Below are 55,184 nucleotides of genomic sequence, written 5' to 3'. Positions count from 1 at the left end.
ACCGAGGTGAAGACTTCGTAACCCAGCTCTTCCAGCCTCGGCAGATTGGTCGCGGCCGAGTCCAGTTCCAGAACCACCGGCTTGCCTTGCCCGACCTGCAAGCCATCAGGCCAGTACGCTTCGGCTATCGCGAGAGCCCTGCCGGTCACAGGGTCAGCGATTTCACTGTCGAGTGACGGTTCGGCGTAGCCCAGCCGCACCATTTCCTTCACCATCGCCTTGATCTGAGCGATACGGACGTCGTCCTGCTCATCCGCCATAACGGACACGGGCTGCAGGTCCGCCATGGTGGCGGCGCCGTTGCGAAGCTCGGCGAGGAAGGATTGTGCGGCCTCCGCGAGGAGGTGCCGGCGCTCCTCCAGGAAGTCGAGGTAGCGTTCGGGCCGCCAAAGCTCCGGATCGGTGGGGATCCACTGCGACGCCAGGACACCGGGGTGCTTGGCTTCTGCCTCCGCGAAGTATTCCGTGGGAGCGCGCTGGCCGATCATCAGGTTGGTGTCCTGCGTCAGGAAGCAGAAGTTGGCGATCGCGTTCACCTGAACCCGGTCGTAACCGGCCTTGTACAGCAGCGCCTTCGGGAAGATGTGGTGGACCTGGAGCGAGGTGAGCTTTCCCAGCATTTCGGCGCGGAGTTCGAGGCCGCTGCCGAGATCGCGAGCGCCCTTGACCCTGGTGAGCATGTAGAGCAGAGGGTAGAAGCGCGAGCCGCGCGTGGATCCTTCGAAGTCATGTGACCGGATCTCCAGATTTCCGCCGCGCCAGCGCTCCAGCGCGTTGATCAGGCCGTCGATCCCGGAGCGCTCCACGATCTCGTAGTCCTGGGCGAGGAGCGTCTCCGTAGATCCCGCGAAGCGGCCCCACAGCGCGGAATGGATGTACCAGAACAGCACGCGATCCCGGTGAGCGGAGTCCAGGAAATGCCCACCGGGTGTCAGGTGGAGGTGACGGGAGATGACGGGGATGGCGTAACGGCCCATGAGCACCCGATCGTGATCCAGCCCCAGCCTCCCGGACACGGCATCCAGGAAGGTGCCGATGTAGCCGACCGACTTCGTCAGCGCCGACTCGAAATCGGCGGCCGAGACGGTGTCGAGGGCTGTGAAGACCGCTCGTCCTGTAGCGACGGCGGTGGCGTTGCGCAACAGCCAGTCGAGGGAGAACTCGAAGCCCGCTTGCTGCCATCGCTCAAGATGTCCGCGCATGATCTGTCTGGCCGGAGACCACTGCGCGCAGAGCTTGGCCAAGGCGAGGTCGCCCTTGGATAGTGCGGTGCCACCCGAGTTGACCCGGTTGAAGATGTCGACAACGATGTCGACGTTCTTGTCCTGACCTGTGATCTTCTCTTCGTGGAACTCCCGGTTCTCCAGATTCTTCAGCCGATTCAAGCGTTCGAGGTAGACGGGGAGCTTGTCGGCGAACGGGCTGAACTCCGCGATGAAGGGGCTCAGACCCTCGATGAAGAGCCTGCTGACATCCACCCAGCGAGGATCGTCGCGCATCTTCGCTGGGCCGTAGAACTCGAAGCTCTCGTCCTCCACGTTGAACCGCAGTCCGGTGAAGGCCGAGGCGTCACCTTCGAAGAAGGCGGGGCGGTTTGCCGCGCATGACTCCGTACAGGGATGTGATGCGCTGCTGGCCGTCGAGAAGCAGCAGACGGATGCCACCGTCGGGAGTGCTTCCCCGTACCGACGCCATGTCCGGTTCGGTCTGCCACAGCAAGAGGCCACCGACCGGATACCCCTTGTAGAGCGAGCGCATGAGACCGCGCACCTGATCGCGGTTCCATACGTAGCCGCGCTGGAACTCGGGCAGGAGCACCGTCCCGTTGTCGATCTGATACAGGAGCACCGAGAGTGTGGCCATCATCCGTCCCGCTCATGGCTCGAAGATCCGGGACTTTTACCTTACGACAACCCAGGCTTTCCGTAACCACACTTGTACGCATCGTAGCGAGAGTCGGCGGCCTTGAGCTGTCCCTACAGCGGCAATACACGCGCCCTTCATGAGCACGGGTGAAGTCGGCGGCTGACCAACCCTTTAAATAGGCCCTCCGGCCGAGCAGCGCGGGACCGCTCGGCCGGAGAGTGGTCACTCCCCGATGCCGGCGAGGTAGGTGCGGGAGGCGGCGAGGGCTTCGAGCATGTCTCCGTCGCAGCGGTCCAGTTCGACGATGCGCCAGGCGGTCTCGGGGGCGGCGGCGAGGAAGGACGGGATGGGCAGGGTGCCGGAGCCGACCGCGGTCATGGCGGCTTCGACCGTGGCGGGGCCGTCCTTGACGTGCAGGTGGCTGACGCGGTCGCCGAGACGGGTCAGCAGGGCGGGGACGTCGGCGCCGCCTACCGCCGCCCAGTAGAGGTCCACTTCCAGGAGTACGTCCGGGTCCAGGAGTTCGGCGAGGACGTCGAGGGCGTGCCGGTCGCCGATCCGGGACTCCAGCTCCCAGTGGTGGTTGTGGTAGCCGAGCCGCAGCCCCGCTTCGGCGGCGCGGGCGGCGGCGGCGTTGATCTGGCGGGCACTCTCCTTGACGGCGGCGAGGTCGGAGAAGCCGTCCGGCGCGATCATCGGGATGATCACCGTGTCGGCGCCGATCGCGGTGGCGGCCTCCAGGACGGCGGGGGCGTGGTCGTTCAGCAGGGGGCCGTGGAGCGAGCAGGCGGTGAGCTCGTTCGCCTCCAGCAGGTCGCGGAAGGCGCGCGGGTCGCCGCCCAGCAGGTCGAAGGTGGGTTCGACGGCGCGGTATCCCATCGCGGCGAGGGACGTCAGGGTCTTCGCGGACTGCGCGCCTATCTCGGCACGGACGGAGTAGAGCTGGACGGCGGGAACAATCACGACAGGACCCCCTGCAACGGCACGATTCGGCACGTCTTCGATCTTACGGAGAAACCTGGGGAGCGAGGAGGGGTGCCGCCCGGAGGACGTGCGGAGCAGCCGGGGCAACCATCTTGCATATGTCGTCAACGACATATAGCGTCGTGGGGTGGATGCGCTTTTCGCCATCGAGGTCGAGCCCGAGGTGCGGGATTGGTTGGAGGCGTTGCCGGCCAAGCACTTCCTCAAGATCGACGAATACGTCGGGCTGCTCGCGGAACACGCTGCCGCGCTCGGCGAACCCTATGCCCGCTACCTGGGCGACGGAGTTCGGGAGCTGCGGCCCACCCTCGACGGTGCTGCCATACGCATCACGTACTGGCTCACCCCGAACCGTACCGCGGTCCTGCTGACCGTCTTCCGCAAGACAAGGATGCGTGAGGACGCCGAAGTCAGGCGCGCCAAGCTCGCTCAGAAGGTCTGCGAGGCCGAACACGGTCCAGCACACGAGGAGTTCATCCGCACCATTGAGGAAGGAGAGGTGGAATCATGAACCACAGCCGCTGGAAGACCCTGCGCGAACGCAAGCTCGCCGACGGGTTCACCGAGCCGGAGGACGTGGCCGAGGCCCGTCGTGAGATCAGGCTGTCCATGGCCTTGGCCAAGGCCGTGTACGATCGGCGCACCGAACTCGGGCTCACTCAGGCCGAATTGGCCGAGCGCGCGGGGCTCACCCAGGCGAAGATCTCTCGGGTCGAAGGCTCTGACACCGTCCCCACACTGCCTCTTCTGGCCAAACTGGCCGGGGCCCTGGATGCCACCCTCAACATCGCCCTCGACAACGACGACACCCAGGTGCGCTTCACCGGGCACCGCACCAATGCCGCCTGAGCAGCTCTGAGGTTCCCCCGAGTCGAGGCGATCAGCCGGGTCATGTCACCCGCCGGGTGGCCAGGATGACTCCTGATCCGTGGGCCAGTTCGACGGCGGCCAGCGCAGGGTCGGTGGTGAGCGTGCGGCGCACGGCTTTCCGCCGCTCCCGGAAGTCCGCTGGCCAGGCGGAGTCCGCGATCATGGGCCGCCGGGGCCGAGCGCGCAGAGGGTGAGATCGAGGCGGAACCGCTTGCCGGCCCGGGCGTCCGCGAAGATCAGGTCGTACGTTCCGAGGCTGGGCAGGGCGGTCAGGGCGTCCTCCGTACGGAATTCCACGAACTCCGGCCAGTCCCCCTGCCGGGCCAGCTCGGCGCGGGCGGAGTCGTACTCGATGGTGGTGACGGTGACGTCCGTGCGCGGCGTCAGCCCGGACACGAGCCAGGCGGTTCCCACGCCGGTCCCGGTCCCGATCTCCAGGACCCGCGCCCGGGGTGGCAGCCCGGCGGCGAGCACGGTGAGGAGCCGTCCGACGGCGGGGTCGCACGAGAACGCGAACCCGGCCGGCTCCGCACGCTCGGTGGCCCGTCGCACGAGATCGTCCATCCGGCAGATGATCGCACACCCTATGCTGCCGGGCCATGACGGTCGACGGTGATTACGGCGTGCCCGGCTCTCTGGACAGGGTGCTGCGGGCGGTGGCGGCCGAGCGGGTGGCGCAAGACCGACGGTGGGGGGTGCAGGAGGGGCTGGCCGACGGGACGGGGCCGGAGCGGGGCGAGGAGGCCGAGCGGGCGAAGCGGGAGACCGCGGAGCGATGCGCGGCGGGGAGTCTTTCGGGCTGTACGGGTTCTAACCCGGCGGGTACTTGGCCGGGTCGGCGCTGCGGCGGGCGGCGAAGTCGCCGGCCAGTTCGGTGATGGGCTCGCGGCCTTCCAGCAAGCCCAGCCAGGCGGCCGGCAGGACGTCCTCGCCGTGAGCGGCGCCGAGGAGGTTGCCGGTCATGGAGCCGGTGGAGTCGCTGTCGCCGGAGTGGTTGACGGACAGCAGCAGCGCCGCCGGGAAGTCGCGTTCGTGGACGAGCGCGCAGTAGACGGCGATGGCCAGCGCCTCCTCGGCCACCCAGCCGCCGCCGAGGCTCTCCACCCGCTCGGGGCTGGGGTCGCCCTTCGCGGCCAGTTCGTCCGCCGCCCGCAGCGCCGTGCTGGTCTCCTCGTGTCCGGGGTACGAGACGAGCAGGCGGAGTGTTTCGTGGACCGCCTCGTACAAGGACACATTGTCGGCCACGTAGTGGACGAGGGCGGCGAAGGCGCCGGCCGCGTAGTAGCCGGTCGGGTGGCCGTGGGTGATCTGGGCGCACGCGGCGGCCAGTTCGAATGCCTCCCGAGCGGAGCCCCCGAGCAGCCCGAACGGCGCCGAGCGCATGACGGTGCCGCAGCCTTTGGAGTCGCGGTTGACCGGGCCCGGCTCGCCGAGGGGTCCGTAGCGGTCCGGCTTGGCGCGCAGTCCCGACAGGCAGGCGTTGCCGGGCGCGCGTCGCGCGTACAGCCACCGCTGTTCGCGGAGCCGGCCCGTACGGTGGTGCAGGCCGCCGGGCTCGGGCGGGGCGGGGTGGAGCTGGGTGTCGAGCCAGCGCAGGTAGGCGGAGCGGACGACCTCGGCGGTGTCGGCGAAGCCGCGGGTGGCGGATCGCAGCTCGGCCCGGATCAGCCCTTCCAGGGTGAAGAGCGTCATCTGGGTGTCGTCGGTGATCAGGCCGGCCCCGTCGGGCGCCATGCCGGTGAGCCCGGCCGGTCCGTAGCGGGCGCGGATGTCAGCGATGGTGTCGAACTCGATCGCCCCGCCGAGCGCGTCGCCGATGGCCCCGCCCAGTACGCAGCCGCGCACCCGGCTCCGGTAGCTCGTCATGACCGTCACTTTAGGCACTCTTGGGCGCGGGTCGCGCCGAATCCGGCGCGACCCGGGCTTACGGGGCTATTCGGCCAGGGCGGGCGCGTCGCGGAACTTCGGCGCGACCTCGGCCAGCGCGGCCTGGGTCACGTCCGGAGCCTCGCCCTGCCGGTCGGCCGGGAGCGGCTTGACCTTCTTGCAGGCCGACGGGTATCGGTCGCAGTAGCTCTGGGTGGTGCCGACGGAGTGGGCGGACAGCATGGCGTGGCCGACCGCCCGGGTGAGGGTGTCGGCGCCGGCGTTGAAGATCTCGTTGAGCTGGCGGGAGTCGGCCGGGTTGTTGACCCGCAGCGGGGTGCCGGAGCCGGTCGACATGGCGAAGATGGTGTCGCCGTCCGCCAGGGTGTGCATGGGGTTGACGGCGCGGGCCAGGCCGTCCTGGGCGTTGCTCGCCATCCGGGCGGCGGCGGCCTTCTCCAGCGGCGCGTTCGTGGCCACCACGGCGATGGTGGTGTTCAGCGACGGGGAGTCCGCCGAGTTCCGCGGGTGGCATTCCTTGGCCTTCGGCGTCTCCAGGCCGCGGAACTCCTTGCCCAGCTCGTACCGCGCGGCGTAGAGCGAGCAGTCGCGCGGGTCGACCGGCGAGCCGACCGAGTTGACCACCACGATGGCGCCGACCACGACGCCGTTGCCGAGCACCACGCTGGCGGTGCCGACGCCGCCCTTGAGCCCGCCGGCGCGGGCTCCGGTGCCGCCGCCGACGACGCCCTGGCGCACCGGTCCTTCCTTGGCGGCCTGGGCGGCGAGGTAGCCCCACTCGGGGGTGGTGCGGGCCTTGAAGTCGCCGCCCCGGCCGAGGTCGAAGATGTCGGCGGCGGGCACGATCGGCGCGACGCCCGCGCCGACCCGGACGCCTTCGCCGCGCTCCTCCAGCCAGCGGATGACGCCGTCGGTGGCGGCCAGCCCGTACATGCTGCTGCCGCCGAGCATGACCGCGTTCACGCCGGGGTTGGAGTTGAGCGGGTCGAGCAGGTCCGTCTCCTTGGTGGCGGGCGCGCCGCCGCGCTGGTCGACGCCGGTCACGGACATCTGCGGGGTGTAGATCACGGTGGTGCCGGTGAGGTAGGGCGCCTTGGCCGATTGGACCTGCCCGACCTTGATGCCCGGCACGTCGGTGATGGCGTTGTGGGGTCCGGGGAGTCCGGGGGTGTCCGCGGCCACGGCGTGGGCGGGGGCGCCCGCGGGGACGGTGAGCACCAGTGCTCCGGCCAGCAGTGCGAGAAGGCGTGGCTTCATGATCCCTCATTCCGGGGGGCTCGTACGGGGGGTGAGCGCGCGCTACTGAGTGCACTGAGGCTACTGGTCGGACCAGAATAGGTAAAGATCCCTTTAGTCCTCATCTCGTACGATGAGAGCGTTTTTCGGCGTCAGCCGGGGACGCGCAGCACGAGCATGGCCACGTCGTCGTCGTTGTCCTCGGGCCGGACCTGGGTGAGGAGCGCGTCGCAGAGCGAGCCCAGCGGCCGGCGCGCCAGCGACCCGGCGACCTGGCTGAGCCGGGACAGCCCCTCGTCCAGGGAGTGCCGGGGCGACTCGATCAGGCCGTCGGTGTAGAACAGCACGGTCGAGCCCGGCGTCAGCTCGGCGGAGGCGTCCACGCGGTCGGGGCGCAGGCCGGTGCCGAGCAGGACGCCGTTCCCGCCCTCCAGGAAGCGGGCCCGCCCGTCCCGCTCCACCACGAGCGGCGGCGGATGGCCGGCGTTCGTCCAGGACAGCCGGAACCGCCCGTCGCCGGCGCGCTCCAGCCGGGCGAAGACGACGGTGGCCATCGTGTCCTCGGCCATCCGCGTCACCGCCTGGTCGAGCCGGTCCACGATGACGTGCGGCGGCTCCTCCACCTCGCCCGCGTAGGCGCGCAGCATGTTGCAGACCTGCGCCATCCCCGAGGCGGCGTCGAGGTCGTGGCCCACCACGTCGCCGATGACCAGGCCGACCGCGCCGCCGGACAGGATGAAGGCGTCGTACCAGTCGCCGCCGACCTGGGAGGCGTGCGGGGCGGGCAGGTAGCACGCGCTCATCTCGACGCCCTGCACGCGGGGCAGCCTCGGCAGCAGATGGCGCTGCATGGTCTCGGCGACCCGGCGTTGTCGCTCGTACAGTCGGGCGTTGTCCAGGGCGAGCCCGGCACGGCGGGCGATGTCCTCGACCAGCAGCAGGTCGGCGGCGGTGAACGTGCCCGGCTGGCTGGAGCGTCCCAGCGTCATGGCCCCGATCACCTCCCGCACGCCGCGGATCGGCACGACACACGCCGAGTGGATGCCGGTCGTCTCGAACAGCAGCCGCTGGACGGCCGCGACGTCGGAGCCGGGCGCCCCCTCGTAGTCCTCAGGGCCGATGAGCGCGGCGGCGACACCGCGCAGCGCCCGCGACAGCGGCATCGGCGACTCGGGCGGCACCGGCGGCATCGGCCCTTCCAGGTCCCGCTGACGCTGCACGGCGCCGCGCTCGTAGTGGACCACCGCGGCGCGCGACACCCCGCCCTCCTCGGTGCGCAGGTCCACCACCGCCCAGTCGGCCAGCAGGGGCAGCACCAGGTGGACGAGCTGCCGCAGCGTCTCCTTCTCGTCCAGGCTGGCGGTGAGCGTCGCGGTCGTCTCCGCGAGCAGGGCCAGCCGGTCGAGCTCGGACATGGACGCGGTGGCGGTCCTCGGCTCCTCCCCGGGATCCACCACGCCGCCCGGATGGAAGAGGATCAGCGCCCCCGCCGGGCAGGCGGTGACCAGCCAGGATATCTCCAGCAGGGAGCCGTCGCCGCGTTCGAGCCACTCCTGGTCGCCCTGCGCGGTGCCGCCGGTGATGAGCAGCTGCCGCATCGCGCACCGGCTCCTCGGCAGCCGCTCGCCGCCTATCCCCCGGTGCAGCAGGTCGTGGGCGTCCTTACCCAGCATCTCCCCGGCGGTGCGGCCCAGCAGCCGCTCGGCGCGGGCGTTGACGACGATGATCTCGCCCCGGTCGTCGACCGCGTACATGCCCGCGTCGCACTGCCCCCACGGATCATCTGGCACGCCCATGGCCGCCCCCTTTCATGCACCTCCTACCCAGGTGCGGCGAGTTCGTCAGCCGGACTTCTGACGTTGGGGGCCGGTTCAACCGGGCTTTCTAGCTTGCCCGATATGAAACGCGCACTGCTTGCTCTCGGCGTCGCCACACTGATCGCCGGCCTCGCCGCCCCCGCCGCCGCCGCCAAGCCCGGCCGCGCCACCCTCACCGGGTTCGCCTCGCTGCCCGCCGCGACCTTCGTACCGGACAGCGAGGCCTCGGGCACCGCGCTCGGCACGGACCCGATCAACGGCCTCACCCCGCCCTTCGCCGGCCAGCCCGTCCAGGGGTTCAGCGGCATCGTCGCCCGGGGCCGCGGGGTCTACGACGTGCTGTCCGACAACGGGTTCGGCGCCAAGGCCGACAGCGCCGACTTCCTCCTGCGTGTGCACCAGGTCAAGCCCGACTGGCGGACCGGCACGGTGAAGGTGCTCGGCGGCTTCCACCTCAGCGACCCCGCCGGGCACATCGCCTTCCCCCTCACCCGCGAGGACCGCCTGCTGACCGGGGCCGACTTCGACGTGGAGTCGATCGTCCGCGCCGCCGACGGCACCTACTGGATCGGCGACGAGTTCGGCCCGTTCCTGCTGCACTTCTCCGCCCGGGGCGAACTGCTGGAGGCGCCCATCGCGCTGCCCGGCGTCCAGGCCCCGGAGAACCCCTATCTGAACGGCGAGCCCAACCTGGGCCGCAGCAAGGGCTTCGAAGGCATGGCCCGCTCCCTGGACGGCAAACGGCTCTACCCGCTGCTGGAGGGCACGGTCAGCGGCGACCGTCCGGGCACGCTGCGGATGTACGAGTTCGACGTGCGCAAGCGGGCCTACACCGGCAAGCGCTGGCTCTACCCGCTCGACGACCCCGCCCACGCCATCGGCGACGCCGTCATCGTGGACCGCCACCGGTTCCTGATCATCGAGCGGGACGGCGCCCAGGGCGACGCGGCCCGCACCAAGAAGATCTACCTGGCCGACCTCCGCGACCGGAACCGCGACGGCGTCATGGACAAGACGCTCGTGGCCGACCTGCTCGACCTCGCCGACCCCAAGCGGCTCGGCGGCTCCGGCACGACCTTCCGCTTCCCGTTCGAGACGATCGAGGACGTGGCCATCCTCGACGACCGCACCCTCATCGTCGCCAACGACAACAACTTCCCGTTCTCCACCGGCCGCACCCCCGGCAAGCCGGACGACAACGAGTTCATCACCATCAGGCTCCCGCGCCCCCTGCACGCCGCCCCGGGCGCGATCCGCTGACCGCGTCTCACCGGCCGGTATGGGCGGTATACCGCGTCTATACCGGCCGTCCCTAGGCTGCCGGGCGACCTTGAAGACGAGTTTGAGGGGACCACCATGACGGGCGGCAGCGCGGCGGCCGCCTCGTCCAGCTTCGTCATGTCGAAGTGCAGCACGAACGGCAGAACCCTGACCGTGACCGTGTAAGCATGTCGCCCCCGTCAACGTGCACGGCCGAGAAGAGCGTCCCACAGCCGCGGACCCTCGCAGGACCACAGCGCGGCACCGGGTCCGACCGGTCGATGACCGTGAGGCGTTTGAAATCCTCCGCGAGCGTGGACTGATCACCACGAAGCCCGGGAGGGGATCCGTGGTCCTGCGGCGTCCCGGCGCTGCCGACTGACGCTCACATCCGCTGGCGTGGACAGATCGTCCGGGTGCACAATCGGCGGGTGAAGGCGTACGTCGGAGTCACCGACGGAGACTGGTATCGCTTCCTCGCGGCGCGCCCCTCGCTGACCGAGGCGAACTTCTGGCGGCCCTCCGGGAACGGCGAGTTCAAGGCGCTCCGGCCGGGCGAGCCGTTCCTGTTCAAGACCCATTACCCGCACAACCGGATCGTCGGCGGCGGCTTCTTCGCGCGCTTCGTCAAGTTACGCGTCTCCGAGGCGTGGGACATCTTCGGCGATGCCAACGGCGCCGCGACCCTCCGCGAGATGCGCGAGCGGGTAGGGCGGTATCGCCGTCAACCGGGTGAGGACCCCGTGATCGGGTGCGTGTTGCTGCGGGACACGTGTTTCTTCCCGCCGGACGCCGACGCCGGGCCTCCCCCGGCGTTCGCCGCCAACATCGTCCAGGGCAAGGGGTACGATCTCGCCACCCATCCGGACGCCCGGTTCTTCCACGAGGTCGTCGCCCGGCTGCTCGGCGGGAACGTGGAGGTCGATCTGTCCGAGCCGTGGCATCTGGGCGGCCCTGTGTACGGGGATCCGCGGCTGGTGCCGCAGCGGCTGGGGCAGCAGTCGTTCAAGGCCGTGGTGCTGGACGCCTATGAGCGGCGGTGTGCCATCACCGGCGACAAGATCCGGCCCGTGCTGCAGGCCGCGCACATCCGGCCCGTGCATCGGGGTGGCGAGCATCGGATCGACAACGGGCTGCTGCTCCGCTCCGACGTGCACACCCTGTACGACCGGGGCTATCTCGCCGTCGATCCCTCGTACAGGCTGATCGTCAGTCCCCGGCTGCGCGAGGAGTTCGGGAACGGGCGGCAGTTCTACGAACGGGCGGGCCATCAGATCGCCCTCCCCCGCCGGCAGCCGGACCGGCCGCGGCGGGAGGCCCTGGAGTGGCATCTGGACGAGGTCTTCCTCCGGTGAGCCGGCCCTTGAACGGAGTCGTCCGTACGAGCACGCTGGAGCCGTCACCACACCCCCTGGAGGCTCCTGATGTCAGCTCGCGACCTGATCGACCCCGAGAGCCGCGGCCCGCTGGACATGCTGCTCGAAATGATCCCCGGCGGCTTCAACAGCATCCCCGACATCGTCCGGCGGCGGGAGGTGGTCTCCGGTCTGCTCGCCGGGATGGAGGTGCCCGAGAATCCGAACGTGGTCAAGGAGGACCGGACCGTTCCCGGGCCGGACGGCGAGATCCCCGTGCGGATCTACCGGCCGGTCGGTGCGGCGGGGCAGCTGCCCGGCATCTACTTCATCCACGGCGGCGGCATGATCCTCGGTGACATCGACGGTGAAGACGCCACCGCCACGATGATCTGCGACCGGGTCGGCGCGGTGGTGGTCTCCGTCGGGTACCGGCTCGCTCCCGAGCATCCGCATCCGGCTCCTGTCGAGGACTGTTACGCGGGACTGGTGTGGACCGCGAAGAACGCCGCCGACCTGGGGATGGATCCGGCGCGGCTGGCTCTTTACGGTGGCAGCGCCGGCGGCGGGCTGGTCATCGGCGTCGCGCTGCTGGCGCGTGACCGGGGCGGGCCGGCGATCACGTTCATGATGCCGATCTATCCGATGATCGACGACCGGAACGAGACGCCGTCCAGTCACGAGATCACCGACGTGGGCCTGTGGGACCGGGCGGGCAACATCGAGGCGTGGGCCTGGTATCTCGGCGGGAAGGAGCCCGACCAGTACGCGGCCCCGGCGCGGGCCGAGGACCTGAGCGGTCTGCCGCCGACCTACATCGACGTGGGCACCGTCGACCTGTTCCGGGACGAGGACATCGCCTTCGCCCAGCGCCTCATGCAGGCCGGCGTGCCCACCGAACTGCACGTGAACCCGGGCAGCTACCACGCCTCGGAGAACTTCGCCGGGGAGGCCGCGCTCTCCCGGCGCATCTGGGACCAGAGAATCGACGCCCTCCGGAGGGCTCTCGCCTGACTTCGGCGTCTCAAGCGCCCCCGACGTCGAGATACCAGTAATCCACCTTCTCGATCGGCCGGACGGTTTCCCCCGGGGCGAGCTCGACGTATGAGCTCGCCCCGGCGCGCCGCACAGCGATACGGGGAATGTAAAGGCTGGACAGGTTGGTCGCCTCGAACAAGAAATGGCAGACCTTTCCGTCCTGCCAAATCATTTTCTCCAGCGCGGCCATGACGTCCTTCGCATGGCCTTCACCCCCCGGCGCACGGCTGGCGATGACATAGAAGTACAGCATTCTCGCCGCCTCGGCCGCGGCTCTCGATTCAAGGCGCTCGCAGAACTTCGGGTCAAGCCAGTCGCACTGACCGAGCCCCTCCATGAACAGCCCCACGCAGGCCGGCCTGCCCTGATCGAACTTCACCGCGATCCGGGTGTCGTCGTGGTACAGAGCCCGGAAGAAGACCTCCCGCGACTCCTCCATGACGACCGGATGATATTCACCCAGCCAGTCGAGCCGGCTGCCGCACAGAGCCCAGATCTCATCCGCCAACCGTGGATCACCGCGGAGTCTGGCCGCGCTCAGTATCGCCGTGTCCTCCGGGCCCGCCGTCTCCTCCGCACCGGCTCGATCGCGAGGGTGGACCGTGGCCGTGTAGGCGATCAAGGCGGCGGTGCTGTTCTGTGCGCGCGGGTCTTCGAAATCGCGTACGACGGACCGCGGAAAGAGCTTCACGAGTTGCTCTCTGTAGCCGGCGGTGTCACGGCTGTCGCTCTCGACGAGCACAGCGAACTCCTGCGGCATGCCGTTGATGACATCCGGGAGAAAAGACGGCGGAACAGCGAGCAGAAAGACATCGTCGCACGACGACAGCGCACGGATACGCCCACCGTCGTAGCCTGTCACATAGTCGATGGGACACAGAACGGGAATCAGCTGGTCACCCGCCAGCACCGTTCGCGGGTCACGGACCGCTGCCTCATATAACTCTTCGTCCCGTATCCCCAGCTTGAGAAAGGCGGTATTGAGACCGTCGCATAACTGTCGATATGAAGAGAAGCCGGTCATGCCTCCGATCATACGCACACCCTAAGGTGTACGACGTATACCGAGAAGGTGTACGTTGTACACCATGACAGTGGTCAACACGGCGGACCGCGTCGCCGAGGCCGCGCGGGCGATTCTCGCGGCCGAGGGCGTCGAGGCCGTCACCATGCGCCGGGTGGCCGACGCGGCCGGCATCACCGCCATGGCGATCTACAAGCACTATCCGAACCGTGAGGCGCTCCTGGCCGCCGTGGCCGACCGCGCATTCCGTGAGCTCGGGAAGACTTGGGGGAACCGCGACGGCGACTGGGAGACCCGGGCGCTGGGCCTGCTGGACGACTTCCTCGACTTCGCCCTCGGGAGGCCGCACCTCTACCGCTTCCTCATCACCGACCGGCGCGACCAGGCCCGGCGGTTCCCCGAGGGCTTCGAGGACGGCGCCTCACCGTCGTTCACGAAGATCGTCGCCCTGGTGGAGGAGGGCATGCGGGACGGCCTGCTGCGCCCGGACGACCCGCTGGAGGTCGCGATGACCTTGACGGCGGCCGGCCAGGGCCTGGTGCAGCTCTATCTGGGCGGCCGGATCGGGCTGCCCGAGGAGGAGTTCCGGGCGCTGTGCGTACGTGCGACGAGGAGGGTCTTCGACGGTGTCCGAGCGTAGGCCGCGCCGCTGGAGACGGCGGGCGTTCGTCGCGGCCGGGGTCGCCCTGGCCGTCCTGGTCACCGGGGCCGGGTACGGCGCCTGGTTAGGCAGCGACGAGGCGATCAAGGTGCGGCGATGGGGGCCGGGAGACCTCCTGGTCCTGGCCTCGGTCAACGGGACCGTGACCCTGCCGGACACGCCGGAGACCCGCAAGCCCGGCACATACTGGCTGGAGTGGAGCGGCGCCGGCACCATGCTCGGCGAGGTGAAGGCGCGGGAGGGCGGCACGGTGACCCGCGCCGTGCTGGACGGCCCGGTCCCGTCCACCGGCACCTCCGTCACCTTCACCAGTTCCCCTCCAGGGGATCCGGCGGTGGCGTGGGGCGTGGACTTCCGCGATATCCCGGTGGAGACCGAGCTCGGCCCCGCCCCGCCTGGTACGTGCCCGGGGACGTCTCCACCTGGTTCATCGGCGTGCACGGCCAGAACGGCCGGCGGAACGCCGTCCAGAAGGTGCTGCCCGTCGTGCACGAACGCGGCATGCCGTTCCTGGCCATCACCTACCGCAACGACGAGGGCGCCCCGGCCTCCCCCGACGGGCTGATCCACATGGGCGACACCGAGTGGCGGGACCTGGAGGCGGCCGTCCGCGCCGCGCGGAACGGCGGGGCGCGGCGGGTCGTCCTGTACGGCGTGTCCCTGGGCGGCGTCGTGATCGGGCAGTTCCTGGCGAGATCGCCGCTGGCGGAGTCCGTCACCGGGGTCATCATGGACGCGCCCCCGTACGACATGGAACGCGTGAGCGAGTACAACGCCGCCCGGTTCGGCATGCCCGCCTTCGCCGGGTGGCTGTCCAGCCGGGTGGTGGAGTGGCGTATCGGCATCGACCAGGACCGCCTCCACCTGATCCACCACCCGCCCAAGGTCAGGCCGCCGCTCCTGCTGCTGCACACCGACGCCGACGCCGAGGTCCCGGTGGCCTCCTCACGGGAGCTCGCCGCCGCCGGGCCGCGCCTGGACTGGAGCATCCGGTACGAGGAGTTCCAGGGCGGCGGCCACACCGAGGCGTGGAACGTCGACCGGCAGCGGTACGACCGGCTGGTGCGCGCCTTCCTGACCGAGCACGCCTAGGCCCCCGCCCAGCCGGTGACGGCGATGACCTCGCGCGCGATGTCGGTGACCGGGCGTCCGTCGGTCGCGATCCGTACCACGGAGGCGGGCGCGGCGGCGTCCAGGCGGCGGGCCATGGCCGCGCCGCGGGCCACGTGCGGCTCCAGCTGGCTGCCGATCTCACGGGCGGTGAGCCGCCGCCGGGCGGTCGCGTCGCCGGCGGTCAGGAGTACGGAGGTGATGCGCGGCGCGCCGCCCATGGCGCGGGCGATGAGGTCGGCCTCCAGGACGGACACGGTGTTGGTGTAGATCAGCCGCCGGTATCCGAGCGCGCCCGCACGTCCTCCGATGAGCAGCGCTTCGCAGACGGTCTCGTGCAACGGGCGGCCTCCATGCCGGTGCGGGGGCGCGATCCGGGTGATCGCGCCCCCTTCGCGGAGTCGCAGGCTATTCGGGCATCAGGACCTTGTCGATGACGTAGACGGTGGCGTTGCGGGTCTGGATGCCGGCGCAGGTCACGGTCGCGTCGTTGACGGTGAGGGTCTCACCCGACTGCTTGACGGTCAGCTGGCCGCCCTGGAGCGTGGTGAGGGGCTCGCCGGTCAGCTCGGAGGCCGTCTTCCGCCCTTCGACGACGTGGTATTCGAGGACCTCGGTGAGCTTCTCCTTGTCGTTCATGAGCGCGTCCCGCTGCTCCTGCGGGATGGCCTCGAACGCCTCGCGGTTGGGCGCGAAGACGGTGGCGCCCTCGGCGGAGTTCAGCTGCTCGGTCAGGCCGGACTGCTTCACCGCCTCCGCCAGCGTGGACAGGTCGGGCACCTGGCTGAGTGCCGTCCCCACCGGCTGGTCGGCGATCTGGGAGAGGTTGTTCTCGATCGCGGCACACCCCGGCCCGGTGGGGCTCTCGGTGGGTGAGGGCGCGGGCGAGGCGGCGGACGCGCCGGCGGCGCCCGTCATGGTGGCGGTGAGCGCCAGGCCTGCCGCGAGAAGCGTTCTTTTCACGATGGTCCCTCCTGTACTGCTGTACGAGCCATGTCACGACGTGAGCTGGCCCGAGGTTCCTCACGACAGTCTCGGCGGTCACTCCTTATACGGAAGTCGCTCATCGCCCAATGGGCCGCAAATCGCACATCCTGAACAGCCGGGCGGCGAGAGGGAGTCCTCCGACTTCTCGGGCAGCGCACGCGCGTTTCGTACGAATTAAGCGAGAGGCAGGGAATTTACGGAAAAGTCGCAGGATCACACGCCGGGAGGGTGGACGCCGGGCCACCCCCGGGCCGGTGCCGTCCTCGGGGTAGAGGCAACCCCCGGCACGAGGAAATTCTCCATCCGGAGACACCCTGTTGACTCTCCGTAATCGGTCAGCTACTAATCGAGGGGTCCGATTCTCCAGCCGAAAGGGACCTCGTGCTCAAGACCACCCTGATCGCAAGCGCCGCCGCCGGATGCCTCCTCGTCCTCACCACCCCCGCCGTGGCCGCGGTCCCGGCAGGCAACGCGCCCTCGTGCGTGGCCGTCTGGCAGCGGACGGGCACCGTCACCAAGACGGGCTACGCCAGGAACGACTGCGGCCGCAGGCTCCGGCTGAAGATCAAGTGGGCGCACGGCACCGACGGCCGGTGCTACACCGTCGACCCGGGCCAGACCATCTCCTCCAAGGTCTCGCGCGGCCCGCGCACCTTCGACGGCGCCGACCTCTGCTGACAGGCGACGGCCCGCCCGGCAGCGGGCGGGCCTCACGCCGGTCTGGCGAGGCGGGCGAAGGAGAGCACCACCACCGTCGACAGCAGCCAGCCCAGCAGGCCGGACAGGTTGAGCAGCACCGACACCAGCGTCCCGCCGCTGGTGTGCGTCTCCGGATACCACGTGGCCCGCTGGCCCAGCGACAGGAGCGGGATGACGGTGTCGACGGTGTAGAAGAGCGGGTCGAAGCAGCGCACCTGGCCGTCGCCGCACTCGTCGGGCCGGGGGCTCCGGGCCGACTTGGTGACGGTGGCGTCGTCCGCAGGCTCGGCGGCCTCGACGGTGACCAGCCGGCCGTCCGCCGCGTACACGTTCCCGCGCGGGTCGGTGGCCCGCAGCGTCTCCTGCACCGCCGGGGTGAGCAGCATCGCGTAGACGAGCACGAGCAGGGCGCCGAGCAGCCAGAGCACCCGGCCGGGCCGGTACCCGTAGCCGACGGTGAGGCCGTAGAGGGCGTCGCGGGCGCTCCTGACCCAGCCGCGCCGGGGGGCGCGGCGGCGCAGTTCCATGAGCAGGTGCTCGGCTTCGACCGGGCGGCCGTGCTGGCGGAACGTGCGGGCCGCCTGCTCGTACGGGCTCGCGTCGTACGAAGCCATGGACCGGAGCCAGTCACGGCGCTGCCGCCAGTCCCAGGCGTCGTCGAAGCGGTCGTACACGAAGCCCGAGATCGAGGTGTCGGCAGGCCAGCGGGTCGGGTCGTCGGCGAGGACCGTGGTGGAGGCGCCGGTCAGGTCGACCCGGGGCGGCACCTCGGCCCAGCGCAGGCGCATGCCCTCGCGCGTGCTGGCCGACACGGCCTTGATGCCGGCGGTGAAGGTGCCGCCGTCGCAGTCGAGCCGGCCTTCGGCTGCGCACCGGTTCAGCATGACCACGCCGTCCGCGGTGAAGCCGGCGCTGAGCAGGATGGGGCCGCGGATGAGCGCCTGTTCGAGGGAGAGCGCCTCGCCGCCGGGGTTGCGTAAACGGGCCCTGCGGGCGTTGACCACGCCGCCGACGGTCGCGGCGCGGAAGCCGACCCGGCCTCCGTCCGTCTCCGCCTCGCGCAGGTTGACCATGCCGTCGATGACGGCTCCCTGGGCGGAGATGACCGATCTGTCCTCCGGGTGGCTCCAGAGGGTGCCTTTCAGCGTGAGGTCGCCCCGGACGTGGGCTCCGGCCAGGCGGAGCGTGCCCTCGAAGGCCGCGCCCTCCTCGATGAGGAGCCCGGAGCGCAGTTCGGCGTTGGTGAGGTCGAGTGCCCGTCCGCCGGGGACGGTGAAGGTGCTCTCGCGGCTGATCTGGATGGTGCTGAAGGAGCCCATGCTGAGGTCCACGCCGCCGCTGATCCTGCACTCGCCCTCGATGCCGAGCGGCCCGCCGACGGCGAGGCCGGGGGCGCTGATGGCGGTGCCGGTGCTGCGGCCGCTGCTGTAGGCGGGGCCGGTGACCGGGCCGGTGGAGTCGATGGGGTCGATCGTGGCGTTCCTGATCAGGACATGTCCGGAAATGCGGGTGTTGCCGAGGTCGATGCGGCCCCGGACCAGCGGCCGCCTGCCGGTCTGGTCGTCGATCAGGAACACGCTGCCGCCGATCTCGGCGTCCCCCAGGTCGAGCGCCAGGTCCTGCTGCGGGCGGGTGAGGCTGGCGCCGGTCAGGTCCAGCGACCCCTGCACCCGCGCGCCGATGAGCCGCAGCGCGCCCCGCGCCTCGAACCGGTGGAGCAGCCGGATCGTCCCGCCGACGCTGATGCGGTCGGCCTGGATCGCCCGCCCGCCGGACTCGATGAGCGTGTCCAGGCAGAGCAGGCGCCCGCCGATCTCGGACTCGCAGAGCCACACCGCCGCCGTCGAGGACGTGCTGGCGGGCGTCCGCAGATCACCCGTGATGCGCGACCTGGACAGGTCCAGGTCGCGGCGGACCCGCAGGCCGTTGGCCAGCAGCCCGGGGACCGTGCAGCCGTCCAGCGCCAGCAGGTGAAGGTCGGCGCCGTCCAGGTCGAGCGGCTCGTCGAACACGCACCCGACGAACCGGAGCGGGAAGGGCACCGCCATCCCCGTCAGGTCGAGCCCGCCCGTGATCCTGGCCCCCTCGATCACCAGGCCGCGCGGGTCGATCTCCGCCGGGTCGCGCCGGCACACCTTCCGCACCAGGGCCGCTGCGACGGAGAGCCGCTCCCCGTCCGGCGCCCGGACGGGCTGGCCGTCCCGGCACGCCCGCAGCAGGGCCGCCTCACCGAGAGCCGTCACGACGGGGAGAAGATCGCGGGCATGGCCATGAGGCCAATCTAATGGCGAATGATCTCCGTGTCCCGAGGCGCCGCTCCCCCCGTACGGCTTGGCGACCCGCTCGTGGAGGTCTCGCAGCTCGGTGACCTTCGGGTATGGCGGCCGTCACCGGACCCGGGGCGGCGCCGGTCATCTTGGGCGGCTATCTTCCTCGTACGAAATCGACCTTGGAGGATCGGTGCGGGCGACCCTGCGGATGATCGGCGCGGGCCTGGCCGTGCTCGGCGGGATCGGTGTGGTGGCGGCGCTGTTCGTCCCGTGGACCTGGACCGGACGGTCCGGCGACGCGCCCGGATGGCAGACGCTGGCCGCCATCGCCGCCCTGGGGCCGGTGGCGAGCATCGGCGCGGCGCTGAGGTCCGGGCGGCGCCGCCCGGAGCCGGATCGGACGCCCTGGGTCACCGCCGGGTGCGCGCTGGTGGCGGGTGCGTTCGCCACCGGGGCCCTGCTGAGCATCCCCGTGGACCACGGCCTCGCGGCCGGGGGCCCGCTGGCCGTGCTCGGCTGCGCCGTCACCGTCACCGGCTGGCTGCTGCGGGGCCTGGCCGGTCGGGTGCCACTGCGCGGGGCACGGGTTCCCGCCGCCGTGGCGCTGGTGGTCGTGCTGGCGGTGGCGGCGGGGGCGGTGCCCGCGATCGGCTGGTACACCGACGGCCGGTTCGTGACGAGCACCACCACGGCGGCGCTGCCCGCGGTGCCGGACGGGCCGCCCGCCGAGCTGGGCCGGCAACGGTGGGAAGCCGCCGCGGAGCGGTTCGACCTGATCGTCGGGCCGGTGATGGCCGGGCGGTACCTGGTGCTGCGGGAAGGCATGGGCGTGCGGGCGCTGGACGCCGTCACCGGCCGGGGGCTCTGGTCCTACCAGCGGGCCGACGTCGCCAGGAATCACCGCTTCTCCGGCCTGACGGTGGCCGACGGCGGGCGGATGACGGTGCTGGCCTACACCTTCGTCGGCGGCAGCCTGACGGTGGCCCTGGACACCGCCACCGGCCGGGAACTCTGGCAGAGCCGGAGGAAGCGTGACGGCGGCGTGCCGCGCCTGCTGGACGGCGGCGATGTGATCCTCGTCGACACCACCCACCTGGGCGGGGACCTCATCGCGCTGAACCCCGTCGACGGGACGCCCGCGTGGACGTGGGAGACCGGGCGGCTGGACGGCTGCGTGGTCAGCCGGACGTCGGTGACGGTGGCCGGCCAGGTCGTCGCCGTCGCCGCGGACTGCCGGCGCGCGGCGGACCCCGCCCTGGTGATCGCGCTGTCCGCCGCCGACGGCGGGGAACGCTGGAGGTGGCGCGCGGAGGGACGGGTCAGCCATCCCATCCATGCGAGCCGGGACCGGATCTGGGTCTCGTGGATCACCTCGTCCGGGGGCAGGGAGGCGGCGCTGCTCGACGCGGGCACCGGCACGGGCACGGCTGGGCATCCCCTCACCGGCGAGGCTGTCGCGCGCATCCGGCTTCCGCTGCTGACCGGCGGCGTCGTCGTCTACCCGGGCGAGCCGGCCTTCGCCGTGGACGCCGCCACCGGGCAGGTCCGGTGGCGGCTGACGGAACCGGCCCGCCATACGACGGTCGACGCGGTGAGCCGCGACGGCGTCCTCTACCTGCTGGTGGCCCCGGCCGGGGACGACGACGCCCGGTCCGGCATGGAGTTGCTCGCCGTCGACGTCGCCACCGGCGAGGTGCGCGGCCGGCAGCCGTACGACCCCGCGGGCTGCGACGGGCGGTGCCGCTACGACGACGCCCGCGTCCTGGCCGGGCCCGGTCTGCTCGTCGTGGGGTCGAGGGAGCCGGACGGGTTCCGGGTCCGCGGCGTCGGCTGACGCCCGGCTCACCGGAGCAGGTCCCCGGCCTCCTCCAGCACCGCCTCCACCGGCACGTCGGCCACCCATGACACGTCGCACGCGCATCGGCGGGAGGCCGGGTGGAGCCCGTCGGCGCCGCAGGCCGGGCAGGCGGGGGTCCACGACACCAGCGGCCGGTGCCGGTGGCGGGAGAGCGGTCCGGCGTTGATGAGGTTGCCGCACCAGTAGATCCCGACCGTCGCCGTCCCCACCGCCGCCGCCAGGTGACGCGGCCCGGTGTCGTTGGCGACGACCAGGTCGCAGCGTTCGTAGAGGGCGGCCAGCCCGCCCAGGCTCAGCTTCCCGGCGAGCGGGAGAGCGGGACGGGTCATGGCCTCGGCCACCCTGGTCACCAGGTCGCGCTCCGCCTCCGACCCGGTGATCACCACCGGCCGGCCGAGCCGGTCCGCCACCGCCGCGAACCTCTCCGGCGGCCACTGCCGGCGCGGGTCGGTGGCGCCCGGATGCACGGCGACCAAACCCTCGGGCAGCTCGCCCAGCTCGGCCCGGTCGCGCGCGGTGACCGTCAGGCGCGGCTCGACGCGGCGGTTCTCCCCGCCCACCAGGGCGGCCACCTCCAGGTAGCGCATCGTCTCGTGCTGGAAGTGGAAGTAGCGCACCCACCGGTCGAGAGGCGGCGCGTCCGGGGTGCGCAGCCCCGCGGTCATCCGCGCGCCCAGCGCCAGCACGAACGGGTTGGAGTGGCGCCCGCCGCCGTGGATCTGGACCGCCAGGTCGAACCGCCGCTCCCGCAGGTGCTCCAGCACCTCGCCGGGCGCGCGGTGCCCCTCCTCGGCGGTGGACACGCCGGTGATCGGCGGCAGCGCGACGACCTCGTCCACCGGCCCCGGCCGCCCGTCGAGGAAGCCCTTGTGCCAGGGGCGGCCGAGCAGCGTGACCTCGGCGTCGGGGTAGGCGTCCTTGATCGCCTCGATGCCGGGCAGAGCCAGCAGGAAGTCGCCGATCGCGTTGGCCCGCAGCACCGCGATCCGGCGGACGCCGTCGACCACCGGGCTCACGGCTGATCCAGCACGTAGTCGTAGCACTCGGCGCGGCGGTCGGTCACGGTGGTCGGCAGCTCCAGGTGGTAGGCCCGGCTCGGCAGCAGCCCCGCTCCCCCGTACCGCTCCATCACGCGCAGCTGCGCCACCACGTCCTCGCCCGCGTGCGCGGGCGGCACCGACCGCCAGAACCCGAACCCGCCCAGCTCCACCAGCCGCTCCCGGTCGTACAGGACGCAGCCGCCGATCCACGCGACCTTGTACGGCCACCAGGGGCGTCCGTCGTCGGCCCGGCGCGCCAGATGCACGGGGTTGGCGGCGTTGTGCAGGAGATGGCGCTGCCAGGCGGGGCTGCCGCGGCGCACCCGCTCGGGCAGCACGCCGCCGTTCCACTCCTCGTAGGCGGTCAGCTCGTGCGGCCTGCGGTCGTCGAGGTACGACAGGCCCTGCACGGCGAACCCGACGAACCCGCACCCCAGCTCCACGGCCGCGGTCAGCAGGATCTCCAGCGCCGCCGGCTCCAGCCACACGTCGTCGTCCAGGTAGAGGGCGAACCGCCGCCCGGCCCGCTCCAGCAGGAACTGCCGCTGCTCGGCCAGCCCGCGCGGCGGCACGTGCCGCAGCACCTCGACCCGGTGGCCGCGGTGGCGGGCGAGACGGACCGCGGTGGCCGCCAGCGGGTCGTCCTGTACGGGCGTCGCCGACTGGTCGGAGATCACCACGCGGGCGCCGGTCACGGTCTGCGCCGCGAGGCCGGCCAGCGTGACCGACAGCGCGGCGGGGCGGTCCCTGGTCGGGACGAGCACGTCGAGGTCGGAAGCGTCGAGCACGGTTGCCGGGCTACCCCCGGGCCCGGGACGACAAACCGTGCGAACCCTCTGACCTGCACGTACGCTCGACCGCGTGCTCACCCTGCTGGCCCTGCGCGCGCCGCCTGATCGCGTTCGCCTGCCCGGAGGCGGGCCACCTGAACGGCCCGGACCCGCGCCTGCCGGAGCACGAGGTGACGCGGTGGTGCCGGCTGGTACGGTGCGCGGCCCGACGAGGCGAACCTGCTGCTCGCCCCTCCCCCGGCGCCACGATCGTCCACGCGGGAGCCGCGTACGGCAGCAAGCGGTGGCCTCCCGGAAGGTTCGCCGCCGTCGCCCGTGGACTCGCCGCCCAGGGCCACGACGTGGTCGTCACCGGCTCCGCCGCCGAGCGAGAACCTGGCCGCCAGCGTCGCCACCGAAGCCGGGCTGCCGGGCACGTCCTGCCTGGCCGGGCGCACCGGCCTCAGCGACCTGGCCGCCCTGGTGCACGGCGCCGCGCTCGTGATCAGCGGCGACACCGGCGTGGCGCACCTGGCCAGCGCCTACGAACGCCCCTCGGTGGTTTTGTTCGGCCCCGCCTCGCCGCGCCTGTGGGGTCCGCCGGACAAGCCGATCCACGCGGCGCTCCGGCACGGCGACGGCGAGCGCGAGGTCCTGGCCGACGCCCCCGGCCCGGCCCTGCTCGCCATCACCCCCGGCGAAGTGCTGGAGGCGGCGGCCCGGGTCCCCGGCCACTGATGCCGCTCAGCCGGGGGTGCCCAGGAAGCGGACGCGCACGGCGTTGCGGACGGGCTTGCCGTCTTGCTCGCCCGTGTACTCGCTGACCTTGACGTAGCCGTGCTCGCCGTAGAGACGCCCCAGCTCGGGACTGCCGGCCCAGTGGTCCAGGGCCAGCGCGGGAGCGCCGTGTGCCCGGGCGATGAGCCACGCGTGGACGGAATCCATCAGGGTCAGCAGGGTTGCGACGTCGTCGGGCGTCACCGTCCGCAGGTCGAATCGTGGCATCGGGCTCTCTGGGGGAGTTAGACTGCACCTGGCCCAACTAATTCAACTTTCTAAGGGTTAGATTGTCAAAGCAATCCAGGATCGAGGCGGTGACCAGCGCCGTTCAGGAACTGCAGGACGCCACCGACCTCATCGACGAGCTGGCGGCCCGGCGTCTCGGGGTCAACCGCACCGACCTGAGATGCCTCAGCCGGCTGACCGCGCGCGGCCCGCTCACCGCGAGCGAGCTGGCGGCCGAGGCCGGTCTGACCGGTGGCGCCACCACCACCGTTATCGACCGGCTGGAGCGGGCCGGTCTGGCCGAACGGACGCGTGACACGGCGGATCGCCGCCGGGTGCTGGTGCGGCTGACCGGACGGGGGCGGGGAGCCGTCCAGGAGATCTGGGGGCCGATCGCCGACGACGCCCGGGCCGAGCTGGAGAGGTTCAGCGTCGCCGAGCTCGGCCTCATCGAGACGTTCCTGCGCCGCGCGCTCCACAACCAGGCCCGTCACGCCGGCCGCCTGCGCGCGGGAGGCGAAGAGCCCGGCCGGATCGGCTGACCCGGGTGCGCGCCCGCTACGTGGCCGCCGGGGCCGTGCGGACGTGGTGGCGGCCGATGGGGAGCACCAGGGGGCGGCCGGAGACGGGGTCCTCGATGACGCGGCTGTCGAGGCCGAAGACGGTGCGGACGTTCTCCTCGGTGAGCACCTCGGCCGGGGTGCCGCTGGCGTGCAGGCGGCGTCCGGCCAGGGCGATGAGGTGGTCGGCGTAGCGGGCGGCGAGGTTGAGGTCGTGCAGGACCATCACGATGGTGGTGCCGCGGTCGCGGTTCAGGTCGGTCAGCAGGTCGAGGACCTCGATCTGGTGGCTGGCGTCGAGGAACGTGGTGGGCTCGTCGAGCAGGAGCAGGTCGGTCTGCTGGGCCAGCGCCATGGCGATCCAGACGCGCTGCCGCTGGCCGCCGGAGAGCTCGTCGACGGCCCGGTCGGCCAGGTCCGTCGTGCGGGTGGCCTCCAGGGCGGCCGCCACCGCGGCGTCGTCGGCGGCGGTCCATCGGGAGAAGACCCCCTGGTGCGGGTGGCGGCCCCGGCTGACGAGGTCGAGGACGGTGATGCCTTCGGGGGCGACAGGCGACTGGGGCAGCAGCCCGAGCGTGCGGGCGAGCTTCTTGGCGGGCGTGCGGTGCACCTCCTTGCCGTCCAGGACGACCCGGCCCTCGCGGGGCGCGAGCAGCCGGGACAGGGAGCGCAGCAGCGTCGACTTGCCGCAGGCGTTCGCGCCGACGACGACGGTGATGGCGCCGGGCGGCACGGCCAGGTCGAGAGAGGTGACGACGACGCGGTCGCCGTAGCCGAGCGTGAGGTTCTCGGCGGCGAGGGTGTGGTACGTGGTCAAATCGAGCCTCCGGCCCGGTGCGTACGGACGATCAAATAGACGAGGTAGGGCGCGCCCAGCACGCCGGTGATGACCCCGACCGGGAAGCGGGTGCCGAAGGCGAACTGGCCGGCGAAGTCGGCGGCCAGCACGAGCAGCGCGCCGACGAGCCCGGCCGGCACCAGCAGGGAGCCGCCGGGCCCGAGCAGCCGGGCCGCGATGGGGCCGGACAGGAAGGCCACGAACGCGATCGGCCCGGCCGCGGCGGTGGCGAAGGCGATCAGGCCGACGGCGGCGACGATCACCGCGACGCGGCTGCGTTCGACGCGGACCCCGAGCGCCGCGGCGGTGTCGTCGCCGAGCTGCATCGCCGACAGGTCGCGCGCCCGCGACAGCAGGACGGGGGCGAGGACGGCCAGCGCGCCGAGGACGGGCAGGACCTGCTGCCAGGTCGTGCCGTTGAGGCTGCCGGTCAGCCAGCGCATGGCCTCCTGGAGGTCCCATTCGGCGGCCCGCGACAGGACGTAGGCGGTGAGGCTCTCCAGCATCGCGGAGATGCCGATGCCGATGAGGATGAGCCGGGTGCCGGCCACGCCGTCGCGGAAGGCCAGCGCGTAGATCAGCATGGCCACGGCGAGCGCGGAGACGATGGCGAAGACCGACACCTCGGGCCCGCCCAGGGAGAACGAGACGATCGCGACGGCCGCCGCGGCGCTCGCGCCCGAGCTGATGCCGATGATGTCGGGGCTGGCCAGCGGGTTGCGGAGCATCGTCTGGAAGGTGACGCCGGCCAGGCCGAAGCTGAACCCCGCGGCTACGGCGAGCACGGCCCGGGGCAGCCTGAGCCGCCCGACGGTGAAGGTCGCCCCGGGCACCCGCTCGCCGAGGATGACGCGGACGACGTCTTCCGGCGGGTAGAAGGTACGCCCCGCCATCAGCGTCACCGCGAACCCGGCGGCGACGAGCGCCGCGAGCGTCAGGACGATGAGGAGGCGGCGGGAGGCACGCCGGCGGCGGCCCCGGGCGACGGCCTGGACGACGTCCGGCCGGGCGGCGGCGGGGGCGTTCACAGGTCACGTACTTTCTGGCGGCGGACGATGTGGATGAAGAAGGGGGCGCCGATCAGCGCGGTCACGATGCCCACCTCCAGGTCTTCCGGGCGGGCCGCCACGCGGCCGACCACGTCGGCGGCGACGAGCAGCGCCGCGCCGCCCAGCGCGGAGAAGGGCAGCAGCCAGCGGTGGTCGACCCCGGCCAGCAGGCGGCAGGCGTGCGGGACGACGAGCCCCACGAACCCGATCGGCCCGGTGACGGCGGTCGAGGCGCCGCAGAGCACGACGGCGCCGAGCGCGGCGGTGGCCCGGACGACGGCGACGCGCTCGCCCAGCCCGGCCGCGAGCTCGTCGCCCAGGGCGAGCGAGTTGAGCGCCCGCGCGCACAGCAGGCAGACGGCGAACCCGGCCGCCAGGAACGGCAGGACCTGCCCGATCCGCTCGTAGGACGCGCCGCCGACCCCGCCGATCTGCCAGAGCCGGAAGCCGCCCGCGATGTCGTTGCGGGGCAGGACGACGGCGCTGACGAGGGAGGCGAAGGCCGCCGCGGTGGCGGTGCCGGCCAGGGCGAGCTTCAGCGGCGTCGCTCCCCCGCGCCCCAGCGACCCGATCGAGTACACGAACACGGCCGCGGCGGCGGCCCCGCCCATCGCGACCCAGATGTACCCGGTCGGCGAGACGAGCCCGAAGTAGGCCACGGCGACGATGACGGCGAGCGAGGCGCCCATGTTGACGCCCAGGATGCCGGGGTCGGCCAGCGGGTTGCGGGTGACGCCCTGCATGACCGCGCCGGACACGCCGAGCGCGGCGCCGGTGACCACCGCGAGCAGGGTGCGCGGGATCCGCTTGGTGACCGCCGCCTCTTCGAGGGAGCGGTCGGCGCCGCCGAGCGCCGCCCAGACGTCGGCCCAGGCGACGTCGCGTGAGCCGAGGGCGACCGAGGCCACCATGAGCGCGGCCACGGCCAGGACCGCGACGAGCAGCCACAGCACCCGGACGCGGGCCGGACGCCGCACGAGGGCGGCGTCCGGGCAGGTGGCTGCGGCGGTCCGGGTCAGGGTCACTTGACCTTGTCCGCGGCCTCGGCGAGCGCCTTGACGTAGTCCTCCAGCACCCACGAGATCGACAGCGGGGTGGGGTTGGCGGCGGTGCCGAGCGGCGTGCTGCCGGGCAGCAGGTAGATCGAGCCGCGCTCGACGGCGGGGATCTTGGACAGCAGCGGGTCCTTGCGGATCTTCTCCAGCAGCTCGCCCTTCTCGTCGCCGTAGCCGGTGATGATGTCGACGTCGTCGAAGAGGTCGATCTGCTCGGCGCTGCGGGTCAGGGCGAACTTGTCGGTGTCCTTGGATGCGTCCGCGACGCTCGCCGGGATCTTCATCCCGAGGTCCTCGAAGAACAGGGTGCGGGTGTCGTGCGTGGTGTAGAAGCCGACCTGGCTCACGTCGTTGGGGTCGACGTGCGTCATGAACATGATCGACTTGCCCTTGAGCTGCGGGTGCTTGGCGACGGCGGCTTCGATGTCGCCCTCGATGCCGCTGATCAGCTTCTCGCCCTCGGCTTCGAGGCCGATGGCCTTGCTGTTGAGCCGGATGATCTCGCGCCACGGGGTGGCCCAGGGGGCGTCCGGGTACGCCACGACGGGGGCGATCTCGCTGAGCGTGTCGTAGTCCTGCTGGGTGAGGCCCGAGTAGGCGGCCAGGATCACGTCCGGCTTCGTGTCGGCGACGGCCTCGAAGTCGATGCCGTCGGTCTCGTCGAAGAGCACCGGGGTCTTGGCGCCGAGCTCGTCCAGGCGCTGCTTCACCCAGGGCAGGAGCCCGTCATCGTCGTCGTCGCCGAAGTTGGCCGCGGCCATGCCGACCGGGACGACGCCGAGGGCCAGCGGGGCCTCGTGGTTGGCCCAGTTCACGGTGGCCACCCGTTCCGGCTTCGCCTCGATGGTGGTCGTGCCCAGCGCGTGCTCGATCGTCATCGGGAAGGCGTCCGCGGCGGCGGCGCTCTCGGCGGGCTTGCTCTTGGCCGTGGTCTGCGTCGAGCCGCCGCAGGCCGCGATGCCCAGCAGGAGGGCGGCCGCGGCGAGGACGCGCAGGCGATGGGGGCGTTTCACTCCGTACTCCACTCTTGGGATCGGCACAGGCCCTGACGGGCGGCGCACCGTACTGCCGCAAGCCTCGCACTTAGGTAAGGCTTGCCTTCGCTCGGACTCTAAAAGAGGAGAGGAGCTGTCGCAATCATCCGTTCAGGACACCGGCTGTAGCGATCGGGACATCGGCCCCGCCGCTCAGCCGACGCGGAACGCCCCCGGCGTCAGCCCGGTCGTCCGCCGGAAGGCCGCGCCGAACGCGCTCGCCGAGCGGTAGCCGACCTGCTCGGCCACGGCCTCCACCGCCCAGCCCCGGCTGAGCAGCGTGACCGCGTGCTGGGCGCGCACGGTGGCGACCCAGCGCGCGAAGCTGGTGCCCGTCTCGGCGTTGAAGGCCCTGGTGATCGTACGGGCGCTCACGCCGAGCCGGGCCGCCCAGTCGGCGAGCGTACGGGGGTCGCCCGGATCCTTCCTGACCGCTTCCGCGATCGGCCGGAGCAGATCGGAGGTGGGCACGTACACGAGCAGCTCGTGCGGGGAGGGGGCGAGCACGTCGAGCACCATCGCCTCGGTCACCTCCCGCGACCGGGAGGGCAGCTCCGGGTCGGCCAGCCGTTCCAGCAGCAGCCGGAGCAGCGGCGTGATCTCGACGCCGACGGGCGCGGGCGAGATCGGCGTCATCGTGCCGTAGCCGAAGAAGGCGGCGCGGCACCAGGTGCCCGCGACCGCGGAACCGGAGTGGAGCGTGCCCGCCGGCATCCACAGGCCCAGGGCCGGGGTGATCGTCCAGACGCGCGAGCCCACCACGGCCGTGGACGCGCCCCGCTCGTTCCAGAGCAGCTCGTGGAAGGGGTGGGAGTGCTCGTTCCAGGTGGTGTCGCGGGTGAAGGACTCGCTCCAGTCGAGGATGGTGAACGCCGTCTCCACCTGGCCCGGCGCGAGGACGGGCAGCGTGCGCGTCTCCCCGGTCGCGGCGGACCGGGGGCTAGGGGACGGCATGCGTTCACTATAGTGAGGCCGTGTTCCACCCTTCTGAAATCCGGACGGTAACCACCGAGGCCGAGCTCCGGGAGATCGTCAAGGAGCCCGCGCAGTCCATCTGGGACAAGGACATCGCCCGGATCGACGGGCACGCCCGCAAGATCATCGCCCACTCCCCGCTGGTGCTGCTGGCGACCGCCGCCCCCGACGGGACGTGCGACGTCTCGCCGCGCGGCGACCCCGCCGGCTCGGTGCTGGTCCTCGACGACCACCGGCTGGTGCTCGCCGACCGGCCGGGCAACCACCGCGCCGACAGCTTCCGCAACGTGCTGCGCAACCCCCACGCCGGGCTGCTCTTCGTCGTCCCCGGGATGAACGAGACGCTGCGGGTGAACGGCCGCGCCACCGTGGTGTCGGAGGCGCCGTTCTTCGACGACCTGGTGCTGCGCGGCAGACGGCCGCGGCTTGCTCTCCTGGTGGAGGTCCAGGAGCTTTACATCCACTGCAGCAAGGCGTTCGTACGGTCGGCGCTCTGGAAGCCCGAGACCTGGCCCGCCCGCGACAGCCTGCCCACCCTCGGTCAGATCGCCAAGGACCACATGAACCTCAAGGACATCTCGGCGGAGAAGATCGACGAGGACCTCGCCCTGGACGCCCGCGTCAACCTGTAGGGGCCGTCAACGCTCACCGGCTGGACGGGCCTGCCGCTGGTCGCGGTGGTTGGCGCGGACGCTGGTGAGCGTGACGGTGAGCAGCACCATGACGATGACGCCGAGCGAGGCGAGCGTCGGGATCTCGGGGACCCACGTCCAGATGCCGTGCGCCCAGTGCAGGACGAGCTTGACGCCGATGAACGCCAGGATGAGCGCGAGCCCGTGGTTGAGGTAGCGGAGCCTGCTGAGCGCGCCCTGCAGTACGAAGTAGAGGGCGCGGAGGCCGAGCAGGGCGAAGGCGTTGGTGGCGAACACCAGGAAGGGGTCCTCGGTGACGCCGTAGACGGCGGGCACCGAGTCGACGGCGAAGACGATGTCGGTGGCGAAGACCGCGACGATGGCCAGCGCCAGCGGGGTCAGCGCGGGCCTGCCGTCCTCCCGGACGACGAGCCGCGAGCCCCGGTAGCCGTCCGTCACGGGCACGAACCGGCGCACCAGCCGGACCGAGCGGAGTGAGGAGACGTCCACGGTGTGCTCCCGGCCGCCGGCGGCGTCCCTGAAGACCTTGCCGGCGGTCACCACGAGGATGGCGCCGAACAGCAGGAACGCCCAGGTGCCGCTCTGCAGGGCGGCGGCGCCGAGCGCGATGAAGACGGCCCGCAGCAGCAGCGCCCCGATGATCCCGTAGAGCAGGACCCGCTGGGCCAGCGCCGCCGGCACCGCGAAGGAGGCCAGCAGCAGCATGAACACGAACAGGTTGTCCACCGACAGCGACTTCTCGACGACGTAGCCGGTGAAGAACTCCACCCCCGGTGTCGGCCCGGCCCAGATCCACAGACCGGCCCCGAACACCAGGGGAAGGGCCAGGTAGAAGACCGACCAGCCGGTGGCCTCGCGCATCCGCACCTCGTGGGGGCGGCGTGTCACGATGAAGTCGAGCACGAGCAGGACGATCAGGCCCGCGACGGTGAACGCCCACAGCCGGGGGGTGGCGATCGTGTCCAGGGCGAGGGCAGGCTGAACGGTCGTGGCGGGCATGAGTCCTCCTCGGACGTCGGTCCGTTCGAGGTCTCCTTCGCCCGCGTCGCACGCGGGCGGCCGCCCGAGGACCCGCCACAGGTCCGTACTGACCGGGATTCGGCGCTTGGGAAGTACTCCCCTCGTTGGCGTCCACGGTAGAGCATCCCGGGGCCGCCCTGTAACCCCTTCCCGCCGCCCGGCCGGCTAACGCAGGATGAGGGTCTTCTCGGCGCGCGGCACGAGCTCGCCGATCACGGGCGCGCCCGGCACCTCCCCCGCGAGCAGCAGCCCGCCGGAGGTCTGCGCGTCGGCGAGCAGCAGCAGCGTCTCCTCGCCGGCCCGGCCGGCGTCGGTGTGCGGGGCGACCCAGCCGAGGTTGCGCCGGGTCCCTCCGGGCACGTAGCCGTCGCGCACCGCCTCGCGGGCTCCGGCCAGGTACGGCACCGCCGCCGTGTCGATCACCGCCGACACCCCGGACGCCCGCGCCAGCTTGTAGAGGTGGCCGAGCAGCCCGAAGCCGGTGACGTCGGTGGCGCAGCGGACGCCCGCGTCGACCGCGGCCCGGCTCGCCTCGGCGTTCAGCCGGGTCATCACCTCGACGGCTTCCTTGAACACCTCGCCGGTGGCCTTGTGCCGGTTGTTGAGCACGCCCAGGCCGAGCGGCTTGGTCAGCGTCAGCGGCAGCCCGGCCGTGCCGCGGTCGTTGCGGAGCAGGCGATCCGGGTCGGCGATGCCGGTGACCGCCAGGCCGTACTTGGGCTCGGGGTCGTTGACGGTGTGCCCGCCCGCCAGGTGGCAGCCGGCCTCGGCCGCGACCGCCGCGCCGCCGCTCAGCACCTGCCGGGCGACCTCGTACGGGAGCACGTCCCGGGGCCAGGAGAGCAGGTTGACGCCGATGAGCGGCCGCCCGCCCATGGCGTACACGTCGGACAGGGCGTTGGCCGCGGCGATCCGCCCCCAGTCGTAGGGGTCGTCCACCACGGGGGTGAAGAAGTCGGCGGTGGCCACCACGGCGGTGCCGTCCTCGATCCGGACCACGGCGGCGTCGTCGCCGGTCTCCAGGCCGACCAGCAGTTCGCCGCCGTACTCGCCCCCGGCGGGGACGCCCAGCCCGGCGAGCACGTCCTCCAGCTCTCCCGGCGGGATCTTGCAGGCGCAGCCGCCGCCCTGCGCGTACTGTGTCAGCCGCATCGCGGTCCCCTTTCGGCTCACATGAAGTTACGGGTGTGCAGCGCGGAGAGCTCGGCCGCCTCGTCAGACGGGAATCCGAGGCGGATGAGGCGGTTCCTGCGCCCCTCGTACATCTCGTTCTGCAGGTGCTGGACGGCGGCGTGACCGCGCGCGATCGCCTGCGGGGACCAGCCGCCGGCGGCCAGCAGCGTCAGGGCGTCGAGGACGTCCTCGTTGATCCCGGCGGTGTCGGCGAGCACGTCGTGGCGTCGCTCGACCGCTGCTCTGAGCCTAGCCCGGAAGGCGGGCTCGCGGCGGGCCTGCTCGGCCAGGTGGGCGACGCCGAACGCCACGTGGCGGGCCTCGTCCTGGTGGGCCAGGGCGGCGATCCGGCGGGTCACCGGGTCCGGCGCGTGCCGGTCGAGGAAGGACAGCAGGTTGAGGAAGCTGCCCTCGCCCAGCACCGAGAGCAGGAACGACGCCAGGGAGAAGTCGGGTTCGGTCAGTAGGGAGGTGAGCGAGGCGCGCCCGCCTACGGAGGACGTCCCGAGCTCGGCGCCGCGCAGGGTGGCGCGGCGGCTGAACACCTCGATGTGCCGGGCCTCGTCGGCGGCCTGCACGGCGAGCAGCTGCATCACCTCGCGGAAGTGGGGGTGGACCCGGGCCAGCAGCCGGGCGGGGACGACCAGCGCGGCCTGCTCGTTCTCCACCAGGTAGGTCATCACCTGGACGACGGCGGACTCCACCTCCGGGGGGAGCGTGAAGTCGGTTTTCCAGTCGATCGCCGTGGCCGGGTCCCACTGCTTGGCCGCGGCCTGCGCGTACAGGCCGGGGGCCAGGTCGGCCCAGACGGCCTCCTTGCGGTCGAGGTCGAACGGGGCCGGGATGCCGCCGGGCTCGATCAGGGCGCCCCGGGCGGCCAGGCCCCAGTGCGCCGGGGCGCGGTCCACCACGCTTGACGGGGCCGCCCCGCCGGCCCGTTCCGCCCCGGCCCAGCGGTCGCGGCCGGAGTCGCCGGGTGAGATCCAGGCACGCACCGGGCCGGGCTCCGCCGGGCAGGACATCCGGTGGCCCTCCCGGCGGCACCAGGCGCCGAGGTGCACGACGAGGGCGTCGTCGGTGCCGGTGACAGCGAGCCGGCCGCCGGACGGGAGCCGCGCCAGCTCCCTGCGCAGGATGACGCGGGCGCCCTGGTCGAACCGGAGATCTTCGAGATCGACGGCCCGTCCGGTCACGGGCGGTAGTCCGCGGCGGTGATCCGGCCGAACGCGTCGTAGAAGCCGCCCGCGTCGACCGCCGCTTCCAGCGCCTCGTAGCCGATGGTGCGCCCCGGCGCCCAGGACCGCAGCCCTTCCAGGTCGAGGAGGGGACGGACCTCGGGGTCGGCGTACGACATGCCCGTCAGCAGCCGCCCGAACTCGCCGATCAGATCGGCGGGGGCGGCGCCGGTGACGGTCATGTTGCAGTGGTCGTAGGGCTCGGTGACGGCGAGGACGCGGGTGGAGCCGGCGGGCAGGGTGCCCTCCTGGCCGAAGAGCAGATGGCTGGCGTCGATCATGCAGGCCGCGTCCACCTCGCCGGCGAGCAGCGCCCGCGCGGCGTCGCGCTCCCCTCCGATGTGGTCGCCGTGCAGGCCCACCCCCACCTCGAAGCGCCTGACCTCGAACTCGACGTCCTGCTCGCGCAGGTGGTGCAGCGGCAGCAAGGTGGCCTGCGGGGAGTCGACCGCCCCCGCGCCGACGACCCTGCCCTTGAGGTCGGCGACCGCGGTGACGGGCGAGTCGGCCCGGACCACCACCACCGAGCGCAGGTCGCGGTCGGTGTCGCGCATGACCAGCGGATACACCGACCCGCCGGAGGCGGCGGCCAGCCGGCGGGCGCGCACCCAGGCCAGCGGCGAGTTCCAGGCGGCGTGGATCCGCCCGGCCACCAGGTCCTCGGCCTGCCGCTCGTAGTTGGAGTAGAGCAGGAAGTCGAACGGCAGGCCGTTCCGCACCAGCCAGTCGCGGAACCCCGACCAGATCGTCACCACTTTGGGGTCGTAGGCGACCGCGCCCATCAGCAGCGTCATGCGGCGTCTCCGTCGAGCAGCGGCAGGCCGAAGGCGAGCCGGCCGGTGAAGTCATGCAGCGCCTCGGTGGTGGGCGCCATCACCCGGGCCGCGAGCGAGTCGCGGAAGTGCCGTTCGACGGCGCCGCCCCGGCGCAGCGCCGAGCCCCCGCACAGGCGCATGACCTCGTCGGCGACCTCGACCGCGGCCTCCGCGGCGACGGCCTTGACCTGCAGCACGCGCATCGTCGCGTCCTCGCGGCCGGCCTCCAGCGCGGCCAGCGTGTCGTCCAGGAAGACCCGGACCTGGTCGCGGCGGGCGGCGACGCGGGCGAACGCCGACCGGGTGGCCGGCCGGTCGGCGAGCCGCTGGCCGAGGTGCTCCAGCCGCGACCCGGTCAGGTGGGCGTGCGCTCCGCCGACGAGGGCGTCCATGACGCCGAGCGAGAACGCCGCGTTGAGGACGAGGAACGCCGGCAGCGCCGTGGCCAGCGCGATGTCGAGCCCGGCCCCGTCCTGGCCGAGCATGGCCTGCGGCCGTACGCCCTCCGCGGTCATCGGGCTGGAGGCGTTGCCGCGCAGCCCCACCCCGTCGAAGGGACCGGCGACCGACAGCCCTCCGGCGTCCTTCGGCACCAGCCAGAGCGTCATGGGCCCGGAGGCGGCGAGCGGGCGGCTCGACCAGACGTAGCCGTCGGCCTCCCCGGCCGAGGTGACGAAGCTCTTGCGGGCGTCGAGCCGGACCTCGCCGTCGCGGCCGGCCGCGGTGCTCAGCGGAGCCCAGAAGTGGCTGCGCGACCCGGTCTCGGAGAACGCGAGCGTGGCCAGGTAGCGGCCCTCGGCGATGGCCTCGCGGACCTCGGCGGGGCCGTGGGCCTCGATCACCGCGGCGGACGCGTAGTGCATGAGCACGACCATCGCGGTGGAGCCGCACACCCCGGCCAGCGCGGTGACGACCTCGGCGGCGTCGCGCAGGCCCCGGCCCGCGCCGCTGGTCAGGCCGAGCAGCCCCGCTTTGCCCAGCGCCTCGATCCCGGCGCGGGGAAAGGTCCCGGACCGGTCGGTCCCGGCGGCGGCCGGGGCGATCACGTCGGCGATCACGGCCGCCAGATCCGGGGTCATGACTTGTCGCCGGTCGCGCTTATGGAAAACAGCAGCATGGAACTTCCTCCGGGGAGGGCGGCTGATGAGTGGAATCGCGGATTGCCCTGGCGGAATACCGGGCCGACGACCGGAACGTATCAAACACGATGGTGGTGATCAAGGACGACATTCCGTACGAGTCAATGCGTCCGTAAAGAGAAGCGGAGGCGGACGGGAATCGAACCCGCCGCGCCGAGAAACTCGGCGCCACCGGTTTTGAAGACCGGGAGGGCCACCAGGCACCTGTTCGCCTCCGATGATCACCTTAGCCGCACGGGGCCGCCCGGCGTATCGGATCAGGCGCGCCGGACGACCTGCCGCAGGGAGTCGTCCTGACGGCGGGTGCGGCCCAGCCGGTCGAGGTGTTCCAGCAGGGGGATCACCACGCGGCGGGTGGAGCGCAGCGCCTGACGCGCCTGGGCGGCGGTGAAGGGCTGTGGCAGGCCCGCGAGGATCTCGGCGGCGTCCTCCAGGGCGCCGGGCCGCAGGACGACGCCGGGCGCGAGCCGGACCAGCAGGCCCGCCGCCTCGGCGGCGGCCAGGTCGCGGCTCCGGAGCCCCAGCGCTTCCAGGCGCTCGGCCGTGGGGGCGGCGAAGGGCTCTTGTTCCAGGTCGCGCCTGAGCGCGGCGACCCGGCGGGCGGTCTCCGGAGGGAGGGCGGGGGCCGCCATGGTGAGCCTGCCGCGGGCGTGGCGGAGCCGGGTCTGGGCCGCCAGGGCGGCGACGAGCGCGCGGTCGGGCAGGCCGAGCGCCTGACGGACCGTCTCCGCCGGAAGCCCGGGGTCCTGGGGATGCGCGGCGGCGTGCGCGGTGAGCGTCTTCATGAGCCGGTCCTTCAGCGCGGACCAGTGGTCGGGGTCGACCAGCCACTCCCCCGCCCGCACCGCCTTCTCCGGTGGCCGGGCGCCCATCGCGACCAGGTCCGTGTGCCGGATCAGGCCGCGGCGGCGCAGCTCCGCGGCCCCGTCCGGGGTGGCGTCCATGCCGCGCAGTTCCTCCGCGCGCTGCCTGGCCGCGCCCCGGCGTCCCAATCGCGGCGGGCGGACGTCGAGGACGTCGGCTCCCCAGATCCGGCGGCTGCCCGGGTCGCGCAGCAGCGCGCGGTCGCCGACGCGGAGCGGCAGTCCTTCGGCCAGGGTGATGCGGGCGTGGCGGTCGTCCAGGCGTCTGACCTGGGCGGGTACGGCGGCGGCTCCGATGTGCCAGGTCATGGTGCGCGGGATCCGGTCCGGCGGGGCGGCGGGGCTCGCGCCGGGCGGGCGCAGGCGGACGTCCGCCGTGACGGTGGTCAGCCAGCAGCCGGGTGTGACCAGCGCGGCGCCGCGCCGGAGCCCGGCGGTGTCGCCCCGGACGTTGAGCGCGACCCGCGCCGGGCCTGTGACCTGGTCGCGGGGGGTCTGGAGGCTGTGCAGGCCCCGGATGCGGACCGTGCCCTCGGGAACCTGGAGGGTGTCGCCCACGCTGATCGTCCCGGCGCCCAGCGTCCCGGTGACCACTGTTCCGCGGCCTTCGACGGTGAACACCCGGTCGGCCCAGATCCGTACGTCGTCCTGATCGCCGGAGCCGGGCAGTGCGGCGGCGAGGCGGGACAGCGCGGCGCGGAGCGGTTCGATGCCGTCGCCGGTGACGGCGCTGACCGCGAGCGCGGGCGCGCCTTCGAGGCCGGTCCCGGCCACCTTCTCGGCGGCCTCGGCCAGTGCGGGGGCGGGGTCCGCCAGGTCGGAGCGGGTGACGACCAGCAGGCCGTGGCGGATGCCCAAGGCGTCGACGATGTCGAGGTGTTCCTGGGTCTGCACCTGCCAGCCCTCGTCGGCGGCGACGACGAGGAGGACCGCCGGGACCGGGCCGACCCCGGCGAGCATGTTGGTGATGAAGCGTTCGTGGCCGGGCACGTCGACGAAGGCCAGGTCGCCGCTCCAGACGAAGCCGAGGTCGATGGTGAGCCCCCGGCGGCGCTCCTCCTCCCACCGGTCGGGCTCCATGCCGGTGAGCGCCCGCAGCAGCGTGGACTTGCCGTGGTCGACGTGGCCGGCGGTGGCGATCACCCGCATGCGGCGACCACCGCGGTGAACAGGTCGTCGTCGTGCCGCTCGGGCAGCGCTCTGAGGTCCAGCAGGCACCGTCCGTGCTCCACCCGGCCCAGCACCGGCGGGGCGCCGGTGCGCAGCGGCTCGGCGAGTGAGGCGTCGAGGGCGACGGCGGCGCTGGGCAGTTCGACGCCGGGGGCGCTGCCGCCGCCGACGGTGGCGGTGCTCGGCACGGCCTCGGCGGCGACCCGGGCCGTGACGAGCCGGTCGGCCAGCGCCCGGGCGCGGCGCAGCAGCCGTTCGGGGTTCGCGTGCAGGGCGGCGGCGACGGGGGTTTCCCGAACGGTGAGGGTGGCCTCCAGCGCGGCGAGGGTGAGCTTGTCGACGCGGAGCGCCCGGGCCATCGGGTGGCGGCGCAGCCGTTCCACCAGGTCCGCCCGGCCCAGCAGCAGGCCGCACTGCGGGCCGCCGAGCAGCTTGTCGCCGCTGGCGGTGACCAGGTCGGCGCCCTGTCTCAGCCAGGTCTCCGCGTCGGGTTCGTCGGGCAGCAGGGGTTCCGGCCGCAGCAGGCCGGAGCCGGCGTCGGCCACGAGCGGCACGCCCGCCTCCTGGCAGATCACGGCGAGTTCGGCGATGCCGGGGGTGCTGGTGAAGCCCTCGATCCGGAAGTTCGACGGGTGGACCTTGAGCACGAAACCGGTGCCGGGGCCGATCGCGTCGGTGTAGTCGCGCACGTTCGTCCGGTTGGTGGTGCCGACCTCCCGCAGCCGCGCCCCGGTAGAGACCAGCAGGTCCGGCAGGCGGAAGCCGTCGCCGATCTCGACCAGCTCGCCGCGGCTGATGACGATCTCCTTTCCTGCGGCGAGGGCGGTGGCGGCCAGGACGAGCGCCGCGGCGTTGTTGTTGACCACGTGGACGGCTCCGGCGGCGGGCACGGCGGCGGCCAGCGCGGCGAGCGCCGCCCGGCCGCGCCGTCCCCGCCGCCCGGTGGACAGGTCCAGCTCGACGTCGGTGGTGCCCGCGGCGGCCGTGAGCGCCCGTACGGCGGCGTCCGCCAGCGGCGCCCGGCCCAGGTTCGTGTGGAGCAGGACGCCGGTGGCGTTGAGCACCGGGCGCGGGCCCGGGCCGGGCAGCGCGGCCAGCGCCGCCTCCGGCACCTCCTCGGGGCGGATGACTCGCTCCCTGGCCAGGTGCTGCGCCTGGTGAACGGCTGATTTCACGTGCGGGCGCCCGAGTCGCGTGAGCGCCTCGGCGAACCTCGGGTCGGAAAGGAGTGTGTCCGTACGAGGAATGAGGCGGCGGGAGTCGGCCATGATTCCGGATTATGGCATGCGAGGGGATAAATCCCGGTCATACCGAGATTGTCGATACTTCATGTCGACCGGCGTTGTTAAGGGGCGTGTCAGGGCGAGCAGGTTATTCTGCAAGGAAAGTCAGTCGGCCGCGGGCGGTCGCCGCCGCCAGAGAGCGAACGCGATGACCACCAGCGCCCCGGCCGCCGCCACGGCGCCGGTCAGCGCCCCCGGCGGAAGCTGGCGGATCAGGACGAAAGCCCCCATCGCCAGGACGAACCAGCCGAACGCCTTGCGCAGGCGGTCGGCGTCGAGGCGGCCCGCCAGCGCGCCCCCGATGAGCCCGCCCGCCACGGCCGCCGCGGTCACCGGCAGCGCCAGGGACCAGTCGACGGGCGTGGCGTGCAGGTACCCGGCCAGCCCGGCCAGGGACTTCAGGGCGATGACGACCAGCGAGGTGCCCACCGCCACGCCCATCGGCAGGCCGCCGAGCAGCACCAGCGCGGGCACCACCAGGAACCCGCCGCCCGCGCCGACGAGCCCGGTCACCAGGCCCACCCCGGCGCCTTCGGCGATCACGCGCAGGACCGGCAGGTCCCCCGCGACCGGCTCGGCTCGGGGCACGCGGCGGTCGCGGATCATGGCGGCCGCGGTGGCGAGCATCATCGCGGCGAAGGCCGACATGAGCAGCGCCTCCGGCAGGTGCGGGCCGATGAGCCCGCCGCCGTAGGCGCCCGCCATGCCCGCGGCGCCGAAGACCAGGCCGGTGCGCCACCGGATGCGGCCGGCCCTGGCGTGGCCGACCGCGCTGACGGCGCTGGTGACGGCCACGACGAACAGCGACATGGCGATGGCCTGCCTGGCCGGGACCCCGGCCAGGTAGACCAGCACCGGGACGGTGAGGATGGACCCTCCGCCCCCGAAGAGGCCCAGAGTCACCCCGACCAGGACGGCGGCGGCGAGGGTCAGCACGATCACACTTACCCCCGGGGGTATCCAGTGGACACAGAAAAGGTCATGCCGCACCCCCGCGCAGGCGGGCGATGGCCGTCTCCACGTCCGCGCCGCCGGACCGGTTGTACGGCAGCTTGGCCAGCAGCATGCCCATCGCGCAGGTGTCGGTCAGCGCGGCGACCGTGAGGCCCGCGCCAACGAGACCGGCGACGACCACGGCGGGCGGGACCCACAGGCTCGCCACCACCGAGCCGAGGACGAGGCTCCCGGCGACGAGCCGGACCTGCCGCTCCAGCGGCCAGCGCACCCGGCCGCGCTCACAGTGGCCCCCGGAGGCGATCCAGGCGTTCATGCCGCCGTCGAGCACCGCGACGTCGTCCAGCCCGGCGTCGCTCAGCGCCCGCCGGGCCCGCTCCGCGCGCTGGCCGGACTGGCAGATGAGCAGCATGCGGCCGCCGGCGTCGGTGACAATGCGCCGCAGGTGGGCGTCGAGCTGGTCGAGGGGCAGGTTGATGGCGCCGCTGATGTGGGCGGACTCGAACTCGGCCGGGGTGCGGACGTCCACGACGAGGACGCCGGGGCTGGCGTTGATCAGTTCGCGCGCGGTTGCGGCGTCGATACGAGACACGTACTTGATCTCCTGGTCTTGCTCTGTCGGACGGAAAGGTTCAGGCGGCGGTGTGCCGCTCGACGGCGGCGGCCACCTCGGCCACGCCCGCGCCGGTCAGCACGAGCGGCCGGTAACCGCGCCCGGCGAGGAAGCCGGCGGCGATGGCCGCACGGCGGCCGGAGGCGCAGGCGACGAGCACGGGCCGCTCGGGGTCGAGCTCGCCGGGGACGCCCCGGGTGAACAGGTCGGGCAGGAAGCGCTCCACCGCGCCCGGCAGCCGGACCCGCTCCCGCTCGCTCGGCATCCGGACGTCCAGCAGCTGCGCGCCCGGCTGGGCGAGCCGCTTGACGAAGCCGTCGAGATCGGCCAGCTCGTAGGTCTGGGTGGCGTCCCGGCCCAGGTCGCGGACGACGCCCCGCACGGTGTCGATGCCGATCTGGGCGAGCTGGGTGACGGCTTCGGTCACGTCCTGGTCGGGCTCGGCGACCAGGGTGATCGGCTCGGCGTAGGGCAGCAGCCAGCCGGCCCAGCTGCCGAAGTCGTCGCGCAGCTCGATGCCGACCGAGCCGGGCAGCATGCCCCGGGCCTGCGCCTGGCGCGGACGCAGGTCCACGACGTGCGAGCCCTCGGGCACCGCGTCGAGCTCGGGGACCCGCACGGACGGCATGGGCGGGACGCCGAGCGTGTTGGCCGGGCCCATGTGCCGGTAGAAGGCGGGGATGGGCGCGGGGGCTTCGAGCAGGGTGTCGGCGAACTCCTCCGGGTCGTCGATGGCCAGCATCGGGTTGCCCGCGCGCTCGGCCGCGATGGAGGAGGTCAGCCGGCCGGCGCCGGTGGCCGAGCAGAACGAGCCCTCGCCGTGGGTCGGGTAGAGCCCGACTTCGGGGGGCAGCGCGGCCAGGCGGCGCAGCGAGAGGTGCTGCAGGCGGGCCAGGGAGCGGGCGCGCTCGGGGCCGAGCAGGTCGGGGCGGCCCGCCGAGCCGACGAGCAGGCTGCCGCCGGAGAAGAGCGCCGCCGGCTCGCCGTCGATCAGCACCAGGTAGCTGGTGTGCTCGGGGGTGTGGCCGGGCGTGTGGATGGGCCGCAGGGTCAGGCCGGCGCCGCCCTCGATGTCCTCCAGGTGGAAGGCGGGGGTGTGCCGGTAGGCGGGCGCGGCGGCGGCCGGCAGCACCAGCTCCGCGCCGGTGCGCAGCGCGGCCTGCTCGCCGCCGGAGACGTAGTCGTTGTGGAGGTGGGTCTCCAGGACGAACCGCAGCTCGACGTCGCGTTCGGCGGCGGCGTCCAGGAAGCGGCCGAGGTCGCGCTGGGGGTCGACGAGGACGCCCCTCCCCTCGTACGTGAGCAGATAGGTCTGGTCGCCCAGGCCGGGCGTGCGGAACGAGATGATCTCCATCGTTCATCCACTCCTTTGATACCCCGTGGGGTATGTATCGGTCAAAATTGTGCGGCCACGGGGCGCCCGCGGCCGCGGTTTCTCAGGCCAGCGCCAGGAAGAGCTTCTCCAGCTCCGCCACGCTCATCGGCGGCTGGTCGCCACGGTTCTGCGCGTCCTGGCAGTGCCGCAGCCCCGTCGCGACGATCTTGAAGCCGGCCCGGTCGAGCGCTTTGGACACGGCGGCGAGCTGGGTGAGCACCTTCGTGCAGTCCTCACCCGCCTCGATCATCGAGATCACCCCGGCCAGCTGGCCATGCGCCCGCTTCAACCGGGTCAGCGCGTCGCCGACCAGGGATTCGTTCAGCTCCATGGCCTCATGGTACCCCCGGGGGTACCCGGAAAGGCAAATGAGGCCCTGTCACGGGCGCCGGGCACGGGTGCCGAGGTCGCGCAGCGCGGCGCCCAGCCGGTCGACGTCGTCGGCGGAGGTGAACAGGGCGGGGGTGACCCGGACGGCGTCGCCGCCGCTCATGCCGCTGCGGGCGACGGTGAAGATACGGTGCCGGGTCATGAGTTCCTCGGCGATGGCGAGGTTGTCGGCCTTGGAGACGCGTCCGGGCATCCGGAACGCGGTGATGCCTCCGTACATGCCGGGCTCGTCCGGAGTGAGGACCCGCACGCCGAGCTCGTGCGCCCGCCGCACCCAGCGGTCGCGCAGGAACCTCAGGCGGGCCTGCTTGACCGGCGCGCCCAGCTGCTCGTGGAAGTCCAGGGCGGCGTCCACGGTCAGGAAGGGGGCGACGTCCATCGTGCCCGAGTGCACCCGTGAGCGGATGTCGGAAGCCGGGTAGGTCTCGTCGGCGTACAGGAGGTCGATGTCGTCCAGCCGCCCCTCGCGGATGTAGAGGAACCCGGCGCCCAGCGGCACGCCCATCCACTTGTGCAGCGAGAACACCCCGAAGTCGGCGCCCAGGTCGCCGATGGTGAAGTCGAGCTGGCCCCAGGAGTGGGCCGCGTCCACGATCACGTCCACGCCGCGCTCACGCGCCATGGCGACGATCTGCCGCACCGGGGTGACCAGTCCGGTGCGGTTGTTCATGTGGCTGAGCAGGAGCAGCCGCACCTTCGGGTACCGGCGCAGGGCCCGCTCGTAGGTGTCGAGCACCGCCTGGCGGGTGGCGGGCTCGGGCATGACGATGCGCTCGACGGTGACACCGCGCCTGGCCGGCAGCCAGTTCATGACGTACTGCCCGCTGTGGTAGTCGAGGTCGGCGTACATGACGGCGTCGCCGGGGCGCAGGCGGCGGTAGCCGGCGATCAGGTTCTGCAGGGCCTCGGTGCCGCCGCGGGTGAGCGCGATCTCGTCCCTCGTCGCGCCCAGCACGGCCGCGATCCGGTCGCGGACCTCGTCGGCGCGCGGCTTGTACTCCGTCCGCAGCAGGTGGGAGCTGCGCTCGTTGAGCAGGTCGACGTTGCGGTGGTACGCCCGCCGGACCGGCTCCGGCATGATCCCGTAGTAGCCGTTCTCCAGGTTCACGAAGTCCGGGCTCACCCGGAACTGGCGGGCGACGGCCGCCCAGAAGCGCTCGTCGCGGGCGAGCCGCTCGGGGGCGACGCCGGCCGGCACGGTCAGGGTCTCCGCCGCGTACGAGGCACCGGAAGGGCGTGCCACGACGCCGGCCGCCGCGGCGGCGAATATCCGTCGTCTCGACAGGACCATGAAAAACTCCAATGAATATCAGCGGGAATTGGCGGGGCGCGAGATACGCCGCGCCGCCCAGTCTGGCGGAAACTTTTGCGCACCGGGCGAACCCCCGCCTTCGTGTCGCGGGACGAAAATCCGGCGCACGCCGTAAAACGACGGGAGCTTTATCGGAAACTGGGCGCGCGCGGGCACTATCTCCGGTGATGTCAGCGACCCGGATCACCCGTTCGCGCCGCCCGGCCCCGACTGGGGCCGGGCGGCTGGTGTCGCACGCGCTGCTCGCGATCATCTCGCTGATCGTCGCGGTCTTCGCGCACGGCGGCGCCTGCGTCACCCTGGAGATGGCGGAGCAGGCCAGCCGGCTCACCCACCTCACCGAGACCTCTCAGGAGCACGTCAGCGCAGGTCAACACGGTGAGCACTGCTGGCATCACCAGTTGCCCGACGGTCACAGGCACGGCACCGAGCAGGACGACTCGGCCGTCGGCCCGGCCGCACCGCCGACGGCCGGCACCCTGCCGGTGAGCGTCGCCGTGCCGCCTCCCGCCGCCGAAGGCACCACCGCCCCGGTGACCGCGGAACGCCACCCCGCGCCCCATCGGGAAGAACTCTGCGTGTTGCGCATATAGCACGCACGGCCGCCGCCAGTCGCCAACCGTTCACCTTATTCACGGCCGGGCCGTGTTCATTTCCGGAGATTCCCATCATGTCATCGCAAGCTGTTTTCGCGCGCCCTGAAAAGGCGCCGTTCCGCAGATTCTCCACGCTTTCGCTCTCGGTCGGCAATACGCCGCTGACTTTCCTCTCCGACCCGTTCGTGCCGGGCGGCGGAGGATTCTGGGCCAAACTCGAAGGCTTCAACCCGGGCGGCATCAAGGACCGTCCCGCGCTGCACATGCTCCGCCAGGCGCGGGCGCGCGGAGACCTCAAACCGGGCGCGACCGTCATCGAGTCGACCAGCGGCACCCTCGGGCTCGGCCTGGCGCTGGCCGGCATCGTCTTCGGCCATCCGGTCGCGCTCGTGACCGACCCCGGCATGGAGCCGCTGATGTGCCGGCTGCTCGCCTCGTACGGGGTGCGCCTGGAGACCGTCACCGAGCCCTCCCCCGTCGGCGGATGGCAGCAGGCCCGCCGCGACCGGGTACGGCACCTGCTCGGCGAGAGCCCCGGCGCCTACTGTCCCGACCAGTACAACAACCCCGACAACGTGGACGCCTACCCCGGGCTCGCCCACGAACTGCTGAACCAGCTGCCCCAGATCGACACCCTGGTGTGCTCGGTCGGCACCGGCGGGCACAGCGCTGGCATCTCCGGCGTGCTGCGCCGCCACTTCCCCGGCCTGCGCCTCGTCGGCGTCGACACCGTAGGCTCGACGATCTTCGGCCAGCCCGCCAGGCCGCGGCTGATGCGCGGGCTCGGCTCCAGCATCCACCCGCGCAACGTCGACCACGACGCCTTCGACGAGATCCACTGGGTCGCCCCCGCCGAAGCGGTCTGGGCCTGCCGCACCCTGGCCGCCCTGCACTACGTGTCCGGCGGCTGGAGCACCGGCGCCGTCGCCCTGGTGGCCCGGTGGCTGGCCCGCACCCAGCCCGGCCGGACCATCGTCGCGATCTTCCCCGACGGGCCGTGGCGGTACTGGGACAGCGTCTACGACGACGAGTACTGCCTGGCCCACGGCCTGCTCGGCGCCGTCCCGGCCGACGAGCCGGACCTGCTGCGGGTCCCGGACGAGCGGGAAGTCCACCGCTGGACGCGCTGCCCCGGCGTGCGCGCCCCGCTGGCGGCCGGGCTATGAGGCGCACGCTGGCCGAGTTCCGCTCCTTCGACCGGCCCATCCAGCTCCTGCAGCTCAACCAGGCGGGCATCAACCTCGGCTTCTACATGCTCATGCCCTACCTGGCCCAGCACCTGTCGACCGGCGCCGGCCTGGCCGCCTGGACGATCGGGCTCGTCCTGGGCCTGCGGAACCTGAGCCAGCAGGGCCTGTTCCTGATCGGCGGCACCCTGGCCGACCGACTCGGCCACAAGCCGCTCATCATGCTGGGGTGCGCGCTCCGCACAGTCGGGTTCGCCCTGTTCGGACTGACCACCTCGCTGCCGTGGCTCATCGTGGCAGCAGCCGTGACCGGCTTCGCCGGGGCGCTGTTCAACCCGGCCGCCCGCGCCTACCTCGCCTGCGAGGCGGGTGAGCGCAAGGTGGCGGCGTTCGCCGTGTTCAACGTGTTCTACCAGGGCGGCATCCTGCTCGGCCCGCTGGTCGGCATCGCCCTGCTGAACGCCGGGTTCACCGCCGTGTGCCTGTGCGCCGCGGGGATCTTCGCGGTGCTGACCGTCCTGCAGGGCCTCTGGCTGCCTTCCCGCCGCGCGCCCGTCGCGGAACGTCGGCCCATCCTGAGCGACTGGCGGCGGGCCTTCGGCGACCGGGCCTTCATCTCCTTCGCCGCGGCGATGATCGCCTCCTATGCGCTGTCGTACCAGATGTATCTGGCGCTGCCGCTGGAGGTGGAGCGGGTCGGCGGCGGCGAGAGCGGCGTGATGGCGCTGTACGCGCTGTCGGCGCTGCTCGGCATCGCCGGGCAGGTACGGGTGACCGCCTGGTGCGCGGCCCGGTGGAGCCGCGGACGGGCGATCAGCCGGGGCCTGGCCCTCATGGGGATCGCGTTCCTGCCCCCGGCCCTGGCGGCGGGACACCTGCCGCCCGGGTGGGCGCTGCTGCCACTGGTGGCGTGCACGCTGCTGCTCACCCTCGGCACGCTGGCCGCCTTCCCGTTCGAGATGGCCACCATCGCCGACATGGCGGGAGAGCGGCTGATCGGCACCTACTACGGCGTCTACAACCTGCTGTCCGGCGTCGGAATCCTGGCCGGGAACCTGCTGGCCGGGGCCCTGGTCGACGCGGGCCGCGCCACCGGCGCGGCGGGCCTGCCGTGGGCGCTGCTGGCCGCCGCCGGGCTGATCTCCGCGGCGGCGGTCAGCCGGCTGGACCGGCGGCAGCGGCTGCCCGCCGCCGGCCAGGTCGCCACCGCCTGATCGACTCGCCGGCGGTTCCGGTAGCATCGGCGGCATGTCCGGTGCTTCGAGCGCGGCCTGCTGTGCCGCGGTGACCAGGGCGCTCCGCTAGCGGCGGGGCGTTCGTTCTCACTGTCTCCTGAACGTCCTGTCGCTTCGTAGTCCGACCGGAGCGGCACATTCGTGCTGCCCGGAAACCTCTTCTGGGCAACGGAGCACTCGATGCTTTCAGGTATTTCCGCTGTGCGCTCGTCCTCGGGGCGGCGCGCGTGGCTCGTGCTGTGCGGCATGGCCACGCTGCAGTTCTTCATCGCGGTCGACGTGACCGTGGTCAACGTCGCGCTGCCCTCGATCGGCGCCCGTTTCGGCGTCGGCGGGCATGCGCTGGCCTGGGTCGTGGTGGGCTACACGATCACCGGGGGCGGGCTGCTGATGCTCGGCGGCCGGCTGGGTGACGTGTTCGGCAGGCGGCGCGTTCTCCTGATCGGCACGGCGCTGTTCGGGGGCGCGTCTCTGCTGGCCGGGCTCGCGCCGTCCTTTCCCTTGCTGGTGGCGGCCCGGCTGCTGCAGGGCGCCGGGGAGGCGATCGCGCTGCCGGCGGCGATGGCGGTGATCGTGCTCATGTTCCCCGAGGGGCCGCGCAGGTCGCGGGCGCTGAGCGTGTGGGCGGCCGTCGCGAGCTGCGGGCTCGTCCTCGGGTTCGTGGTGTCGGGGATCATCACCGAGTTGCTCGGCTGGCGGTGGATCTTCCTGGTGTCCGTGCCGTTCATCCTGGTGGTGCTCGTCGCGGTGGTCGTCCTCGTGCCGGGCGAGCGGTCCGCCGGGCGGGCTCCGCTGGATGTTCCCGGTGCGTTCCTGCTGACGGTGGCTCCGCTGCTGTTCGCCTTCGGGGTCGTCGAGGCGGGGAGCGGGGAGGGTGCGTCTTGGCTGCCGGCGGTGGCGCTGGGCGGGGCGGTGGGCGCCGGGGTGCTGTTCGCCGTGGTCGAGCGGCGGGCGCGGAGGCCGCTGGTGCCGGCGCGGTTCTTCCGCAACCGGGCGCGCGTCCTGGCGAACCTGGCCACCGCTCTGCTGAGCGCGGCGCTGTCCACCTCGTTCCTGCTGTTCACGTACTACTTGCAGGATCGGCTGGGCGCCGGTCCGCTGCAGGCGGGGCTGACGATGCTGCCGCTGGCGGTGTGCCTGATCGGGGCGTCGGTGCTGGTGCCCCGGCTGCTGGGGCGGTGGGGTGCCCGGGTGTGTGTTCTGGCGGGGCTGGGCTTCACGGTGCTGGCGATGGTGGTCATCGCGGCGGTCGCCCGGCTCGGGGCGGCCGGGGTGGCGATGGTTCCGGCCATGATGCTCGTCGCCGCCGGGATGGGGTTCGGGATCGTCGGGCTGCAGTACGTGGCGGTGACCGGGGTGACCGAGGACGACGCGGGTATCGCCTCCGGGGTTCAGCGCGCCGCCGACCAGCTGGGCGGCTCTGCCGGGGTCACCCTGTACGTGGGGGTCGGGTTCGCTCCGGCCCTGGGCGGCGGTGATCCGTTTCTCGTCAGCAGTCTTCTGGCGGTCGCCGGGCTCGCCGTGGCCGGGGTCGTCGCCTGGCGGATCTCCGTGCCCGCCGCGGTGACGCCGGAGTAGCTCGTACGGTCACGGAAGGAGGGAAAGCTCCGCGAGCCGGGCCGCTGAGCGGACGAGGGACGCGACCGCGAGGGAGCGGCTGCTCGGCGGCCAGGCGATCACGGTGGTGACTTCCGGCGCGTCGACGACCGGGACCGCGACGTGTTCGGGCCACTGCCAGGCGCGGCTGGAGGCGGGGATGACGAGGAGCGTCCTGCCCAGGGCGACGAGCTGGGCGAGCTGCGACTGGGAGCGCACCTCGGGGCCGGGGCCGTCCGGGTAGGTGCCGTCGAGGCGGGGCCAGCGGGCGATCGGCAGGTCCGGCACGTGGGTCACGTCCGCCATCGTGAGATGGGGGCGGGAGGCGAGCGGGTGCCCGGCGGGGAGGATCGCGACCTGGCCCTCGGCGAGGAGGTCTTCGGTGTCGAAGCCGGCGAGGTCGTCGAACGGGCGGTGCATGAGCGCCACGTCGGCCTGCCCGCCGCGGAGCAGGCCCGCCTGTTCGCCGATCTCGCACAGCAGGACCTCGACCGGCGGCGCGCCGGGTTCGCTCGCGTGCGTGTCGAGGAGGCGGCGCAGCAGTTCGTGGGAGGCCCCGGCCTTGGTCGCGAGCACCAGGGGCCGCTCCGGGTGTCCGGCGCGGCGGGTGCGGAGGGCGGCGGCCGCGACCGCGTCGAGGGCCGTTCCGGCCTCGCGGAGGAGCACCGCGCCGGCGTGGGTGAGCGCCACGCCGCGACGGTCCCGGTCGAACAGCTCGACGCCGAGGCGGCGTTCCAGCTTGCGGATGGCGCGTGAGAGCGGCGGCTGCGCGATCCCGAGCCGTTCCGCGGCGCGCCCGAAGTGGAGCTCCTCGGCGACGGCGACGAAGTAGCGCAGCTCGCGGGTCTCGAGATCGTCCACGCGACCAGCGTAACTCCGCCTGATACCCGGCGAGTATCACAGGGGACCCGGCCGGTCTTGGACGGTGGCTGTACGGGTCGCCGAGCATGAATCACGTGAACGACTCGAAAATCGCGCTGGTCACCGGCGCCAACAAGGGAATCGGTCTCGCCATCGCCCAGGGTCTCGGAGCGGCCGGATTCACGGTCGCGGTGGGCGCCCGCGACGACGTCAAGCGCGAGAAGGCCGTCGCACGGCTGCAGGAGGCGGGCGCCGACGCGTACGGGGTCGCCCTCGACGTCACCTCCGCCGACAGCGCCGCCGCCGCGGCGGCGGAGATCGAGCGGAGGTCGGGGCGGCTGGACGTGCTCGTCAACAACGCGGGCATCTCCGGGCCGACCGCCGGCGGCGTGCAGGATCCGACGACGCTCGACCTCGACGTGGTGCGCGCCGTCCTCGACACGAACGTGTTCGGGGTCGTCCGGGTCACGAACGCGATGCTCCCGCTGCTGGGCCGCGCGCGCTCGCCGCGCATCGTCAACGTGTCGAGCAACATGGGCTCCCTGACGCTGCGGACCGGCCCGGTCATGGCCGCGTACGCGCCGTCGAAGACCATGCTCAACAGCATCACGGTCCAGTACGCCCGCCGGTTCGCCGACACCGACATCATCGTGAACGCCTGCTGCCCCGGCTACGTGGCGACCGACTTCACCGGTTTCGCCGGGTCGCGGACGCCCGAGCAGGGTGCGGCGATCGCCATCCGGCTCGCCACCCTGCCGGACGACGGGCCGCGCGGCGGCTTCTTCGACGACGAGGGGGTGGTCCCCTGGTGACAGGCGCCGATCGGCGCGTCACCGATGCCGGATGCCCGACGCCTGGCGGATGATCCCGGCAGTCCGCGACCGCCAGGATGACCGGCATGACCGTCACCCCGATCGACCTGTTCGCGGCCCCCGTCCACCTGCGCCCCGGCGGCGAGATCCACGCCGGGAAACGCCCGCCTGAGACCGGCCAGGACGGCTGGACGCTGACGGCCTTCCACGCCAGGACCGACGTCGACGCCGGCCGCTGGGACGTCCACCCCGAGGGCGAGAAGATCGTGGTCTGCCTGATCGGGATGTTACGTCTCTACCTGCGCGCGGAGCCGGCGGAGGAAGAGATCCGGCTGACGGCCGGGACCGCCGCGATCGTCCCGCGCGGGCGCTGGCACCGCATCGAACTGGACACCCCGTGCGACATCATGGCCGTCACCCTTCCCGGCGGCCGATGAGCACGATCGGCCGTCACGCCGTCTTCCAGGTCGCCGCGGAGGACGTCCGCGGGCTCGGCCCGAGGCTGGTCGTGGCGATGGAGGCGCTTTCCCGCCGTTGGGGCATGGACGCATTCTCGATCGCGCGTCTTGAACGGAACGCTCGTACGAAGGCCTACAGCAGCGTGTCGATCGTGATCGGGACGGAGCGGATGCGTCTGCCCGTGGCGTGGAAGACGGCGTTGGCGATCGCGGCGGCCATGCCGACGAGCCCGATCTCGCCGACGCCCTTCACCCCGACCGGGTTGTAGGCGTCCGGAGCGCCGACGAAGGTCACGTCGAGGTCGGGGATGTCGGCGTTGACCGGTACGAGGTAGTCGCCCAGGGTGGGGTTGGCGATGCGGCCGGTGCCCGGGTCGGTGACCGTCTCCTCGTACAGCGCCATGCCGATCCCGCCGACCGTGCCGCCGATGATCTGGCTGGCGGCCAGCTTCTCGTTGAGGATCAGCCCGCCGTCGATCACCGACACGACCCGTGCCACGCGGAGCAGCCCCAGCTCGGGATCCACCCGGACCTCCACGAACCGCGCGCCGAACGGCCCCGCGGGCGCCATGCCCGACTCCTCCGCCGGGCGCGGCACGCTGTCGCCGTCCGCGCTCAGCTCGTCGAGGCCGTGCGCGGCCAGGATGGCGGTGTACGAGTCGCCCCGCCAGGGTTCGCCGGCCCGGTGGATCCGGCCGTCGGTGACGGTGACGTCGCCGGGCAGGCAGCCGGCCAGCGGTGAGACCGGGTCGGCGCCCGCCAGGTCGAGGAAGGCGCCCAGGAGGTTCCGGCAGGCCGCGTGCACGGCGTTGCCCAGCGCCGCGGTGAGGCCGGAGCCGCCCGCCTGGGGTCCCGGAGGCATGCCGGTGTCGCCGAGGCCGAACGTGACGCGCCCCGGCTCCAGGCCGAGCAGCTCCGCCGACAGCTGGGTCATGACGGTGTACGTGCCGGTCCCGATGTCGGTCACCGCGCTGCGCACGTACACCGTCCCGTCGCGGCGCACGGTCACCCTGGCCCGGCAGGGCGCCTGGTACCAGAAGTAGCTGACCCCGGCCAGGCCGTACCCGACGAGCCAGTCGCCCTCGCGCATGGAACCGGGATCGGGGTCGCGCCGGGCCCAGCCGAACCGGTCGGCGCCGACCTCGTAGCACGCGCGCAGCGCCTTGCTCGACCACGGCAGGCCGGAGCGCGGGTGCACCTCGGCGTAGTTGCGCAGCCGCAGCTCCAGCGGGTCGAGGCCGAGCGCGTAGGACAGCTCGTCCATCGCCGATTCGAGCGCGAAGTTGCCCTGGGCCTCGCCCGGCGCGCGCATCGAGCTGGTCCACGGGATGTTGAGCCGGACCTGCCGGTCCTTGGCGGAGACGTTCGGGCAGGCGTAGGCGGCCGTGGAGACGGACGCGCACGGCTCGATGTTGTCGCCTTCGATGGCGAGGCTCGACAGGCTCTCGTGCTCGATCGCGGTCAGCCGGCCGTCGCGGGTGGCGCCGAGCCGGACGCGCTGCGCGGTGGCCGGGCGGTGGCCGATGCCGGTGAACATCTCCGGGCGGGTCAGCTCCAGCTTGACCGGCCGCCGGGCCTGGCGGGCCGCCATCACGGCGAGCACCACGTGCGGCCAGACGCGCAGCCCCGCGCCGAAGCCGCCGCCGACGTACGGGGCGAGCACCCGCACTCCCTCCTCCGGCACGCCGAACATCCGCGCCAGCGCGGCCCGCACCTGGGTGGGCCACTGGGTGGAGTCGTGCACGGTGAGCAGGTCGCCGTCCCAGGCGGCCAGCGTGGTGAACAGGCCGAGCGGGTTGTTGGTGTTCTCGGCGGTGGTGTACGCGGCGTCCACCACGACGTCGGCCCGGGCGAGCCCGGCGGCCGGGTCGCCCCAGGAGGCGTCGCTGCCCCACGGGTCGGCCACCCGTTCCGCCCGCGGGTCGTCGAGGTCCAGCAGCGGCTCGGCCCGGTCGTAGCCGACTTCGACCCGCCGGGCCGCCGCCACCGCCCGCTCGGGTGTGTCCGCCACCACGACGGCGACGTACTGGCCGTAGTAGAGGATCCGGTCGTCCTGCAGCGGGGGCGGCGGCGTACGGAGCAGGGACTCCGGGCCGGTGCCCAGCCGCGGCGCGTTCAGGTGCGTGAGGACCGCCAGCACGCCCGGGGCGCTCTCAGCCGAGGCGGTGCCGAGCCGGGCGATCCGGCCGGCGGCGATCGTGGCCCGCACGACGGCCGCGTGGGCCATGCCGGGCAGGCTGAAGTCGTTCGGGTAGGGCGCCGCGCCGGTCACCTTGAGCGGGCCGTCCACCCGGTCGGCTCCGGCGCCGACGATCCGGGGACGTTCGACGGTCGTCATGACGCCACCCCCGCGACGGTGCGGAGCGCTCGTGTCAGCGTCCGCTTGGCCAGCTCCACCTTGAAAGCGGTGCCGGGCACGGTGAACGGGTCGCGCACGGCCGCCTCGGCCGCCTCCCGGAACGCGGCCGGGCCAGCCGGCGCGCCGCGCAGGACCTCCTCCGCCTCGCGGGCGCGCCACGGGACGGTGCCGACCCCGCCGAGCGCGACCCGCGCCTCCCGGATCACACCGCCGTCGAGCAGCAGGCTCACCCCGGCGGAGGCGAGCGCGAACTCGTACGAAGCCCGGTCGCGGACCTTCAGGTAGCCCGAGCGGGTGCCCTCCGGAGGCAGCGGGACGTCCACGGCGGTGATCAGTTCGCCGTGGCCGAGCACGTGCTCCACGTCGGGCGTACTTCCCGGGAGCCGGTAGAAGCCGGTGAGCGGGACGGTCCGCTCCCCCTCGGGCCCCTCGACGCGCACGACCGCGTCCAGCGCCACCAGCGGGACGGCCAGGTCGGAGGCGTGCGAGGCGATGCAGTGCTCGCTCGCGCCGAGGACGGCGTGCATGCGGGCGGCGCCGGTGAGCGCCGCGCAGCCGGTGCCGCGGCGGCGCTTGTTGCAGGCGGGCACGGACGGGTCGCGGAAGTAGCGGCAGCGGGTGCGCTGCAGCAGGTTGCCGCCGATGGTGGCCATGTTGCGGAGCTGGACCGAGGCGCCCAGCAGCAGCGCCTCGCGGACGAACGGCGCCCGCGCCGCCACGACCGGGTCGGCCGCCAGCTCCTCCATCGTGGTCAGCGCCCCCACCCGCAGCGTGCCGCCGTCGAGCCGGACGCCGCGCAGCGGGAGCCGGGTGATGTCCACCAGCCGGTCGGGCTCCAGCACGCCGTCCTTCATGAGGTCGAGCTGGGTCGTGCCGCCGGCCAGGTAGTCGGCTCCCGGGTCGGCGCTCACGGCGGCGACGGCCTGCCCCACCCCGGCCGCGCGGACGTAGGTGAACTCACGCATCGCGGGCGACCTCCCGGATGGCGGCGACGATGTTCGGGTAGGCGCCGCAGCGGCAGAGGTTGCCGCTCATGAACTCCCTGATGTCGGCGTCGGAACCCGCCCGCCCCTCGGCCAGCAGGCACACCGCCGACATGATCTGCCCGGACGTGCAGTAGCCGCACTGGAAGGCGTCGTGCCGCACGAACGCCTCCTGCACCGGGTGCAGCCGGTCCCCGGAGCCCAGCCCCTCGATCGTGGTGATCGCCCGGCCGTCGCACTGGGCGGCGAGCGTGAGACAGGACAGGATGCGCCTGCCGTCCGCGATCACCGTGCAGGCCCCGCAGGCGCCCTGGTCGCAGCCCTTCTTCGTGCCGGTCAGGCCGAGCCGGTCGCGGAGCGCGTCCAGCAGGGTGAGGCGGGCGTCGTCCAGGTCGAGCGGATAGTCCCTGCCGTTGACAGTCAGCGTGGTCATGTCCCCGAATCCCTCGCATAGCCGGGCATGTCGGGGGGAGTGTCTGTTTTCGTACGGTACCCGCGTCGTCGGGGGATGTCCCCGGCGGGCTCAGTCGTCGGTGAAGACGGGGAGCACGGGCGGGGTGAAACGGGCGCCGGCCTCCGGGTCGCCGGTCGACTGGGTGATCAGCAGCCGGGTCGTCTCCAGGAGGTGGTCGCGCATGGCCTCGGCCGCCCCCTGCTCGTCCCGGGCCTGGAGGCGTTCCAGGATGCGCTCGTGGACCCGCCAGATGTCCCAGAGGGTCCGGGTCTTCGTAGTGGACAGGCCGCGCGCGGCCATCTGGGCACGCATGGTCGCGACGGACTGGGTCACCCGTGTGTTGCCCGCGACCTCCAGGATCAGCTCGTGGAACAGCACGTCCTCTTCCTGGAACAGCCGCTCGTCCCCGACCTCGCAGGCCTGCCGCATCCGCTCCAGCGCCTTGGACAGCTGCGCCAGTCGCTCGTCGGTCATCAGCGGCGCGGCGCGGTAGGCCGAGGGGACTTCGAGCAGGTAGCGGAGCGTGTAGATCTCCTCGATGTCGCGCGTTGACACCTCCAGGATCCGGACGCCCCGGCTCCGCTCGAAGCGGACCACGCCGTGCGTGGCGAGCTGCAGCAGGGCCTCGCGGACGGGTGTTCGCGAGACTCCCAGCTGGGCCGCGATGTCCACCACGGAGTGGAGCGAGCCAGGGGCCAGCTCACCCGTGACGATGGCCCGGCGGATCGCCTCGTAGGTCTGGGCCGCCAGCGACGTCTGGTCCGTCGAGATCTGCTCCAATGGATATGGCTCCCGGTCAGTCGGTCCGCGCAGTGCCAGTACGCCCTGGTCGGCCGAGACGATATCAACTCAGAACGAAAGTGTGGCATGCAGCATGCTACGCCGCTGATCAGAGGAAAGACAGGTCTGCCCCCTGACTGGCCGGCAGGACCGTCTCCGCGTACAGCCTCCGCCAGCCCCGTTCAGGCAGCTCGGGCGGGGTGAACTCGGCCCGCCGGCGTTCCAGCTCGTCCTCGTCCACGAGCAGGTCGAGCCGGCGCGCGGCGACGTCCAGCCTGATGAGGTCGCCGTTGCGGACCAGCGCGATCGGCCCTCCGGCGGCGCTCTCCGGGTCGCAGTGCAGCACCACGGTGCCGTAGGAGGTGCCGCTCATCCGCGCGTCGGAGATCCGCACCATGTCCCTGACCCCGGTCTCGGCCAGCTTGGCGGGGATGGGCAGCGCGCCCGCCTCGGGCATGCCCGAGGCGATCGGCCCAGCGTTGCGCAGCACGAGGACGTGGTCGGGGGTGACGTCCAGGTCCGGGTCGTCCAGGATCCGCTGGGCGTCCTGGGCGGAGTCGATGACCAGGGCCGGTCCGGTGTGGTTCATCAGGTGCGGGCTCGCGGCGGCCGACTTGATG

56 protein-coding genes, 1 tRNA gene and 1 pseudogene (2 of these 58 running past the window's edge) are annotated in these 55,184 nt (G+C 72.6%); 19 read left to right on the top strand and 39 right to left on the bottom strand.

Annotated features, from left to right (window positions below):
• The 3 genes from AB0J42_RS24715 to AB0J42_RS24705 all read right to left on the bottom strand — a co-directional run.
• Window positions 1-1,538 carry the 5' portion of a hypothetical protein gene (locus AB0J42_RS24715; RefSeq protein WP_364298240.1) on the bottom strand. 385 nt of this gene lie to the left of the window's left edge, so only the first 1,538 of its 1,923 coding nucleotides appear in the window; the start codon lies at window positions 1,536-1,538; its stop codon lies beyond the left edge, outside the window.
• Between the two features lie 31 nt (window positions 1,539-1,569).
• The gene (locus AB0J42_RS24710) at window positions 1,570-1,866 is read right to left on the bottom strand and encodes a DUF262 domain-containing protein (protein WP_364298238.1); all 297 of its coding nucleotides are present in this window, start codon (window positions 1,864-1,866) and stop codon (window positions 1,570-1,572) included.
• A 222-nt stretch (window positions 1,867-2,088) separates the two neighbouring features.
• A complete protein-coding gene (locus tag AB0J42_RS24705) occupies window positions 2,089-2,829 on the bottom strand; it encodes a sugar phosphate isomerase/epimerase (protein ID WP_364298236.1) in 741 nt (246 codons plus the stop codon).
• A 148-nt stretch (window positions 2,830-2,977) separates the two neighbouring features.
• Here AB0J42_RS24705 and AB0J42_RS24700 point away from each other — a divergent pair, with 148 nt between their 5' ends.
• Both AB0J42_RS24700 and AB0J42_RS24695 read left to right on the top strand, forming a co-directional pair.
• Window positions 2,978-3,361, top strand: a complete 384-nt coding sequence (locus tag AB0J42_RS24700; protein ID WP_364298234.1) for a type II toxin-antitoxin system RelE/ParE family toxin — start codon at window positions 2,978-2,980, stop codon at window positions 3,359-3,361.
• The gene (locus AB0J42_RS24695) at window positions 3,358-3,699 is read left to right on the top strand and encodes a helix-turn-helix transcriptional regulator (RefSeq protein ID WP_364298232.1); all 342 of its coding nucleotides are present in this window, start codon (window positions 3,358-3,360) and stop codon (window positions 3,697-3,699) included. Before AB0J42_RS24700 ends, AB0J42_RS24695 begins: the two co-directional genes overlap by 4 nt.
• A gap of 40 nt (window positions 3,700-3,739) precedes the next feature.
• Here AB0J42_RS24695 and AB0J42_RS24690 read toward each other — a convergent pair whose 3' ends face one another.
• From AB0J42_RS24690 to AB0J42_RS24670, 5 genes are all read right to left on the bottom strand, one after another.
• A complete protein-coding gene (locus AB0J42_RS24690) occupies window positions 3,740-3,883 on the bottom strand; it encodes a hypothetical protein (protein WP_364298230.1) in 144 nt (47 codons plus the stop codon).
• On the bottom strand, window positions 3,880-4,284 hold the full coding sequence (locus AB0J42_RS24685; RefSeq protein ID WP_364298228.1) for a class I SAM-dependent methyltransferase: 405 nt from the start codon (window positions 4,282-4,284) through the stop codon (window positions 3,880-3,882). Before AB0J42_RS24685 ends, AB0J42_RS24690 begins: the two co-directional genes overlap by 4 nt.
• 246 nt (window positions 4,285-4,530) lie before the next feature.
• The gene (locus AB0J42_RS24680) at window positions 4,531-5,586 is read right to left on the bottom strand and encodes an ADP-ribosylglycohydrolase family protein (RefSeq protein WP_364298226.1); all 1,056 of its coding nucleotides are present in this window, start codon (window positions 5,584-5,586) and stop codon (window positions 4,531-4,533) included.
• 66 nt (window positions 5,587-5,652) lie between these two features.
• Window positions 5,653-6,864, bottom strand: a complete 1,212-nt coding sequence (locus AB0J42_RS24675; protein ID WP_364298224.1) for a P1 family peptidase — start codon at window positions 6,862-6,864, stop codon at window positions 5,653-5,655.
• A 131-nt stretch (window positions 6,865-6,995) separates the two neighbouring features.
• Complete coding sequence (locus AB0J42_RS24670; RefSeq protein WP_364298222.1) at window positions 6,996-8,639, bottom strand: SpoIIE family protein phosphatase; 1,644 nt, start codon at window positions 8,637-8,639, stop codon at window positions 6,996-6,998.
• A gap of 102 nt (window positions 8,640-8,741) precedes the next feature.
• Between AB0J42_RS24670 and AB0J42_RS24665 the strand changes: the two genes are divergently transcribed.
• The 3 genes from AB0J42_RS24665 to AB0J42_RS24655 all read left to right on the top strand — a co-directional run bounded on the left by AB0J42_RS24665 (window position 8,742) and on the right by AB0J42_RS24655 (window position 12,289).
• Window positions 8,742-9,920, top strand: a complete 1,179-nt coding sequence (locus tag AB0J42_RS24665) for an esterase-like activity of phytase family protein (RefSeq protein ID WP_364298220.1) — start codon at window positions 8,742-8,744, stop codon at window positions 9,918-9,920.
• A gap of 431 nt (window positions 9,921-10,351) precedes the next feature.
• Window positions 10,352-11,275, top strand: coding sequence for an HNH endonuclease (locus AB0J42_RS24660; RefSeq protein ID WP_364298218.1), 924 nt, complete (start codon window positions 10,352-10,354; stop codon window positions 11,273-11,275).
• 69 nt (window positions 11,276-11,344) lie between these two features.
• Window positions 11,345-12,289: an alpha/beta hydrolase gene (locus AB0J42_RS24655; protein ID WP_364298216.1), complete on the top strand. Its 945-nt coding sequence runs from the start codon at window positions 11,345-11,347 to the stop codon at window positions 12,287-12,289.
• A 10-nt stretch (window positions 12,290-12,299) separates the two neighbouring features.
• Here AB0J42_RS24655 and AB0J42_RS24650 read toward each other — a convergent pair whose 3' ends face one another.
• The gene (locus tag AB0J42_RS24650) at window positions 12,300-13,337 is read right to left on the bottom strand and encodes a hypothetical protein (RefSeq protein ID WP_364298214.1); all 1,038 of its coding nucleotides are present in this window, start codon (window positions 13,335-13,337) and stop codon (window positions 12,300-12,302) included.
• Window positions 13,338-13,401: 64 nt separating this feature from the next.
• Between AB0J42_RS24650 and AB0J42_RS24645 the strand changes: the two genes are divergently transcribed.
• Window positions 13,402-13,977, top strand: a complete 576-nt coding sequence (locus AB0J42_RS24645) for a TetR/AcrR family transcriptional regulator (RefSeq protein WP_364298212.1) — start codon at window positions 13,402-13,404, stop codon at window positions 13,975-13,977.
• Between the two features lie 423 nt (window positions 13,978-14,400).
• Window positions 14,401-15,090: a prolyl oligopeptidase family serine peptidase gene (locus tag AB0J42_RS24640; RefSeq protein ID WP_364298210.1), complete on the top strand. Its 690-nt coding sequence runs from the start codon at window positions 14,401-14,403 to the stop codon at window positions 15,088-15,090.
• Here AB0J42_RS24640 and AB0J42_RS24635 read toward each other — a convergent pair.
• The gene (locus AB0J42_RS24635) at window positions 15,087-15,449 is read right to left on the bottom strand and encodes a hypothetical protein (RefSeq protein WP_364298208.1); all 363 of its coding nucleotides are present in this window, start codon (window positions 15,447-15,449) and stop codon (window positions 15,087-15,089) included. The two genes, AB0J42_RS24640 and AB0J42_RS24635, sit on opposite strands and share 4 nt — an antisense overlap.
• Before the next feature lie 67 nt (window positions 15,450-15,516).
• A complete protein-coding gene (locus AB0J42_RS24630) occupies window positions 15,517-16,071 on the bottom strand; it encodes a fasciclin domain-containing protein (RefSeq protein WP_364298206.1) in 555 nt (184 codons plus the stop codon).
• A 405-nt stretch (window positions 16,072-16,476) separates the two neighbouring features.
• Between AB0J42_RS24630 and AB0J42_RS24625 the strand changes: the two genes are divergently transcribed.
• The gene (locus AB0J42_RS24625; protein ID WP_364298204.1) at window positions 16,477-16,773 is read left to right on the top strand and encodes a hypothetical protein; all 297 of its coding nucleotides are present in this window, start codon (window positions 16,477-16,479) and stop codon (window positions 16,771-16,773) included.
• A 32-nt stretch (window positions 16,774-16,805) separates the two neighbouring features.
• Here the strand turns inward: AB0J42_RS24625 and AB0J42_RS24620 are convergent, their stop codons facing one another.
• Window positions 16,806-19,037, bottom strand: coding sequence for a hypothetical protein (locus AB0J42_RS24620; protein ID WP_364298202.1), 2,232 nt, complete (start codon window positions 19,035-19,037; stop codon window positions 16,806-16,808).
• 217 nt (window positions 19,038-19,254) lie between these two features.
• On the opposite strand from AB0J42_RS24620, the gene AB0J42_RS24615 reads away from it, so the two are divergent.
• Window positions 19,255-20,898 (top strand): PQQ-binding-like beta-propeller repeat protein, encoded by a 1,644-nt coding sequence (locus AB0J42_RS24615; RefSeq protein ID WP_364298200.1) that lies wholly within the window; start codon window positions 19,255-19,257, stop codon window positions 20,896-20,898.
• An 8-nt stretch (window positions 20,899-20,906) separates the two neighbouring features.
• Here AB0J42_RS24615 and AB0J42_RS24610 read toward each other — a convergent pair whose 3' ends face one another.
• Together AB0J42_RS24610 and AB0J42_RS24605 are read right to left on the bottom strand one after the other, a co-directional pair.
• Window positions 20,907-21,938, bottom strand: a complete 1,032-nt coding sequence (locus tag AB0J42_RS24610) for a glycosyltransferase family 9 protein (RefSeq protein ID WP_364298198.1) — start codon at window positions 21,936-21,938, stop codon at window positions 20,907-20,909.
• Window positions 21,935-22,750 (bottom strand): glycosyltransferase, encoded by an 816-nt coding sequence (locus tag AB0J42_RS24605; protein WP_364298196.1) that lies wholly within the window; start codon window positions 22,748-22,750, stop codon window positions 21,935-21,937. The genes AB0J42_RS24610 and AB0J42_RS24605 overlap by 4 nt, the downstream gene beginning before the upstream one ends.
• Before the next feature lie 173 nt (window positions 22,751-22,923).
• On the opposite strand from AB0J42_RS24605, the pseudogene AB0J42_RS24600 reads away from it, so the two are divergent.
• Both AB0J42_RS24600 and AB0J42_RS24595 read left to right on the top strand, forming a co-directional pair.
• Window positions 22,924-23,076: pseudogene (locus tag AB0J42_RS24600) on the top strand (glycosyltransferase family 9 protein); the annotation flags it as partial.
• Window positions 23,069-23,470 (top strand): glycosyltransferase family 9 protein, encoded by a 402-nt coding sequence (locus tag AB0J42_RS24595; RefSeq protein ID WP_364298194.1) that lies wholly within the window; start codon window positions 23,069-23,071, stop codon window positions 23,468-23,470. The pseudogene AB0J42_RS24600 and the gene AB0J42_RS24595, both read left to right, overlap by 8 nt.
• A gap of 6 nt (window positions 23,471-23,476) precedes the next feature.
• On the opposite strand, the gene AB0J42_RS24590 is transcribed toward AB0J42_RS24595, so the two are convergent.
• Entirely contained in the window at window positions 23,477-23,737 is a 261-nt protein-coding gene (locus AB0J42_RS24590; protein ID WP_364298192.1) for a hypothetical protein, read from the bottom strand.
• A gap of 89 nt (window positions 23,738-23,826) precedes the next feature.
• Here AB0J42_RS24590 and AB0J42_RS24585 point away from each other — a divergent pair, with 89 nt between their 5' ends.
• A complete protein-coding gene (locus AB0J42_RS24585; protein ID WP_364298190.1) occupies window positions 23,827-24,279 on the top strand; it encodes a MarR family transcriptional regulator in 453 nt (150 codons plus the stop codon).
• 16 nt (window positions 24,280-24,295) lie between these two features.
• Here AB0J42_RS24585 and AB0J42_RS24580 read toward each other — a convergent pair whose 3' ends face one another.
• The 5 genes from AB0J42_RS24580 to AB0J42_RS24560 all read right to left on the bottom strand — a co-directional run bounded on the left by AB0J42_RS24580 (window position 24,296) and on the right by AB0J42_RS24560 (window position 29,227).
• Window positions 24,296-25,114, bottom strand: coding sequence for an ABC transporter ATP-binding protein (locus tag AB0J42_RS24580; protein WP_364298188.1), 819 nt, complete (start codon window positions 25,112-25,114; stop codon window positions 24,296-24,298).
• Window positions 25,111-26,163 carry an iron chelate uptake ABC transporter family permease subunit gene (locus AB0J42_RS24575; protein WP_364298186.1) on the bottom strand — a complete coding sequence of 351 codons (1,053 nt, stop codon included), beginning with the start codon at window positions 26,161-26,163 and terminating at the stop codon, window positions 25,111-25,113. Before AB0J42_RS24575 ends, AB0J42_RS24580 begins: the two co-directional genes overlap by 4 nt.
• Window positions 26,160-27,203, bottom strand: a complete 1,044-nt coding sequence (locus AB0J42_RS24570; RefSeq protein ID WP_364298256.1) for an iron ABC transporter permease — start codon at window positions 27,201-27,203, stop codon at window positions 26,160-26,162. The genes AB0J42_RS24575 and AB0J42_RS24570 overlap by 4 nt, the downstream gene beginning before the upstream one ends.
• 2 nt (window positions 27,204-27,205) lie before the next feature.
• The gene (locus AB0J42_RS24565; RefSeq protein ID WP_364298184.1) at window positions 27,206-28,252 is read right to left on the bottom strand and encodes an iron-siderophore ABC transporter substrate-binding protein; all 1,047 of its coding nucleotides are present in this window, start codon (window positions 28,250-28,252) and stop codon (window positions 27,206-27,208) included.
• 174 nt (window positions 28,253-28,426) lie between these two features.
• The gene (locus tag AB0J42_RS24560; protein WP_364298182.1) at window positions 28,427-29,227 is read right to left on the bottom strand and encodes an AraC family transcriptional regulator; all 801 of its coding nucleotides are present in this window, start codon (window positions 29,225-29,227) and stop codon (window positions 28,427-28,429) included.
• Window positions 29,228-29,247: 20 nt separating this feature from the next.
• Between AB0J42_RS24560 and AB0J42_RS24555 the strand changes: the two genes are divergently transcribed.
• Window positions 29,248-29,880: an MSMEG_1061 family FMN-dependent PPOX-type flavoprotein gene (locus AB0J42_RS24555; RefSeq protein ID WP_364298180.1), complete on the top strand. Its 633-nt coding sequence runs from the start codon at window positions 29,248-29,250 to the stop codon at window positions 29,878-29,880.
• 6 nt (window positions 29,881-29,886) lie between these two features.
• On the opposite strand, the gene AB0J42_RS24550 is transcribed toward AB0J42_RS24555, so the two are convergent.
• From AB0J42_RS24550 to AB0J42_RS24490, 13 genes are all read right to left on the bottom strand, one after another.
• On the bottom strand, window positions 29,887-30,900 hold the full coding sequence (locus tag AB0J42_RS24550; RefSeq protein WP_364298178.1) for a TerC/Alx family metal homeostasis membrane protein: 1,014 nt from the start codon (window positions 30,898-30,900) through the stop codon (window positions 29,887-29,889).
• A 186-nt stretch (window positions 30,901-31,086) separates the two neighbouring features.
• Window positions 31,087-32,073, bottom strand: a complete 987-nt coding sequence (gene selD / locus AB0J42_RS24545; RefSeq protein ID WP_364298176.1) for a selenide, water dikinase SelD — start codon at window positions 32,071-32,073, stop codon at window positions 31,087-31,089.
• 17 nt (window positions 32,074-32,090) lie between these two features.
• The gene (locus AB0J42_RS24540) at window positions 32,091-33,287 is read right to left on the bottom strand and encodes a hypothetical protein (RefSeq protein WP_364298174.1); all 1,197 of its coding nucleotides are present in this window, start codon (window positions 33,285-33,287) and stop codon (window positions 32,091-32,093) included.
• Window positions 33,284-34,123 carry a PhnD/SsuA/transferrin family substrate-binding protein gene (locus tag AB0J42_RS24535; protein ID WP_364298172.1) on the bottom strand — a complete coding sequence of 280 codons (840 nt, stop codon included), beginning with the start codon at window positions 34,121-34,123 and terminating at the stop codon, window positions 33,284-33,286. Before AB0J42_RS24535 ends, AB0J42_RS24540 begins: the two co-directional genes overlap by 4 nt.
• Window positions 34,120-35,223 (bottom strand): acyl-CoA dehydrogenase family protein, encoded by a 1,104-nt coding sequence (locus AB0J42_RS24530; protein ID WP_364298170.1) that lies wholly within the window; start codon window positions 35,221-35,223, stop codon window positions 34,120-34,122. The genes AB0J42_RS24535 and AB0J42_RS24530 overlap by 4 nt, the downstream gene beginning before the upstream one ends.
• 182 nt (window positions 35,224-35,405) lie before the next feature.
• A tRNA-Sec gene (locus AB0J42_RS24525) sits at window positions 35,406-35,499 on the bottom strand.
• A 41-nt stretch (window positions 35,500-35,540) separates the two neighbouring features.
• Window positions 35,541-37,295, bottom strand: a complete 1,755-nt coding sequence (locus tag AB0J42_RS24520; protein ID WP_364298168.1) for a SelB C-terminal domain-containing protein — start codon at window positions 37,293-37,295, stop codon at window positions 35,541-35,543.
• Complete coding sequence (selA, locus tag AB0J42_RS24515) at window positions 37,286-38,584, bottom strand: L-seryl-tRNA(Sec) selenium transferase (RefSeq protein WP_364298166.1); 1,299 nt, start codon at window positions 38,582-38,584, stop codon at window positions 37,286-37,288. The genes AB0J42_RS24520 and selA overlap by 10 nt, the downstream gene beginning before the upstream one ends.
• Window positions 38,585-38,704: 120 nt before the next feature.
• Complete coding sequence (locus AB0J42_RS24510; protein ID WP_364298164.1) at window positions 38,705-39,541, bottom strand: sulfite exporter TauE/SafE family protein; 837 nt, start codon at window positions 39,539-39,541, stop codon at window positions 38,705-38,707.
• Between the two features lie 37 nt (window positions 39,542-39,578).
• Window positions 39,579-40,145, bottom strand: a complete 567-nt coding sequence (locus AB0J42_RS24505) for a rhodanese-like domain-containing protein (protein WP_364298162.1) — start codon at window positions 40,143-40,145, stop codon at window positions 39,579-39,581.
• 40 nt (window positions 40,146-40,185) lie between these two features.
• Window positions 40,186-41,520 carry an MBL fold metallo-hydrolase gene (locus tag AB0J42_RS24500; protein ID WP_364298160.1) on the bottom strand — a complete coding sequence of 445 codons (1,335 nt, stop codon included), beginning with the start codon at window positions 41,518-41,520 and terminating at the stop codon, window positions 40,186-40,188.
• A gap of 82 nt (window positions 41,521-41,602) precedes the next feature.
• On the bottom strand, window positions 41,603-41,872 hold the full coding sequence (locus AB0J42_RS24495) for a metal-sensitive transcriptional regulator (protein ID WP_364298158.1): 270 nt from the start codon (window positions 41,870-41,872) through the stop codon (window positions 41,603-41,605).
• 48 nt (window positions 41,873-41,920) lie between these two features.
• The gene (locus AB0J42_RS24490; RefSeq protein ID WP_364298156.1) at window positions 41,921-43,222 is read right to left on the bottom strand and encodes an aminotransferase class V-fold PLP-dependent enzyme; all 1,302 of its coding nucleotides are present in this window, start codon (window positions 43,220-43,222) and stop codon (window positions 41,921-41,923) included.
• 188 nt (window positions 43,223-43,410) lie between these two features.
• On the opposite strand from AB0J42_RS24490, the gene AB0J42_RS24485 reads away from it, so the two are divergent.
• From AB0J42_RS24485 to AB0J42_RS24470, 4 genes are all read left to right on the top strand, one after another.
• A complete protein-coding gene (locus AB0J42_RS24485) occupies window positions 43,411-43,836 on the top strand; it encodes a hypothetical protein (RefSeq protein WP_364298154.1) in 426 nt (141 codons plus the stop codon).
• A 77-nt stretch (window positions 43,837-43,913) separates the two neighbouring features.
• Window positions 43,914-45,005 carry a PLP-dependent cysteine synthase family protein gene (locus tag AB0J42_RS24480; protein WP_364298152.1) on the top strand — a complete coding sequence of 364 codons (1,092 nt, stop codon included), beginning with the start codon at window positions 43,914-43,916 and terminating at the stop codon, window positions 45,003-45,005.
• Complete coding sequence (locus tag AB0J42_RS24475) at window positions 45,002-46,240, top strand: MFS transporter (RefSeq protein WP_364298150.1); 1,239 nt, start codon at window positions 45,002-45,004, stop codon at window positions 46,238-46,240. The genes AB0J42_RS24480 and AB0J42_RS24475 overlap by 4 nt, the downstream gene beginning before the upstream one ends.
• Before the next feature lie 201 nt (window positions 46,241-46,441).
• Window positions 46,442-47,839, top strand: a complete 1,398-nt coding sequence (locus AB0J42_RS24470) for an MFS transporter (protein WP_364298148.1) — start codon at window positions 46,442-46,444, stop codon at window positions 47,837-47,839.
• Window positions 47,840-47,848: 9 nt separating this feature from the next.
• On the opposite strand, the gene AB0J42_RS24465 is transcribed toward AB0J42_RS24470, so the two are convergent.
• The gene (locus AB0J42_RS24465; RefSeq protein ID WP_364298146.1) at window positions 47,849-48,718 is read right to left on the bottom strand and encodes a LysR family transcriptional regulator; all 870 of its coding nucleotides are present in this window, start codon (window positions 48,716-48,718) and stop codon (window positions 47,849-47,851) included.
• A gap of 86 nt (window positions 48,719-48,804) precedes the next feature.
• Here AB0J42_RS24465 and AB0J42_RS24460 point away from each other — a divergent pair, with 86 nt between their 5' ends.
• Complete coding sequence (locus AB0J42_RS24460; RefSeq protein WP_364298144.1) at window positions 48,805-49,530, top strand: SDR family oxidoreductase; 726 nt, start codon at window positions 48,805-48,807, stop codon at window positions 49,528-49,530.
• An 86-nt stretch (window positions 49,531-49,616) separates the two neighbouring features.
• The gene (locus tag AB0J42_RS24455) at window positions 49,617-49,967 is read left to right on the top strand and encodes a cupin (protein ID WP_364298142.1); all 351 of its coding nucleotides are present in this window, start codon (window positions 49,617-49,619) and stop codon (window positions 49,965-49,967) included.
• A gap of 154 nt (window positions 49,968-50,121) precedes the next feature.
• Here the strand turns inward: AB0J42_RS24455 and AB0J42_RS24450 are convergent, their stop codons facing one another.
• From AB0J42_RS24450 to AB0J42_RS24430, 5 genes are all read right to left on the bottom strand, one after another.
• Window positions 50,122-52,326 (bottom strand): xanthine dehydrogenase family protein molybdopterin-binding subunit, encoded by a 2,205-nt coding sequence (locus AB0J42_RS24450; protein WP_364298140.1) that lies wholly within the window; start codon window positions 52,324-52,326, stop codon window positions 50,122-50,124.
• Window positions 52,323-53,312, bottom strand: a complete 990-nt coding sequence (locus tag AB0J42_RS24445; protein ID WP_364298138.1) for a xanthine dehydrogenase family protein subunit M — start codon at window positions 53,310-53,312, stop codon at window positions 52,323-52,325. Before AB0J42_RS24445 ends, AB0J42_RS24450 begins: the two co-directional genes overlap by 4 nt.
• Window positions 53,305-53,763 carry a (2Fe-2S)-binding protein gene (locus AB0J42_RS24440; protein ID WP_364298136.1) on the bottom strand — a complete coding sequence of 153 codons (459 nt, stop codon included), beginning with the start codon at window positions 53,761-53,763 and terminating at the stop codon, window positions 53,305-53,307. Before AB0J42_RS24440 ends, AB0J42_RS24445 begins: the two co-directional genes overlap by 8 nt.
• 90 nt (window positions 53,764-53,853) lie before the next feature.
• Entirely contained in the window at window positions 53,854-54,564 is a 711-nt protein-coding gene (locus AB0J42_RS24435; RefSeq protein ID WP_364298134.1) for a GntR family transcriptional regulator, read from the bottom strand.
• 109 nt (window positions 54,565-54,673) lie between these two features.
• Window positions 54,674-55,184 carry the 3' end of a dihydroxy-acid dehydratase gene (locus tag AB0J42_RS24430; protein WP_364298132.1) on the bottom strand. It continues 1,184 nt past the right edge of the window, so 511 of the gene's 1,695 nt are visible here — the last part of the coding sequence; its start codon lies off the right edge, out of view; it ends in the stop codon at window positions 54,674-54,676.

This window comes from Nonomuraea sp. NPDC049649 (genome assembly GCF_040675175.1).
Lineage (GTDB): Bacteria > Actinomycetota > Actinomycetes > Streptosporangiales > Streptosporangiaceae > Nonomuraea.
This window is presented reverse-complemented; position numbering and strand designations above follow the sequence as displayed.

Coding starts and splice junctions, on each gene's coding strand:
- selA (WP_364298166.1), bottom strand. CDS start 38,584: ATGGCCGACTCCCGCCGCCTCATTCCTCGTACGGACACACTCCTTTCC.
- AB0J42_RS24460 (WP_364298144.1), top strand. CDS start 48,805: ATGAATCACGTGAACGACTCGAAAATCGCGCTGGTCACCGGCGCCAAC.
- AB0J42_RS24675 (WP_364298224.1), bottom strand. CDS start 6,864: ATGAAGCCACGCCTTCTCGCACTGCTGGCCGGAGCACTGGTGCTCACC.
- AB0J42_RS24480 (WP_364298152.1), top strand. CDS start 43,914: ATGTCATCGCAAGCTGTTTTCGCGCGCCCTGAAAAGGCGCCGTTCCGC.
- AB0J42_RS24520 (WP_364298168.1), bottom strand. CDS start 37,295: ATGCGGGTGATCGCCACCGCCGGCCACGTCGACCACGGCAAGTCCACG.
- AB0J42_RS24470 (WP_364298148.1), top strand. CDS start 46,442: ATGCTTTCAGGTATTTCCGCTGTGCGCTCGTCCTCGGGGCGGCGCGCG.
- AB0J42_RS24560 (WP_364298182.1), bottom strand. CDS start 29,227: ATGCCGTCCCCTAGCCCCCGGTCCGCCGCGACCGGGGAGACGCGCACG.
- AB0J42_RS24655 (WP_364298216.1), top strand. CDS start 11,345: ATGTCAGCTCGCGACCTGATCGACCCCGAGAGCCGCGGCCCGCTGGAC.
- AB0J42_RS24490 (WP_364298156.1), bottom strand. CDS start 43,222: ATGGTCCTGTCGAGACGACGGATATTCGCCGCCGCGGCGGCCGGCGTC.
- AB0J42_RS24495 (WP_364298158.1), bottom strand. CDS start 41,872: ATGGAGCTGAACGAATCCCTGGTCGGCGACGCGCTGACCCGGTTGAAG.
- AB0J42_RS24500 (WP_364298160.1), bottom strand. CDS start 41,520: ATGGAGATCATCTCGTTCCGCACGCCCGGCCTGGGCGACCAGACCTAT.
- AB0J42_RS24590 (WP_364298192.1), bottom strand. CDS start 23,737: ATGCCACGATTCGACCTGCGGACGGTGACGCCCGACGACGTCGCAACC.
- AB0J42_RS24695 (WP_364298232.1), top strand. CDS start 3,358: ATGAACCACAGCCGCTGGAAGACCCTGCGCGAACGCAAGCTCGCCGAC.
- AB0J42_RS24645 (WP_364298212.1), top strand. CDS start 13,402: ATGACAGTGGTCAACACGGCGGACCGCGTCGCCGAGGCCGCGCGGGCG.
- AB0J42_RS24475 (WP_364298150.1), top strand. CDS start 45,002: ATGAGGCGCACGCTGGCCGAGTTCCGCTCCTTCGACCGGCCCATCCAG.
- AB0J42_RS24680 (WP_364298226.1), bottom strand. CDS start 5,586: ATGACGAGCTACCGGAGCCGGGTGCGCGGCTGCGTACTGGGCGGGGCC.
- AB0J42_RS24445 (WP_364298138.1), bottom strand. CDS start 53,312: ATGCGTGAGTTCACCTACGTCCGCGCGGCCGGGGTGGGGCAGGCCGTC.
- AB0J42_RS24650 (WP_364298214.1), bottom strand. CDS start 13,337: ATGACCGGCTTCTCTTCATATCGACAGTTATGCGACGGTCTCAATACC.
- AB0J42_RS24535 (WP_364298172.1), bottom strand. CDS start 34,123: ATGACGCTGCTGATGGGCGCGGTCGCCTACGACCCCAAAGTGGTGACG.
- AB0J42_RS24455 (WP_364298142.1), top strand. CDS start 49,617: ATGACCGTCACCCCGATCGACCTGTTCGCGGCCCCCGTCCACCTGCGC.
- AB0J42_RS24485 (WP_364298154.1), top strand. CDS start 43,411: ATGTCAGCGACCCGGATCACCCGTTCGCGCCGCCCGGCCCCGACTGGG.
- AB0J42_RS24450 (WP_364298140.1), bottom strand. CDS start 52,326: ATGACGACCGTCGAACGTCCCCGGATCGTCGGCGCCGGAGCCGACCGG.
- AB0J42_RS24670 (WP_364298222.1), bottom strand. CDS start 8,639: ATGGGCGTGCCAGATGATCCGTGGGGGCAGTGCGACGCGGGCATGTAC.
- AB0J42_RS24440 (WP_364298136.1), bottom strand. CDS start 53,763: ATGACCACGCTGACTGTCAACGGCAGGGACTATCCGCTCGACCTGGAC.
- AB0J42_RS24710 (WP_364298238.1), bottom strand. CDS start 1,866: ATGATGGCCACACTCTCGGTGCTCCTGTATCAGATCGACAACGGGACG.
- AB0J42_RS24530 (WP_364298170.1), bottom strand. CDS start 35,223: ATGACCCCGGATCTGGCGGCCGTGATCGCCGACGTGATCGCCCCGGCC.
- selD (WP_364298176.1), bottom strand. CDS start 32,073: ATGCGGCTGACACAGTACGCGCAGGGCGGCGGCTGCGCCTGCAAGATC.
- AB0J42_RS24685 (WP_364298228.1), bottom strand. CDS start 4,284: ATGGACGATCTCGTGCGACGGGCCACCGAGCGTGCGGAGCCGGCCGGG.
- AB0J42_RS24690 (WP_364298230.1), bottom strand. CDS start 3,883: ATGATCGCGGACTCCGCCTGGCCAGCGGACTTCCGGGAGCGGCGGAAA.
- AB0J42_RS24665 (WP_364298220.1), top strand. CDS start 8,742: ATGAAACGCGCACTGCTTGCTCTCGGCGTCGCCACACTGATCGCCGGC.
- AB0J42_RS24550 (WP_364298178.1), bottom strand. CDS start 30,900: ATGCCCGCCACGACCGTTCAGCCTGCCCTCGCCCTGGACACGATCGCC.